Annotated in this window: 53 protein-coding genes and 1 tRNA gene (1 of these 54 only partly in view); 20 read left to right on the top strand and 34 right to left on the bottom strand. The window is 70.3% G+C overall.

Going from position 1 to position 56355, the window contains the following annotated elements; translation table 11 throughout:
* The 4 genes from BLU09_RS18585 to BLU09_RS18600 all read left to right on the top strand — a co-directional run.
* Positions 1–325 (top strand): IS30 family transposase (locus tag BLU09_RS18585; protein WP_143043141.1); only part of this gene is annotated, 325 nt, incomplete at its 5' end.
* Positions 326–455: 130 nt separating this feature from the next.
* Positions 456–1388, top strand: a complete 933-nt coding sequence (locus BLU09_RS18590; RefSeq protein ID WP_090490891.1) for an HNH endonuclease — start codon at positions 456–458, stop codon at positions 1386–1388.
* A 107-nt stretch (positions 1389–1495) separates the two neighbouring features.
* A complete protein-coding gene (locus BLU09_RS18595) occupies positions 1496–2389 on the top strand; it encodes a S1C family serine protease (RefSeq protein WP_186817952.1) in 894 nt (297 codons plus the stop codon).
* Between the two features lie 12 nt (positions 2390–2401).
* Positions 2402–3319, top strand: coding sequence for a S1C family serine protease (locus BLU09_RS18600; RefSeq protein WP_090490893.1), 918 nt, complete (start codon positions 2402–2404; stop codon positions 3317–3319).
* A gap of 1 nt (position 3320) precedes the next feature.
* Here BLU09_RS18600 and BLU09_RS18605 read toward each other — a convergent pair whose 3' ends face one another.
* Together BLU09_RS18605 and BLU09_RS18610 are read right to left on the bottom strand one after the other, a co-directional pair.
* Positions 3321–3620, bottom strand: a complete 300-nt coding sequence (locus BLU09_RS18605; RefSeq protein WP_090490894.1) for a hypothetical protein — start codon at positions 3618–3620, stop codon at positions 3321–3323.
* A gap of 70 nt (positions 3621–3690) precedes the next feature.
* Positions 3691–3984, bottom strand: coding sequence for a UBP-type zinc finger domain-containing protein (locus tag BLU09_RS18610; RefSeq protein ID WP_090490895.1), 294 nt, complete (start codon positions 3982–3984; stop codon positions 3691–3693).
* Between the two features lie 165 nt (positions 3985–4149).
* Here BLU09_RS18610 and BLU09_RS18615 point away from each other — a divergent pair, with 165 nt between their 5' ends.
* A complete protein-coding gene (locus tag BLU09_RS18615) occupies positions 4150–5613 on the top strand; it encodes an MFS transporter (RefSeq protein ID WP_090490896.1) in 1464 nt (487 codons plus the stop codon).
* An 82-nt stretch (positions 5614–5695) separates the two neighbouring features.
* Here the strand turns inward: BLU09_RS18615 and BLU09_RS18620 are convergent, their stop codons facing one another.
* From BLU09_RS18620 to BLU09_RS38805, 6 genes are all read right to left on the bottom strand, one after another.
* Positions 5696–5932, bottom strand: coding sequence for a hypothetical protein (locus tag BLU09_RS18620; protein WP_090490897.1), 237 nt, complete (start codon positions 5930–5932; stop codon positions 5696–5698).
* A 148-nt stretch (positions 5933–6080) separates the two neighbouring features.
* Positions 6081–6662: a thioredoxin family protein gene (locus BLU09_RS18625; RefSeq protein ID WP_090490898.1), complete on the bottom strand. Its 582-nt coding sequence runs from the start codon at positions 6660–6662 to the stop codon at positions 6081–6083.
* Between the two features lie 46 nt (positions 6663–6708).
* Complete coding sequence (locus BLU09_RS18630; protein WP_090490899.1) at positions 6709–9033, bottom strand: protein-disulfide reductase DsbD family protein; 2325 nt, start codon at positions 9031–9033, stop codon at positions 6709–6711.
* Positions 9034–9232: 199 nt separating this feature from the next.
* Positions 9233–10480 (bottom strand): vWA domain-containing protein, encoded by a 1248-nt coding sequence (locus tag BLU09_RS18635; RefSeq protein ID WP_186817951.1) that lies wholly within the window; start codon positions 10478–10480, stop codon positions 9233–9235.
* A gap of 205 nt (positions 10481–10685) precedes the next feature.
* Positions 10686–11006: a hypothetical protein gene (locus BLU09_RS18640; RefSeq protein ID WP_090490901.1), complete on the bottom strand. Its 321-nt coding sequence runs from the start codon at positions 11004–11006 to the stop codon at positions 10686–10688.
* A gap of 216 nt (positions 11007–11222) precedes the next feature.
* Positions 11223–11384, bottom strand: a complete 162-nt coding sequence (locus BLU09_RS38805; RefSeq protein WP_167371115.1) for a hypothetical protein — start codon at positions 11382–11384, stop codon at positions 11223–11225.
* A 546-nt stretch (positions 11385–11930) separates the two neighbouring features.
* On the opposite strand from BLU09_RS38805, the gene BLU09_RS18645 reads away from it, so the two are divergent.
* Positions 11931–14138 (top strand): (Fe-S)-binding protein, encoded by a 2208-nt coding sequence (locus BLU09_RS18645; protein WP_090490902.1) that lies wholly within the window; start codon positions 11931–11933, stop codon positions 14136–14138.
* 96 nt (positions 14139–14234) lie between these two features.
* On the opposite strand, the gene BLU09_RS18650 is transcribed toward BLU09_RS18645, so the two are convergent.
* From BLU09_RS18650 to BLU09_RS18680, 7 genes are all read right to left on the bottom strand, one after another.
* Positions 14235–14705 carry an ankyrin repeat domain-containing protein gene (locus BLU09_RS18650; protein ID WP_186817950.1) on the bottom strand — a complete coding sequence of 157 codons (471 nt, stop codon included), beginning with the start codon at positions 14703–14705 and terminating at the stop codon, positions 14235–14237.
* A 180-nt stretch (positions 14706–14885) separates the two neighbouring features.
* Positions 14886–15410, bottom strand: coding sequence for a DUF6484 domain-containing protein (locus BLU09_RS18655; RefSeq protein ID WP_090490904.1), 525 nt, complete (start codon positions 15408–15410; stop codon positions 14886–14888).
* A gap of 132 nt (positions 15411–15542) precedes the next feature.
* Entirely contained in the window at positions 15543–16505 is a 963-nt protein-coding gene (locus BLU09_RS18660) for a TolB family protein (protein ID WP_090490905.1), read from the bottom strand.
* A gap of 90 nt (positions 16506–16595) precedes the next feature.
* Positions 16596–17123 (bottom strand): non-proteolytic archaemetzincin-like protein, encoded by a 528-nt coding sequence (locus BLU09_RS18665; RefSeq protein WP_090490906.1) that lies wholly within the window; start codon positions 17121–17123, stop codon positions 16596–16598.
* Between the two features lie 61 nt (positions 17124–17184).
* Positions 17185–17258, bottom strand: a tRNA-Gln gene (locus BLU09_RS18670).
* 212 nt (positions 17259–17470) lie between these two features.
* Positions 17471–18628 (bottom strand): RtcB family protein, encoded by a 1158-nt coding sequence (locus BLU09_RS18675; protein WP_090490907.1) that lies wholly within the window; start codon positions 18626–18628, stop codon positions 17471–17473.
* The gene (locus BLU09_RS18680; protein WP_090490908.1) at positions 18625–18987 is read right to left on the bottom strand and encodes a ribosome-binding factor A; all 363 of its coding nucleotides are present in this window, start codon (positions 18985–18987) and stop codon (positions 18625–18627) included. The genes BLU09_RS18675 and BLU09_RS18680 overlap by 4 nt, the downstream gene beginning before the upstream one ends.
* Positions 18988–19488: 501 nt before the next feature.
* Here BLU09_RS18680 and BLU09_RS18685 point away from each other — a divergent pair.
* The 10 genes from BLU09_RS18685 (at position 19489) to BLU09_RS18730 (ending at position 31901) form a co-directional block, all read left to right on the top strand.
* Positions 19489–20880, top strand: a complete 1392-nt coding sequence (locus BLU09_RS18685; protein ID WP_090490909.1) for a dihydrolipoyl dehydrogenase family protein — start codon at positions 19489–19491, stop codon at positions 20878–20880.
* A gap of 30 nt (positions 20881–20910) precedes the next feature.
* Positions 20911–22230 carry a glycosyltransferase family 87 protein gene (locus BLU09_RS18690; RefSeq protein WP_090490910.1) on the top strand — a complete coding sequence of 440 codons (1320 nt, stop codon included), beginning with the start codon at positions 20911–20913 and terminating at the stop codon, positions 22228–22230.
* 83 nt (positions 22231–22313) lie between these two features.
* Positions 22314–23096 (top strand): energy transducer TonB, encoded by a 783-nt coding sequence (locus BLU09_RS18695; protein WP_244171829.1) that lies wholly within the window; start codon positions 22314–22316, stop codon positions 23094–23096.
* Positions 23097–23141: 45 nt separating this feature from the next.
* Positions 23142–23894, top strand: coding sequence for a MotA/TolQ/ExbB proton channel family protein (locus BLU09_RS18700; RefSeq protein ID WP_011550420.1), 753 nt, complete (start codon positions 23142–23144; stop codon positions 23892–23894).
* Positions 23878–24285 carry an ExbD/TolR family protein gene (locus tag BLU09_RS18705; RefSeq protein ID WP_011550419.1) on the top strand — a complete coding sequence of 136 codons (408 nt, stop codon included), beginning with the start codon at positions 23878–23880 and terminating at the stop codon, positions 24283–24285. The genes BLU09_RS18700 and BLU09_RS18705 overlap by 17 nt, the downstream gene beginning before the upstream one ends.
* Positions 24286–24296: 11 nt before the next feature.
* Positions 24297–24722: an ExbD/TolR family protein gene (locus tag BLU09_RS18710; protein WP_011550418.1), complete on the top strand. Its 426-nt coding sequence runs from the start codon at positions 24297–24299 to the stop codon at positions 24720–24722.
* Between the two features lie 77 nt (positions 24723–24799).
* The gene (locus tag BLU09_RS18715; protein WP_373284057.1) at positions 24800–28231 is read left to right on the top strand and encodes a TonB-dependent receptor domain-containing protein; all 3432 of its coding nucleotides are present in this window, start codon (positions 24800–24802) and stop codon (positions 28229–28231) included.
* A 21-nt stretch (positions 28232–28252) separates the two neighbouring features.
* Positions 28253–29632, top strand: a complete 1380-nt coding sequence (locus tag BLU09_RS18720; protein ID WP_090490912.1) for a hypothetical protein — start codon at positions 28253–28255, stop codon at positions 29630–29632.
* Between the two features lie 266 nt (positions 29633–29898).
* Positions 29899–30717 (top strand): SRPBCC family protein, encoded by an 819-nt coding sequence (locus BLU09_RS18725; RefSeq protein ID WP_090490913.1) that lies wholly within the window; start codon positions 29899–29901, stop codon positions 30715–30717.
* 11 nt (positions 30718–30728) lie between these two features.
* Positions 30729–31901: a zinc-dependent alcohol dehydrogenase gene (locus BLU09_RS18730; RefSeq protein WP_090490914.1), complete on the top strand. Its 1173-nt coding sequence runs from the start codon at positions 30729–30731 to the stop codon at positions 31899–31901.
* 69 nt (positions 31902–31970) lie between these two features.
* Here the strand turns inward: BLU09_RS18730 and BLU09_RS18735 are convergent, their stop codons facing one another.
* The 3 genes from BLU09_RS18735 to BLU09_RS18745 form a co-directional block, all read right to left on the bottom strand.
* The gene (locus BLU09_RS18735; protein WP_090490915.1) at positions 31971–32495 is read right to left on the bottom strand and encodes a hypothetical protein; all 525 of its coding nucleotides are present in this window, start codon (positions 32493–32495) and stop codon (positions 31971–31973) included.
* Positions 32496–32592: 97 nt separating this feature from the next.
* A complete protein-coding gene (locus BLU09_RS18740; RefSeq protein ID WP_090490916.1) occupies positions 32593–33696 on the bottom strand; it encodes a metallophosphoesterase family protein in 1104 nt (367 codons plus the stop codon).
* Positions 33693–34877, bottom strand: a complete 1185-nt coding sequence (locus tag BLU09_RS18745; RefSeq protein WP_244171830.1) for a hypothetical protein — start codon at positions 34875–34877, stop codon at positions 33693–33695. The genes BLU09_RS18740 and BLU09_RS18745 overlap by 4 nt, the downstream gene beginning before the upstream one ends.
* A 211-nt stretch (positions 34878–35088) precedes the next feature.
* Between BLU09_RS18745 and BLU09_RS18750 the strand changes: the two genes are divergently transcribed.
* Positions 35089–37866 carry a serine/threonine-protein kinase gene (locus BLU09_RS18750; protein WP_090490918.1) on the top strand — a complete coding sequence of 926 codons (2778 nt, stop codon included), beginning with the start codon at positions 35089–35091 and terminating at the stop codon, positions 37864–37866.
* 274 nt (positions 37867–38140) lie between these two features.
* On the opposite strand, the gene gyrB is transcribed toward BLU09_RS18750, so the two are convergent.
* Complete coding sequence (gyrB, locus tag BLU09_RS18755) at positions 38141–40588, bottom strand: DNA topoisomerase (ATP-hydrolyzing) subunit B (RefSeq protein ID WP_090490919.1); 2448 nt, start codon at positions 40586–40588, stop codon at positions 38141–38143.
* Between the two features lie 157 nt (positions 40589–40745).
* On the bottom strand, positions 40746–41204 hold the full coding sequence (locus tag BLU09_RS18760; RefSeq protein ID WP_090490920.1) for a hypothetical protein: 459 nt from the start codon (positions 41202–41204) through the stop codon (positions 40746–40748).
* A 101-nt stretch (positions 41205–41305) separates the two neighbouring features.
* On the opposite strand from BLU09_RS18760, the gene BLU09_RS18765 reads away from it, so the two are divergent.
* Positions 41306–42061, top strand: a complete 756-nt coding sequence (locus BLU09_RS18765; RefSeq protein ID WP_244171831.1) for a GNAT family N-acetyltransferase — start codon at positions 41306–41308, stop codon at positions 42059–42061.
* A 1-nt stretch (position 42062) separates the two neighbouring features.
* Here the strand turns inward: BLU09_RS18765 and BLU09_RS18770 are convergent, their stop codons facing one another.
* The 7 genes from BLU09_RS18770 to BLU09_RS18800 all read right to left on the bottom strand — a co-directional run bounded on the left by BLU09_RS18770 (position 42063) and on the right by BLU09_RS18800 (position 49325).
* Positions 42063–42881, bottom strand: a complete 819-nt coding sequence (locus tag BLU09_RS18770) for a helix-turn-helix domain-containing protein (protein ID WP_090490922.1) — start codon at positions 42879–42881, stop codon at positions 42063–42065.
* Positions 42881–45028, bottom strand: coding sequence for a cation:proton antiporter domain-containing protein (locus tag BLU09_RS18775; RefSeq protein ID WP_090490923.1), 2148 nt, complete (start codon positions 45026–45028; stop codon positions 42881–42883). Before BLU09_RS18775 ends, BLU09_RS18770 begins: the two co-directional genes overlap by 1 nt.
* A 101-nt stretch (positions 45029–45129) precedes the next feature.
* The gene (locus BLU09_RS18780) at positions 45130–45498 is read right to left on the bottom strand and encodes a response regulator (RefSeq protein WP_090490924.1); all 369 of its coding nucleotides are present in this window, start codon (positions 45496–45498) and stop codon (positions 45130–45132) included.
* Between the two features lie 161 nt (positions 45499–45659).
* The gene (locus tag BLU09_RS39410) at positions 45660–45839 is read right to left on the bottom strand and encodes a response regulator (protein WP_244171832.1); all 180 of its coding nucleotides are present in this window, start codon (positions 45837–45839) and stop codon (positions 45660–45662) included.
* A 2-nt stretch (positions 45840–45841) separates the two neighbouring features.
* On the bottom strand, positions 45842–46453 hold the full coding sequence (locus BLU09_RS18790; RefSeq protein ID WP_186817949.1) for a DUF2378 family protein: 612 nt from the start codon (positions 46451–46453) through the stop codon (positions 45842–45844).
* A gap of 211 nt (positions 46454–46664) precedes the next feature.
* The gene (locus tag BLU09_RS18795; protein WP_090490926.1) at positions 46665–47825 is read right to left on the bottom strand and encodes a pyridoxal-phosphate-dependent aminotransferase family protein; all 1161 of its coding nucleotides are present in this window, start codon (positions 47823–47825) and stop codon (positions 46665–46667) included.
* Between the two features lie 204 nt (positions 47826–48029).
* Complete coding sequence (locus BLU09_RS18800; RefSeq protein WP_090490927.1) at positions 48030–49325, bottom strand: M20/M25/M40 family metallo-hydrolase; 1296 nt, start codon at positions 49323–49325, stop codon at positions 48030–48032.
* A gap of 26 nt (positions 49326–49351) precedes the next feature.
* On the opposite strand from BLU09_RS18800, the gene BLU09_RS18805 reads away from it, so the two are divergent.
* Complete coding sequence (locus BLU09_RS18805; protein ID WP_143043145.1) at positions 49352–49546, top strand: hypothetical protein; 195 nt, start codon at positions 49352–49354, stop codon at positions 49544–49546.
* Between the two features lie 3 nt (positions 49547–49549).
* Here BLU09_RS18805 and BLU09_RS18810 read toward each other — a convergent pair whose 3' ends face one another.
* The 5 genes from BLU09_RS18810 to BLU09_RS18830 form a co-directional block, all read right to left on the bottom strand.
* On the bottom strand, positions 49550–50926 hold the full coding sequence (locus BLU09_RS18810; RefSeq protein ID WP_090490929.1) for a hypothetical protein: 1377 nt from the start codon (positions 50924–50926) through the stop codon (positions 49550–49552).
* A 158-nt stretch (positions 50927–51084) separates the two neighbouring features.
* Positions 51085–52293 carry an MlaD family protein gene (locus tag BLU09_RS18815; protein ID WP_090490930.1) on the bottom strand — a complete coding sequence of 403 codons (1209 nt, stop codon included), beginning with the start codon at positions 52291–52293 and terminating at the stop codon, positions 51085–51087.
* Positions 52290–53108 (bottom strand): ABC transporter ATP-binding protein, encoded by an 819-nt coding sequence (locus BLU09_RS18820; protein ID WP_090490931.1) that lies wholly within the window; start codon positions 53106–53108, stop codon positions 52290–52292. Before BLU09_RS18820 ends, BLU09_RS18815 begins: the two co-directional genes overlap by 4 nt.
* Before the next feature lie 6 nt (positions 53109–53114).
* Positions 53115–53924 (bottom strand): MlaE family ABC transporter permease, encoded by an 810-nt coding sequence (locus BLU09_RS18825; protein ID WP_090490932.1) that lies wholly within the window; start codon positions 53922–53924, stop codon positions 53115–53117.
* Positions 53921–54424 (bottom strand): hypothetical protein, encoded by a 504-nt coding sequence (locus BLU09_RS18830; RefSeq protein ID WP_186817948.1) that lies wholly within the window; start codon positions 54422–54424, stop codon positions 53921–53923. Before BLU09_RS18830 ends, BLU09_RS18825 begins: the two co-directional genes overlap by 4 nt.
* A 317-nt stretch (positions 54425–54741) precedes the next feature.
* On the opposite strand from BLU09_RS18830, the gene BLU09_RS18835 reads away from it, so the two are divergent.
* Positions 54742–55131, top strand: a complete 390-nt coding sequence (locus tag BLU09_RS18835; protein WP_090490934.1) for a hypothetical protein — start codon at positions 54742–54744, stop codon at positions 55129–55131.
* A 2-nt stretch (positions 55132–55133) separates the two neighbouring features.
* Here the strand turns inward: BLU09_RS18835 and recF are convergent, their stop codons facing one another.
* Both recF and BLU09_RS18845 read right to left on the bottom strand, forming a co-directional pair.
* On the bottom strand, positions 55134–56276 hold the full coding sequence (recF, locus tag BLU09_RS18840) for a DNA replication/repair protein RecF (protein WP_090490935.1): 1143 nt from the start codon (positions 56274–56276) through the stop codon (positions 55134–55136).
* Positions 56277–56316: 40 nt separating this feature from the next.
* A protein-coding gene (locus tag BLU09_RS18845) for a sensor histidine kinase (protein WP_090490936.1) crosses the window boundary here: on the bottom strand, positions 56317–56355 show its final stretch. 2031 nt of this gene lie beyond the right edge of the window; the window shows 39 of its 2070 coding nt (coding positions 2032–2070); the start codon falls outside the window, past its right edge; its stop codon occupies positions 56317–56319.

Below are 56355 nucleotides of genomic sequence, written 5' to 3' on the forward strand. Positions count from 1 at the left end.
CCAGCAGATTGGCCAGCTGCCGCAGGCCCTGCGCCGCAGCCTCACCTGGGACCAGGGCAAGGAGATGGCCGAGCACGCGCGCTTCACCATCGACACCGACGTCCAAGTCTATTTCTGCGACCCCCACAGCCCGTGGCAACGCGGCAGCAACGAGAACACCAACGGACTACTGCGCCAGTACTTCCCCAAGGGCCTGGACTTGAGCGGCCTGTCGCGCGCCCAACTCGACGCCGTCGCCCATCAACTCAACACCCGCCCCCGCCAGACACTCGACTGGCGTACCCCCGCAGAGGTATTCGCTCAAAGTGTTGCGATGACCGGCTGAAACCGCCGGCGCTTCGAAATCTCCCGACATTTCCGAACAGCGAGCTCCCAGCCAGGGGCCGGCCCCCGAGGGCAACGCGGAGCGGCCCCAATGGCCTCGCCCCCGGCCTGGACCTGGTAGCCTGGCGGGGTTGACGAACCAGGACCTCGACTGGCCCATCCGGGTCGCCGCCATGAACGCGCTGCAACATCTGGTGCGCCAGCATGGCGAGGTGCTGTCCTGGGACGTCATCGACCGTGGCTTCACGTACCAGGGCGAGACGCTGAACTTCGCCAACCGCGCACGCGGCATCTTCTGGCCTCGCCAGATGCGCGAGACGGCGCTGTCCATCAAGACGACCGTGCCTCGCCAGGGCCGGGAGGCGCGCTACGACGACCTCCGCTCGAACGAGGGATTCCAGTACCGGTTCCAGGGAACGGACGTTGCGTCTCGCGACAACCGGCGCCTCGTGCGGGGCATGGAATGGGATGTCCCGCTCATCTACTTCTACGGCATCGAGCCAGGTGCCTATCGGCCCATCTGGCCCGTCTACATCTCCGAGGCAAACCCCGCCGAGCTGAGCTTCACCGTCGTCTCCGCCGCACCCGATGCGCAGGTGCTGGCGCCGGGGCTCCACGCGGCGGACCCGAAGCTCTTGAGCCTGGAGCGCCGCTACGCCACGGTCCAGATGAAGAAGCGGCTACATCAAGCCGCCTTCCGTCAGCACGTGCTGCGGGCCTATTCGCAGCGGTGCGCGGTATGCCGGTTCCCCCGGCCGGAGCTCCTGGACGCGGCGCACATCCTCCCGGACCGGGACGAGCGCGGCAGGCCGGAGGTCTCCAACGGCCTCTCGCTCTGCAAACTCCACCACGGGGCCTTCGACACGGACCTGCTGGGCATCCGTCCTGACGGCATCATCGAAATCGCGCCCCGGCTGCTCGCCGAGCGCGACGGCCCCACGCTGGAGTACGGGCTCAAGGGCTTCGCCGGAAAGGCGCTGGGCATCCTCCCGGAGGCGCCTGCCCACCGGCCGCGCCGTGAGTACTTGGAGGCACGCTACGAGCGTTTCCGCGAGGCAGGCTGAACCAATGACGAGGTGACCTCCCCGAATGGGTAGGTTCCCGACCTGGCCGGTCCGCCGATGTGGCGCCTTTTCGAGGCCTTTACCTTGTGCCTCGAAAGGAACACACCATGTCCCACGGCCTCCTCCAGTCGCTGTCCCAGTCCCTCGCCTCCGTCGTCGAGCGCACCGCGCCAGGCATCGTCCGCGTGGAGACGCGGCGCAGGCGCGGCGCCACCGGCATCGTCTGGGATGCCGAGGGCCACATCCTCACCACCAGCCAGGCCGTGGAGCACGAGGGCCCGCTCCCCATCGGCTTGCCGGATGGCCGCACCGTCTCCGCCGAGTTCGTCGGCCGCGACGCCAGCACCGACCTGGCCCTGCTCAAGGCCGAAGCCACCGACCTCACGCCGCTGACCTCCGCGCCGTTGGATGACGTGAAGGTCGGTCACCTCGTCATCGCCGTGGGCCGCCCTGGCCGCACGGCTCGCGCGACGCTCGGCATGGTCAGCACCCACGGCGAGGGCTGGCGCACCCATGCCGGAGGCCGCGTGGAGCGCTCCCTGGAGACGGATGCCGACCTCCCGCCCGGCTTCTCCGGCGGCGCGCTGGTGGACACCGAGGGACGCCTTGTCGGTCTGCTCAGCGCCGCCTTCTCTCGCACCGCCGCCGTCGTCATCGCCACGGACACGCTCACGCGCGTGATTGCATCGCTGAAGGAACACGGGGGCATCCGGCGTGGCTACCTGGGCGTGGGCGCCTCCCCCGTGCGTCTGCCCCCACACCTGGGCACGGGGAACGAGCACGGCCTCATCTGCCTCTCCGTGGACCCGAACGGCCCGGCGCATGACGCGGGTCTGCTGCTCGGAGACGTCCTGCTGAGTCTGGGAGGTCAGCCCCTCCACGGCGTGGAGGACCTGCTCGGCGCCCTGAGCGACGAGAAGGTCGGCACCACCCTCCAGGTCCGCGTGCTGCGCGCCGGAGAGGTTCGCGAAGTCCCCATCACCGTGGGCAAGCGCGCGTGAAGGGAGGCCGCCATGAAGCTGCTGCAACACTTCTCGGATGATTTGGAGTCGCTGGTGGCGCGTGCCTCGCCCGCCGTCGTGGGCGTGGAGCACGCACGCGGCCACGGCACCGGCCTCTTCCTCACACCGGACGGCTACGTCCTCACCAACCGCCACGTGGTGGTGCGCGGCTCACGCAAGCTCACCGTCCAGCTCTCCAACGGAGAGGAGCTGCGCGGCACCCTGGTGGGCAGCGACGCCCCCACCGACCTGGCCGTGGTCCGCGCGGAGGGCGGTGACTTCCCCACCCTGCCGCTCGCCGAGCCCGAGTCGGTGCGCGTGGGCCAGCTCGTCATGGCCATTGGCAACCCGTTCCACCTGGAGCAGTCCGTGTCGCTGGGCGTGGTGAGCGCCATCAACCGCAGCATCGGCCTGCCCGATGGCGTCATGCTGGAGGGCATGCTCCAGACGGATGCCGCCATCAATCCGGGCAACTCCGGGGGGCCGCTGCTCAACATGCGAGGACAGGTGGTGGGCCTCAACACGCTGGTGTTGCCCTACGCGCAAGGTATCGGCTTCGCGGTGAGCGCCACCACGGCGGCGTGGATTGCCAGCCTGCTCATCCAACGCGGCAAGGTGGACCGGCGCTTCCTGGGCATCGCCGCGACGGCGGTGAGCCTGGACGCACGGCTCACCCGGGAGAACGGCCAGTCCCGCGCGGTGAAGGTGCTCCGCGTGCAGGACGGGACACCTGCCCACGAGGCCGGGCTCCAGGTGGATGACTTGCTGCTGGCCATCAATCAGCGGCCGGTGAACAGCGTGGACGACCTCCAGCGGCTCATGGCGCTGGCCACGGAGGACGAGGTGACGCTGGACCTGCTGCGCAAGGGCCGTGGCCGCAAGACGGCCCGGGCACGGACGCGACCGCGCATCGAGCCCGTGGCCGCCTGACTCAGGCCACGCCGCCCGGCGTCCGCCCCTGCGCGTCCGGCATCTTCCCCTGGAGCAGCAGGTTGTCGCCCCGACAGAGGCTCTTGTAGGACCACACGCAGAACGAGTCTCCAGGACGTGACTCCTGGAGATACTCGTCCAGCACGTCGGCATCGTCACAGATGAAGCGGTGCGGGGCGCGCGTCTCCCGGTAGAAGCGGTGCTCGATGATGAGCGGGCTCTTGTTCGCCAGCATCTCGCGCAGGCGGCTCAACGTGTCCGGGTCGGTGATGCGCGAGCCTTCGAGAGTCCACGCGTCCATGGTGCGGTGCCGCGCCTTTCTTCCCACGAGCTGAAACGGGCCCGAGGATGATAGCGGATGACGGCCCACGTCATAGCCGCGCGTCGTGCGATGGCGCCGGACGGTGCTCGGTGAAGAGTTCGTCCTCGTAGCACCAGGCCCACGCCTCCCCCGGCTCGAAGGACTGGACGACGGGATGCGCCGACTGCTGGAAGTGCTTCGTCGCATGCCGGTTGGGCGAGGAATCACAACATCCCACATGGCCACAGCTCAGGCAGCGACGCAGGTGCACCCAGCTCGAGCCCATGGCCAGACATTCCTCGCAGCCTCGCGAGCGCGGCGGCGGGTCTCCGGCCTGTTGGATGTGCTCGCAAATCGGCTCCATGTGACACCTCTCCGTGACGGGGGCGACCAGTGCCCTCTACAGCGTAGGCATTGGGTGCGAGGACCTTCAGTGAGCACCAGCCGGGATGGCGAGCCACTGAAGGCACGTCCCCACCCCGCAGCGGCGGATGGCACGCGCGGAGCCCCGGGCGCACGGTAGAGCCACATGGCCACCAACGCCCCCGACACCACCGTCGCCTATGACAGTCCTCGCGGCCGGGGGGTGCTGCTCGCCAGCGTGCTGGGCAGCGGCATGGCGTTCCTCGATTCCACCGCCGTCAACGTCGCCCTGCCCGCCATGGGCCGTGAGCTGCACACGGGCCTGTCCGGCCTCCAATGGGCCGTGGACGCGTACCTGCTCACGCTCGGCTCCCTGGTGCTCACGGGGGGCGCGCTCGGCGACGCGAAGGGCCAGCGACGCGTCTTCCTGCTGGGCATGCTCGCCTTCACCGTCACGTCGGTGCTGTGCGGCCTGGCGCCCAACACCTGGACGCTGGCCGCCTTCCGCGCGGCGCAGGGTGTGGGAGCCGCGCTGCTGGTGCCCGCGAGCCTTGCACTGCTGCGCACGTCGTTCCCGCCGCAGGACCGGCAACGCGCCGTGTCCGCCTGGGCCGGACTGTCCGGCGTCACCACGGCCGTGGGGCCGCTGCTGGGTGGGTGGCTCGTGGACGCAGGTTCATGGCGCTTCGTCTTCTTCCTCAACGTGCCCCTGGCCGCGCTCACCGCGTGGGCGGCGCTGCGCCACGTGCCGGACATCGCGCCGAAGGCAGGGGCACGCGGGTTGGACGTCGCGGGCTCGGTGACAGCGGCGCTCGGGCTGGGTGGCCTCATCTACGCGCTCATCGAAGGCCCCGCCCACGGCTGGCCCCTGGCGGCCATCGGCGCCGCGGCCGGAGGCGCCGTCCTACTGGCCGCGTTCTTCGTCCTGGAGGCACGGCAGCGGGAACCCATGCTTCCGCTCACCCTCTTCCACTCGAGCACCTTCTCCGGCGCGAACCTCACCACGCTCGTCGTGTACTTCGCGCTCGGAGGCGCCACCTTCCTGGTGGTGCTCGCCCTGCAGCAGCAGCTCGGCTATTCGGCGCTCGGCGCGGGAGCAGCGCTGCTCCCCATCACGCTGATGCTGCTTCTGTTCTCACCTTCCGTGGGGCGGCTCGCGGGGCACATCGGCGCACGTCCGTTGATGACGGCGGGGCCGCTGCTCGCGGGCCTGGGGCTGGCGCTCCTGACGCGCATCCAGCGTGGAGGTGACTACGTCAGCACCGTGCTGCCTGGCATCCTGGTGCTGGGACTGGGGCTGGCGCTCACCGTAGGCCCGCTCACGGCGGTGGTGCTCGGCGCCGTCGAGGACCGCTACGCGGGCATCGCCTCCGGCGTGAACAACGCCGTGGCCCGCATCGCCGGCCTGCTCGCGGTGGCGCTGCTGCCGCTGCTGGGCGGCCTCGCTGGCGACACCGGCATGGACTTCCTGGTGGGCACACGGCGCGCGCTCTGGGTGTCCGCCGGCCTGTGCGCCGTGGGAGCGCTGTGCTCGCTGCTCACGATTCCACGCGAGGCCGGACGCACGACCTCCGCGCAACAGGAGCACGGGACACCTGGCGCACCGCGTGGGTCCAACAAGCGCCCATGACGTCGTCGCGGGATGGCGCCTCAGCCCCCGGCCTGCTTCTTCGCGGCCTTGCCGGCGTGCGGGCTGTCCCCAGGCCCGCACCTCAATGACGTCCGTGGTCGTCACTCAGCGGAGGTGCCTCGCGCGCCGGCTCGGTGCCCTTCTGAGCGCCGTAGCCGCCAATCCCCTTCTGGAGGATGCGGTCTTCGCCCACGTCTTCGTCCGTCACGTCGCCTCGCACCGGGCCTTTCTGGTGCCGCGCCTCGCGCTCCAGTTCTTCCGGGCGCGTCGTGTCCATCCGCTCGTCGCCCCGTACCGGACTGCCCTTGTTGTCAGCCATGGTCGTTTCCCCTTTCAGAGGGAAAGGTCCGAACCGCCCTCGCGCCGGACAAGGCACCTGCCATGGCGCCGCCGCCTGCCGCCCAAGCAAAAGGCCCCCGCCCCAGCAGGGACGAGGGCCTTCGGGAAGCCACACCGCCGAGCCAGCGCTAGCTCTTGTACTTCACCGAGCAGCCGTAGGGCGTGGTGGTGCTCGTCGGGACCTGCTGGCCCCCCACCACCGCGTCCACCGCCGTCTTCACATGGTTGGCCGGCTTGGCGCTCTTGCCGCGCGGGTCATCGTCGATGGCGCCCGCGTAGCGGACAACGCCCGTCTCATCGATGACGTACATGTGCGGCGTCGTCTTCGCGCCATAGGACTTGCCTACCGTGCCGCTCGCGTCCTGGAGAACCGGGTAGGGGAAGCCCTCCTCCTTCTTCCACGCCGCGGACTTCTCCGGGGTGTTGTGCGCGGTGGAGTCCACCGCCAGCCACACCACCTTCTTCGCGTCGAAGCCCTTCAACGTGGTGACCATCGTGTCACTCTTGTAGTGCCGCTGAACGAAGGGGCACTCGGGGTTGGTCCACTCCAGGACCACGACCTTGCCCTTGTACTGCGCCAGCGTGTGCTCCTTGCCGGACTCGTCCTTCAGCGTGAAGGTCGGCGCGGGCTTGCCAACTTCCGCGTCGGCGAGGGCGGGCGCCCCCACGAACAACGTGCCCAGCGCGAGTGCTGTGAAGACCTGCTTCATGGCGTTCCTCCAGAGTCTTGGGGATTGCGGGGAAGACAGCACGACTTCAGTGGCTTGGGAAACCCGCGGCGCAGAGGACGTTCGCGCCGCTGCCCAGCTTCGAGGGTGCACACTCCGCCGCGCGCTTCACGGCGTCCGCCACGACGCCCGGCGTGAGCAGCTCCGGCAGCACCTCCGGCTTGTCGGGGGCGCCCGGGCTCAGCACCAGGTACATGGGCACACCGGCCCGGCCGTGCTCGGCCAGCTTGGTGGTGATGCTCGCGTCCCGGCGCGTCCAGTCCGCGATGAAGAAGGCCACCTGGTGCTTGTTGAAGGCGTCCCGCACCTCGTCGGTGGACAACACGGTGCGCTCGTTGAACTTGCAGGTGAGGCACCAGTCCGCCGTGAAGTCGATGAACACCGGCTGGCCCGCCGCCAGCGCCGCGTTCACCGCGTCCGCGCTCCACGGCTGCGCCTGCGCCACCGTGGACCCGAGCCGAGGCGCCTCCACGGAGTCCTGGTCATCGAAACGCAACGTCAGCAGCCCTGACGCCACGAGCACGCCCGCGGCCACCGCCACGGTGGCCATCTTGCGCACGCCGTCCTGCGCCTGCCCCTGGCCGTACAGCCACGTGACGAGCCCCACCGCGACCAGGAACGCCAGCAGCCGCGCCATGCCGTCCACGCCGGCCAGCCCGCCCATCACCCACACCAGCCAGACGGTGGTGGCCAGCAGCGCGAAGCCCAGCACCTGCTTGAAGCGCTCCATCCACGCGCCCGGCTTGGGCAGCTTCTTCGCCAGCCCGGGCACCAGCACCAGCACGCAGAAGGGCAGCGCGAGCCCCAGGCCCAGCGCGGTGAAGACGGCCAGCACAGTCACGGGGCCCGCCGCGAAGGCGAAGCCCACCGCGGTGCCCAGCAGCGGCGCCGAGCACGGCGTGGCCAGCACCACGGCCAGCACGCCCTCGCCAGCGCTGTGCATCAGGCCGTGGCTCTGGTCCACCTTGCCCGCCAGCGCCGTGCCGTCCAGGCCCACGTTGAAGACACCGAAGAGGTTGAGCGCGAAGGCGACCAACACCGCGCACACACCCGCGACGAAGAGCGGCTCCTGGAACTGGAAGCCCCAGCCCACGCTCGCGCCACCCGCGCGCACCGCCAGCACGACGCTGGCCAGCAGCAGCATGGTGCCGATGATGCCCGCCGCGTAGGCCGCCGCATGCGCGCCGACGCGGCCCCGCTCCTGCTGCACCATGCGCGTGAAGCCGTAGGCCTTGAGCGCCAACACGGGGAACACGCACGGCATCAGGTTGAGCAGCGCGCCGCCGAAGAAGGCGAACACCAGCGCCAGCCCCAGGCCCATGGACGACTCGGCCGCGGGCGGCGTGGCGATGGCGGCGCCCACCGGCTTCACCGCCGCGATGCTGTCCTTCACCGACGGCGGCTTCACCGCGGCCGACGTCCCAGCCGCGCCACCGGCCGCCACCATGGGGGCCAGCGGCGCCGCCACCTCGAGGTACTGGTAGCCCGTGGCCGCCGTGCCCAGGCGCATCACGCCCGTCAGGCCCGGCGCCGACGCCTGCACGTCCGGCTCCGCCTTGCCCTTGAGCTTGAAGCGGCCCGGACCGTCCGAGGCCAACCCCACGCGCACGACGCCGGGGATGCGGTCTGCGACGAAGAAGTCACCTTCCACCGCGGGCACCGCCGCGCCGCCCGAGGCCGTCAGGGTGAGGGTGCCGGTGAAATCCTGGCCCGCGGTGAGCTGCGGCGCATCCAGCGCCACCGTCGCCGCGTGACCGCTGTCCTTGGCGGGACGGGGCACCTTGGCCAGCTCGGTGTCGAAGACAGCCGCCGTCTCGGCGTCGCGCACCGTCTGGGGACCCAGGGGAATGGAGCGCGTCAGCATCAGCTCCGCGGGAATGCAGTGCACCTCGCACACCAGCGCTTCCACGGCGGCGGACACCGTCAGCAGACCCGTGGAGGGTCCTTCCACGGCCTTCGCGTCGGCGACGAGGATGGCCTCACCGTCATAGCCATGGGTGGTGATGAAGCCGTCGGGCGTGCGGAACGTCTGCGGGAAGGGCCACTGCAGCGGCCCCACGGTGACGCCGGGCGTGTCCCACGCCACTTCCGTCTCCAGGCCGGAGTCGCCCGGGTTCTTCCAGTAGACGTGCCAGCCCGGATCCAACCGGAAGCGCACGCCCACGCGGAAGGTGTCTCCCGGCTTCACCTGGGTGGCGTCCACCAGGAGGGCCCCCTCGATGCGAGGGTCACCTTCGTCCGGCGCGCTCGATGCCACCGCCGACGCAGGCAGGTCCGCCCACGCGACCGCCGCCACCAGCAGCAGTCCGATTCCACCAACAACGCCGAGCCTCTTGGACTGCTGATGCGTCATGCGACTCCCGTTAACCCAGAGGAGGCCGGCCCGCCAGCGACAGACACGTGCCTCCGAGCACAGTGAACCATCCGGGCAGGCGGGCATTCCCCTCGCATGACGCGCCACGCCCACTCCCAGGCGGACGGTCCGAGCAGGAGGGGTTACAGCGTCACAGAGGTAACGTCATGAACCCACAAGAGCAGCCGAGCGACGGGCGTCAGTCCTCGGTCTTCCAGGGCAGCAGCGCGGGCGCCGCGGGGCCCACGCGGCTCATGGTGATGCGGGAGACCTCGGAGTGCGCGCGGCGCATCACCAGCGCGGGGAGCTTGTTTGCCCGGCGCTCTATCACCCGGCGCAGGTCCGCCAGCCGCTCCACGTGGCGTTGCGCGGGCACCTCCGCCGAGCCGAGCCGCGCGAGTTTGTAGAGGGCGACGTCCGCGGCCTCCAGCGCCCGCTCCGCGGCGTCCTGATGACGGCGGCCCAGGGCCTTCCACGCGGCGGCTTCACCGGCGACCAGGTCCAGCTCGGCGGACACGGCGCGCACGAAGCGGCCCGCGTCACTGTCGGGCAGCACACGCGTCACTGGCACGCTGATGCGCCGCGTATCGCCGCGCTCGGAGTAGGACGTGGACACGCCCAGGTTCCACTCCGCATCCCCCAACATGCCCGAGAAGAGGACGCGGCGCGGGAAGGCCTGGGAGATGGCGCCCAGGGTGGCGCTCATGGCGTCGCCTTCCACGCGCGAGGGATAGCGGTGGCGGCAGCGGACGTCGGCGAAGCCCGAGGGCAGCACGTGCACGCGCGCGTCGGCGACGACTTCACCGAAGAGCTCGGCGCCCAGCTGGCCCACGGCCATGGGCAGACCTTCCGGGTCATCCACGTGCACGAAGCCGGTGCCGGAGGGGCTGGTGAGGGCCTCCAGGATGTCGGGCAGGTAGTGGCGGCCCAGCCCCAGCGCGTGGAGCATGACGCCGGACTCGGCGATGCGGGCGCCCTGGGTCTTGAACTCGGCGAGCTGCGACGGACCCACCGAGGGCTCGCCATCGGTCAGCATCAGCACCTGGGGCCGGGCGCCGGGCACGAGCACGCGGCGGGCGGACTCCGAGGCGCGCTCCACGGCCTCGTGCAGGGCGGTCCCCTCGCCGGATTCCAGGCGCGCGAGCACCTTGAGGAGCTGCGCCCGGGCGTTGGGGTCCATGGCCCGCATGGGGAGGACCTGCTCGGGCTCGGCGTCGAAGGTGAGCAGGCCCAGGTAGTCGCGTGGGCTGGCGCGCTCCACGAGCGCCTGGGCGGCCTGCACCGCGGCGAGCAGCGGCACGCCACGCATGGAGGCGCTGCGATCCAAGGCGAGGTTGATGGCCACGGGTGCGCGGGGGGCGTCGGCGTCGGCTTCCAGGGTGACGAGGAGGAGCACCTCGCGGCCATGCTCGGCGTCACGCTCCACTGCCCAGGCCGTCTGCTTCATACGTACTCCCCCGTGGTCGCACGAGGCATTGTGCCGCGAATCAATCTGCGGGAGCGGACCGCCCCCGATGCCGGAAGTCTCATGGGCCACAACGCACGGGAGAGGGGGACGCGCTCGGGCAGGCTGCGGGGTCTGAGAATGTCGGGAGTCGTGCTTTGGAGCAAGGGGGCCAGCTAGGATGCGGCACACCCACACGGTCCGCCCCTCAGGAAGGTGCTGGCTGCCGCGACGCACCGCAGGCCGCACAGTACCGGGCTTGGGGAGTGCGCAGCGGCTTGCCACAGGCGGTGCACGGCGGGCCGAAGAGAATCAGCCGGTGGTGCAAGACAGCGTTGATGTTCGTCTCGCGGAAGCCGGTCAGCCGCTCGTACTCCCGGAGAGCAGGCGCGAAGGCGTGCTTGAGGGACGAAATGCCGGCCTCGTTCCGGAGTTGCTTGCGCTGGAGCAGGAGGTGGATCCGCGCGAACTCCTCTTCGTCGAGCATGGGCAGGTCCATCTGACACCGCCAGCACCACAGCACCTTCATGACGTCGCTCCTCACCCTCGAACCACGGCCGTTCGTGGCCGCTGGAGAGGTTGACGCAGAAATGAGGGAGAGGTGACGAGCAGGCAGGCCGCCCATTCTGATGCGGGGCCGAGAACCCTGGACCCGGGGGCTCACTTGGGGAGCCACCACGCGGGTATCCATTGCCCCGGTTACCGCGAGTGCCCCCGCGCATCCACCGGCCGCGGGGGCCGCGAATTACTCGGCCGCAGTCCAGCCGCCCCACGACTCTTCGGAGTAGCCCCAACGGCGGCCGGGCGCGCCCTCGTCGGCCTCAGAAGACTCCGCGCCACCGTCCTGCCGCGGATCCACATAAGGCAAACCTTCATCGTCCATGTACGTGGTGTCGTCGTGAACCATCGCCGGCTCCTCTGGAGGCCACCCAGGTGAAGGGGGGCATCCCGCTTCGGTCGACTCGGGCTCGCCCCATGCGAGGCCCGCTCCAGTACTCGTTGACCGATTTACCGACCATGTTGGGGATGTCGCCTCGCGTTGTAAAGCCCTTGGGGTTTCAAAGTTCCGGGGGCCATGTCGCCCGCTTGCCTACCTGCCTGCTCTCCAGCGAAGAGTGTTCGTATTTACAGGCAGTTACGAACAGTCAGGCGTCAGACAGTGCCCGTGGCAATCGCACAAGGTAAGCCCTGGGCCCGAGAATGGAACCCCCCACAGCGGTTTACGCGCCGGTATTTTCAAAGGGCGTCTGGCTGCCTTCCGCCACTGGTAAATCCGTGCGATGGCCGCTCACTCCCCAGAGGACCCGGGCCGCGTTCTCCAGTGAAGGACACCTGGGGCAGCAGGGTGCTTGATTCGAGAATCACCCCTGTTAGGGTTGAAGTGCACTCAAGAATTGCCGCAACGCGGCAGCCCGGGCCCATCCGCCGCGGCGCCAGAGGTCCTCAGAGTCCCATGAGTCCCATCATCACCGGCCTGTTGCTAGCCCTCGCCATTCCCATCTTCGTCATGACCATGTCCGGTCGCGTGGGCGTCCTGCTCGCGATGAAGAAGGAGAACCGGCTCGACAACATCCCCTTCCGCGTGGCGCAGCTGGTGCGCTTCGGCCTTGGCCAGAAGCGACTGGTGGACCCGGAGGAGTTCACGCCGGGCCTGTTCCACGTCCTCATCTACGCGGCCTTCATGGTGCTGGCCCTGCGCACCATCATGCTCTTCGCCATGGGGTTTTCGACCACGGCGCTGGACGTGCTGACCGACCTGGGCCACCCGTTCTGGGCGGATCAATCCGCGCTGCTCTTCGTCTACAAGCTCTACCTGCTGGCCAAGGACGTGGTCGCCGCGCTGGCCCTGCTGGGCGTGGCCTACTACATCTGGGTCCGCTGGAAGGTGAAGCCGGACCGCATGACGCCGTCGTGGGAGGCGTACCTCATCCTGTGCTTCATCGGCGGGCTGATGGTCTCCGAGTTCCTGTTCGGCGGCAGCCACATGGTGGCCGCGCACGCCGCGCAGGCGCAGGTGGGCGCCGCTCAGGTGCCCCAGTCCCCCGCCGCGCTGGTGTGGTGGGAGCCGTTCACCAGCCTGACGGGCCTGGCGATGATGCCGCTGGGCGCCACCGCCGCGCACGTGGTGGGCACGGCCGGCTTCTGGGTTCACCTGGTCATCATCCTGGCGTTCCTGAACTTCCTGCCCATCGGCAAGCACTTCCACATCATCACTGGCCTGCCCACCGTCTTCTTCCAGCGCACCCACTCCACCGGCAAGCTGCCCACGCCGGACCTGGAGAAGGAGGACTTCGGCACCGCCACGGTGAAGGACCTGACGTGGAAGCAGGGCATGGACCTCTACTCCTGTACGGAGTGTGGCCGCTGCCAGACGCACTGTCCGACGTACATCACCGGCAAGCCGCTCACCCACAAGGGCGTCAACCAGGACCTGAAGCATTGGATCTGGGACAACGAGCAGTGGGTGGAGGAAGGCTACGGCCCCAATGGCATCAAGGAGCCGCTGCCCGAAATCATCGGCAGCGCGCTGTCGGCGGAGACGGTGTGGGCGTGCACGAGCTGCGGCTGGTGCGAGCAGGCCTGCCCGGTGTTCATCGAGAACGTGCCGCGCCTCATCGACATGCGCCGCTACCAGGTGCAGGTGAAGGCGGAGTTCCCCCCTGAAATCCAGCGCGTGTTCGAGGGCATCGAGCGCCAGGGCAACCCCTGGGGCCTGGGCCAGGACCGGCGCGACGAGTGGGCGGAGGACCTGGCGCTCCCCACGTGGGGTGACGACGGCGGCCCCTACGAGTACCTCTTCTTCGTGGGCTGCGCGGGCAGCTACGACGACAAGCAGAAGAAGGTCAGCCGCGCGCTGGTGAAGATTCTGCGCGAGGCGGGCGTGAGCTTCGCCACGCTGTCGAAGCAGGAGATGTGCAACGGCGACTCCGCGCGCCGCATGGGCAACGAGTACCTGTTCCAGACGATGGCGAAGACGAACGTCGAGACGTGGAACTCGATGGGCGTGAAGGCCGTCATCACCCAGTGCCCGCACTGCTTCAACACCATCAAGAACGAGTACCCGGAGTTCGGCGGCGAGTACCGCGTCATCAACCACACGCAGCTCATCAACGAGCTGCTGAAGGAGAAGCGCATCAAGCTCTCCGCGGTGATGAACAGCAAGCTCACCTACCACGACCCCTGCTACCTGGGCCGCCACAACGGCGTCTACGACGCCCCCCGCGAGGTGCTCAACAGCATCCCCGGGCTCGAGGTGGTGGAGATGCAGCGCAGCAAGCGCGAGGGCTTCTGCTGCGGCGCCGGCGGCGGCCGCATGTGGATGGAGGAGCACATTGGCACGCGCATCAACCACAACCGGTTGAACGAGGCCGCGCTCACGCTGAAGCACGCCGAGGACCCAAACACGCCCTACCCCAACGCCGCGGACAAGAAGAAGCCGGGCCAGGTGGGCGACTACAAGGAGAAGGGCGGCAGCGGCATCGTCGCGGTGGCGTGCCCGTTCTGCTCGACGATGCTCTCCGACGCGGTGAACGACACCGGCCGTGAGGAGAACATCAAGATCAAGGACATCACCGAGCTGGTCGCCGACGCGCTGGAGACCAAGAGCGGCGCGGTGGGCACCGTGGCCCCCAGCGCCACGGTGAGCGCCAAGCCGGAGTAGTGCCAGGGGTGCGGCGGGCCCGCTGAAGGGCCCGCCCGCTTCGCTTCACGCAAGGGCCCGGAGGCTTCCACCGTGAAGCCCCGGGCCTTCGCCGTTTCAGGGCTTGCGCTGCTTCTCCGAGCGCAGGACGCGCTCCAGCCGCTTCGTGGCGCCGTCGTCCCCCAGCTTGCCGGAGACATACGCCCCCGCGGAGGCGAGCTTGCGGCGGAAGCTGTTGTCCGGCGGAGGCGGCGCGTCCAAGCGCAGGTCGGTGATGCCCAGGCCGGAGAGCAGCGTGCGGGCCAGGTCCTGGTCATCCGCGCGCGCGTGAGGCATCAGCCACTGGCAGACCTCAGTGTGCCCGTGCGCCGCGGCCATGATGAGCGCGGACTCGCCGATGCTGTCCGTCAACTCGGGGTCCGCTCCCGCCTCCAGGAGGCGTTGCACCAGGTCCGCTCGCCCCGCGCGGGCCGCGGCCATCAGCGGCGTGCGTCCCTCCTCGTCGAAGGGGTTCGGGTCCGCTCCAGCGGACAGGTGGGACTCCACGGCGTCACGGTCGCCCGCCAGCACGGCATCGAAGAGGGACATCGTCAGACCTCCGCGCGGCAGCATCGCGCCTCGCGCCCTGGGACGCCAGTTGCCCCGGGCGCTCGGCGCCCTGGCTCACAGCACGCCGCTCGGCAGGGAAGCTGCGCACCCCGCCGTCGGCGGCCCGTGCCGCGTCGTGTTGGACGTGGCGTCCACGCAGGTCGCCTTACGTCCGGAGCGTCAGTTGATTTCGACCGTGCCGCCCTTGATACGGTGGGTGCCGGAGGCGCGCGACTCCAGGTAGGTGCCTTTCACGATGACCTTGCCGTTGCGGCGCAAGGTGATGCTCGCCTCACCGCACTTGAGGACGACTTCGTCCTGGCCCTCGATGACGACGCGCTTGCCGTCGACATGGGCCTCTGTCGGGCGCAGCGCGGCTTCTGGGGAGGGGGACTCCAGCAACGCGTCCAACAGCGGCGTCGTGCTGGGCTCCTGGATGAGCCCCATGACGAAGGGCAGCCGGGCGTCTCCGTTCTCGAAGAGGAGCACCGCCTTCTGCCGCTGGGCGACGGCGGCCTGAAGCGCCTTCGGCTCCACGACGACGGCGAGCCGCGCGGCCACCGGGCCCGAGGTGTTCCCCGGAAAATCCACGAGCACCGCGCCACTGGCATCGACGCCCACCAGATGGCCGGCCCGGCTCCCCAGGATGGGCTCCTGGGATTGCGCGCCAGAGGCAAGGGACCTGCTGTCGGGTGACTCGCTCATGCCGGCATCTCCATGCGTCAGGCTACCGCAGGCGCCCCCCACGGCGCGAATCCGGCCCGAACCACCTTCCCTCGGACGCCAGGCAGGCGGCGCTGGCGCCACCCCACCGGGTCCGAGGTCAGCGGCTCCAGGTCAAATCGGCCCGTAGGACGGTTCCGCGGCGCTGGGCACCGCCAGCGACACCGAGCCCGTGCTCAGGTTCGCGCGGTAGATGCCCGTGTCGCTCCCGCCAGCGCTGATGAGGAAGCCCAGCTGGCTGGCGCCCGTCCAGCTCGGCCACGACTCCTCGCCCGCCCCCCCGCTGGTGACGCGCTGGAGCGCCCCCACGTTCGAGCCCGACACCTGCCCCACGAAGATGCGCGTGCCACCGGAGGACAGGCGCCCATCCAGCGCCACCTGGGAGCCGTTCGGAGACACCGCCACGCGGTTCTCCACGAACTGCACGCCCGCGCTCAGGGAGGAGTAGGTGATGGTGCCCCCGTTGAGCGGCACGTGCGCAAGCTGGTCGAGCTGGTTCAACCCGCTGCCCGCGCCCGCCAGCACCGCGCTCCCGTTGGGCAGGAAGGACGGCGCGCCGTAGGCGATGACGTTGTTGGGCGTGAGCTCCTGGAAGCCGCTGCCGTCCGTGTTGATGCGCGCCAGCGCCGTCTGGGAGCTGTTGCCCGGTGAGAAGACGAAGACGACGCTGCGTCCGTCCGGACTGAAGGTGGGCGTGCGGAAGTTGGAGCAGCCGCGCGCGCACGTCGAATCATTCGCCCGGAACAGCGTGGAGGGCGTGCCGCCCGAGGTGGGCACCGTCAGCAGCGAGGTGGTGCCGCCGCTGCGCTGGACGAACACCACGCTGCGGCCGTCGCGCGACACGGAAGGCCAGTAGGCGCCGCCCACGCTGGTCAGCCGCTGCGGGCTGTTGGCGTCGCCGTTGTCGTCCACCACGAAGACGTTGCGGTCGTCCTCGCGCACGAAGGCGAAGCCACGGGTGAAGAGGACGTCCCCGATGCCGCCGCCGCCACCGTCGTCCAGGGGCTCGCAGCCCCCCAACATCCCCACCGCCAAGACCGCTCCGAGGAACCTCCGCTTGCCCGTCATCGTCATCACTCCGCTTCCCGGCCGATAGAGAGCCCCGTACTACAGAGCGCACCGGGACTGACGTCAACGCGCCACGGGTGATTCAACGCACGGTCAAGGTCAGCGGTTGAGCTTCTGGAGCTCGTTGCGGCAGAGGTTGCAGAGCGACAGTTGCTTGCGGTCGCAGTCCTGCGGCGTCTGCGCGAAGAACATCACGCACCGAGGGTCCTCGCAGTAGGACAACCCGAGCAGGTGTCCCGCCTGGTGCACCACCTCCACCTGCGCGCGGCGCCGCAACATGTCGCTGGCGGCGCCCTGGGCCAGGCGATGGAGGCTCATCACCGCCGTCTTCGATTCGCGGTCCGCTTCCCCGAAGACGAAAGGCGAGTCCGGGACGAAGAGGTCCACGTCGGAGATGCCCAACACGGCGAACTGGCCGGGCTCCAGCATGGGCGTCAGCCGCCGCATGATGGCGTTGCAGTGGTACTGGCCACGGTCCTTGTTGAAGGCGTAGGCGGGCGTCGGCAATACCGTCTTCGACACCACGGCCGCGACACCCATTTGCGCCGCCAGCGGGTCCTGCAAGTCCCTCAAGAGAGAGGCTGGCGGGCTACCCACGGAGACCAGAAGGAGTGTCTTCTGCGGCATCGGCCCACCGTCCTTCATGCACGGGACGGACGCATGGCTACCGCGTCCCCCCGGAGCGGAGTGGCTGGGGCGCAAGGATTCGAACCTTGATACTCAGAGTCAAAGTCTGATGTCCTGCCATTAGACGACGCCCCAGCAGGTTCTCTCGTGTACTTCTGGTGTCCGAGTGTACGGCATCCCGACGGGTGCGGGGAACTCCCCTGACGCGGTTCTCTGCAATGTCAGCCACTGGACCCCTCGCCCGGGCCCCGGTGACGGCTGGAGCCGGGCGCATTGTCGCTCTCCCATTACACCTGGAGTAAAGCCGCCCCCGGATTCGCGCCAGGAGCGGCCTTCCCCCTTCCCGGTCAGCCCTTGAGGACGGCGAGCGGTGTCAGGCGCAGGAGCGGCCGGACGAGGTCGGCCTCGTCCTCCAGCACCTCGGTGATGTCGCGGTAGGCGGCGGGCGCTTCCTCCACCAGGGCGGCGGCGCGCCCCTTGTCGTACACCACGCGGCGCAGCACGTGCTCCAGCGCCGCCGGGCGGATGCGCGCCCGTGCCTCCGCACGGGTGAGGACGCGGCCCGCCCCGTGTGAGCAGGAACGGAAGGCACGCGGCTCGCCCCGGCCCTCCACGACGTAGGACGCCGTCCCCATGGAACCCGGGATGAGCCCGCGTTGGCCGGCCTGGAGCCCCACCGCGCCCTTGCGGTGGACCCACAGCATGCGGCCCCCGTGCTCCTCCTGGGCGACGTGGTTGTGGTGCACGTCCACGGCCGACGCGGGGTCGGCGGCCACGCCCAGGGCTTCTTCCAGGACGTCCAGCGCGCGAGCGGCGATGGCCTCCCGGTTGGCGAGCGCGAAGCGGCAGGCCCACTGCGTGTCGGCGAGGCAGGCGGCGCCCTCGGCGGTGTGGAGATCCAGGGCCGGCAAGCCGCCCTCCCCGAGCGCCCGGGCCACCCGCCCGTGGTGGTCCGCGATGGCCGCGCCGACGCCCCGCGAGCCGGTGTGCAGCAGCAGCCAGAGGGCCCCGTCCGCATCCCGGTCCAGTTCGAGGAAGTGGTTGCCGCCCCCGAGCGTCGCCAGGTGTCTGGGCGCCAGCCGCTCCCAGGCATGGCGCAGCTTCTGGGTGGACAGGGGTGGTGACTCCAGCGCGGGGGGCAAGGGCAGCCCCCGGCCCCGGTGAGCGGCGTCACCCACGGGGATGCGCTCGGCCCACTGAGACAGCACACGCTCCAGCACGTCCCGTCCGGGAAGGCCCGAGGTGAGTGGGAAACGCCAGGCGCTCACGCCGCAGCCCAGGTCTCCGCCCAGGGCCCCCGGTACGACGTGGTGCTCGGTGGCGAAGACGGTGCCCACTGCGATGCCGGTTGCGACGTGGAGGTCCGGCATGGCGGCCACGTGCTCCACGACATAGGGCTGGGAGGCGATGTGACGCAGTTGCTTCTCCGCGCCGGGAGGCAGCGCTCGGGCCCAGACGAGGATGGGCCTGCAGCCCGGCGCGGGCGGAAGGAGACGGGGCATCATGACTCGCCCTCCTCCGCCGCTCCGGGCGTGTGCTCCGAGACGCCGATGTAGATGAAGCGAAGCTGCGGCACGCGCTTGAGGTCGAGGTGCTCCGCGAGCTGCGAGCGCAGGTAGCCGCTGGCGCCTTCGAGCGCCGCCTGCAGGGGACGAAGGCCGGCAGCCGCGGCTTCGGGCGTGACGGTGTAGCCGATGCGAACGAGGCGGCCGTCCGGCGACAGCTCGAAGGACGTCAGCGCGACGCCTTCGAGCCTCGGGTCGGACAGCTCACCCCGGAAGGTGCGGGAGACTTCTTGGGACAGATGGGACTGCACGCGCAGATGGCGCGATGACGAGGTACGGCGATTCCTGGAAGAGGACATGAGAGGACGAACGGTTCCCAGAAGGCCGCGCGTGCCCCTCGTGCGCGCCCGACTTCAAGCCGTCAGCGACGCACGAGACACACGCCGGCCCATTGCACGGAGGCAAAGGCTCCGCGCACATGCCGAATCCAAGGCCCTGGAAGCGCGCTCCGTCCCGCTCAGCGAGGGAGGCAGCCCACCCGGTTCAGCACGTTCAGCGCGGAGCGACCCGAGACTCCATTCAAGACACGTCCCATGGCACACCTCCCGCCGCGTGCGTGACTCCCGCGCGGACCGTGATGCTGCGCACGCAAGATGTGACCGCCACCCTGCCCGCGTCAAGCGACAGCCCCAGACGGCAGGACGCGGGCAGACCTGACAGCCAACCACCCCTCGGGCCCGTGCCCTGTGTCCGGTGTCGGCGGGTGACCACCCTCACTTTCCAGCAGCGGACGTGCGTCTCAACGCGGCCGTGGGCATGGCCTGCCGCCGCGCTACGCAGCGGGCACGAGGTGAAGGCACATGGCGGAAGCGTTCGACGTGGTGGTGATTGGGGCAGGCCCCGCGGGTGAGGTCGCCGGTGCGCGCGCCGCGGAGGCCGGGCTGTCAGTGGCATTGGTGGAGCATGAGCTGCTCGGCGGCGAGTGCTCGTACTGGGCCTGCATCCCCAGCAAGGCCTTGCTGCGCCCGAGCGAAGCGCGGTGGCTGGCGGAGCATGCCGCCGGCGTGCGCGAGAAGCTCCAGGAGGGCATCGACGCGCGCGCGGTGCTGGCCCGCCGGGATTCGATGGTCAACAACTACCAGGACGACTCCCAGGTGAAGTGGGCCGAGGGCGCGAAGCTGAAGGTGGTGCGGGGCACCGGCAAGCTCACGGGCCCGCGCAAGGTGCGCGTGGAGAACAAGGACGGCACCGTGCGGGAGCTGGAGGCCCGAAAAGCCGTGGTGCTGGCCACCGGCAGCCATCCGCGCGTCCCGGACATCCCGGGGCTGAAGGACGCCCAGCCCTGGGACAACCGCCAAGGCACCGGCGCCAGGCAGGTGCCCAAGCGGCTGGTGGTGCTGGGCGGCGGCGCGGTCGGGGTGGAGCTGGCCCAGGCGTGGCGCTCGCTGGGCGCCGAGGTGACGCTGGTGCAGCGCGGAAAGAGGTTGCTGTCCCGCGCGGAGCCCTTCGCCAGCGAGCAGGTGGCCCAGGCGCTGCGAGCTGCCGGCGCGCGCGTCCTGCTGGGAATGAACGCGACGCGCGTCCAGCGGCCCGGCGGCAAGGGCGAGGTGACGGTGACGCTGTCCAATGGCGAGCAGGTCGTCGCGGACGAAATCCTGGTGGCCATGGGCCGCGTGCCCCGCACGGAAGGAATCGGGCTGGAGACGGTGGGGCTCGAGGGCGGCAAGCCCGTGGAGGTGGATGACCAGCTCCGCGCGAAGGGCGTGGACGGCGGCTGGCTCTACGCGTGCGGCGACACCAATGGCCGCAACCTCCTCACCCATATGGGCAAGTACCAGGCCCGCATGGTGGGCGACGTCATCGCGGGCAAGCAGGCAAGAGCGTGGGCGGACGCGAAGGCCACCCCACAAGTCGTCTTCACCCACCCGCAGGTGGCCAGCGTGGGCCTCACCGAGGCCAAGGCGCGCGAGGCCGGGCTGCCGGTGCGCACGGTGGAGCAGCAGCTCCAGGACGTGTCCGGCACGTCGCTGGTGGGCAAGGGCCTCACTGGCACCGTGAAGTGGGTGGTGGACGAGAAGCGCCGGGTGCTCGTGGGCGCCACGTTCACCGGGCCGGAGGTGGGAGAGATGCTCCATGCGGCCACCATCGCCGTGGCGGGGGAGGTGCCGCTCGACACGTTGTGGCACGCGGTGCCGTCGTTCCCCACCATGAGCGAGGTGTGGTTGAAGCTGTTGGAGGCGTACGGCCTCTAGCGCGCCGCCCCCTCCGTTGCGTGCGCGGGGGTGGGCGTGGAATGGTGCCGCTGCCCACCCCACCCCTCCCTACCGATGACCGCCGTCGCCCCGGGGCCCTCCGGCTCCGAATCCCCCCCACCGGCCGCGGGTGAGGGGACATCCATTGGAGTGAGCGCGCGCTGGGCGCGCTGGGCCTGGTGGCTCGTGCTGGCCGTCCTGGCCGTGGCCGCCATCGCCGTGGGGCAGCATCCCCGCAGGGGCGTGGACTTCCGCGTCTACCTCATGGCGGCGGAGCGCTTCTGGGAAGCCACGGACATCTACCGCCTGTCCGACGGCCACATGCCGTTCAAGTACGCGCCCATCACCGCGCCGCTGTTCCTTCCCTTCACCCTGCTCCCCGCGCGCGCCGCCGTGGCCCTGTGGAACCTGGGCTCCATCGCCGCGCTCGCCGCCGTGGCCCGCCTCACCATGCGCGCCACGCCTTCGTCGGGGGAAGCCACGCCCTGGGCCTGGGCGCCCGCGCTGACGACGCTGGCCCTGCTGCCGGCCTTCACCTTCGAGCTGTTCTACGGCCAGGTGGACGCCGTCATCCTGTTGCTCATCCTCCTGTGCACGCTCGGCGCCGAACGCGGACAGGTGTGGCGCCCTGGCGCCGCCTTCGCCGTCGCCTTCCTGCTCAAGCCGCCCGCCGCCCTCGTCGGCCTCTTCTTCCTGTGGCGCCGGCACTGGCGCGTCATCGGCGCCACCGCCGTGGTGGGCGGGGTGCTCACCCTGCCCACGCTCGCCCGCTACGGCTGGGACGGCACGCTGGTCCAGTTCCAACTGTGGAGCGACACCCTGGCGCGCACCACGCCGCCCTGGGCGCTCCAGTCCAACACCCAGGGCCTGCCCACCGCGCTGCTGGCGCTGGTGTACCCGCCCGACGCCGTGGTGCCCCCCGGTGACATGTCGCTGGCGCAGGCCGTGGCGCTGGTCCTCTTCGTCGCCGCCGTGGTGTGGGCAAGACCCGGGCCGGCGGACCTCATCGCCGTGTGTTGCCTGGGTGTCACCCTGCTGTCACCGCTGGCGTGGCGCGCGAACTACGTGCTGGCCTGGCCGTTGATCCGCGCCGCGGTGGAGAGCCGCCACCGGCCCAACCTGGTGCTGGTGGCGCTCATCGCCCTCACGGGTCTCCTGGTCTCTGACTCGGGACTGGGCGCGGAATGGAGCCGCCACGTCCTCCTGTGGCGCCCCTTCGCGCTCGTCTACACCGCGTTGCTGATCGCCCTGCTGTCGCAGATGCGCCGCATGGGCGCACCGCGAGCGGTGGCGGACGCCGACGCCGTGTCACGCCTGCCACGTTGCTTTGGTGGCGGGCTCGCGCCGTGACGCTCCCGTCAATTTGATGGAAGCAAAGTGTCACGGGCCCCGGACAGGCCCGACACATGGCGTCGCTATATGCGCGTCCAGTCATGTTCGAGACCTTCGACAGCGGCCCGGACGTCCAATCAGCGCGGCGGTTCGCGCTCTCCACTACGGCGTCCGTCGCCGTGTTCGCGCTGATGGGCATCGCCGCCGTCACCGCTGCCGGCAAGGTGACGGAAGTCATCAAGGAGAAGAAGGGCACGGACGTGGTGTTCCGTCCGCCGCCCCCTCCTCCGCCCCCCCCCGTGGTCGAGGCGAAGCCGCCGCCTCCGCCCCCTCCTCCTCCCAAGCCGAAGCTGGCGCCCAGGCCCGCGCCGCCCGCCGCCGCGAAGGCGCCGCCGCCGGCCGCGCCCTCCGTGGCGCCCGCGCCCATCGTCGTTCCCAAGGAAGTGCCGCTGGAGAAGCCGCCCGAGGCCGCGACGGAGACGGTGGCCGCCGCGCCCATCGCAGTGGGTGGCACCGGCGCGCTCGTTCCCGGCGGTGTGGTGGGCGGCGTCCCCGGCGGTGACACGCTCGCCGGGGGTGGCGGTCGCGTCGCGCCCATCAATCTCCCGGAGTCCGGCACGCCGCCGGAGCCCCTGTCCTCCAACCTCACGCCGGAATACCCCTCCGAGGCCCGCTCCAAGGGCCTGGAAGGCATGGTCATCCTCAAGGGCGTGGTGGGCGTGGATGGCCGCGTCAGCCAACTGAAGGTGATGCGCGGCGACGAGCCCTTCGCCAGCGCGGCCATGGCCGCCGCGAAGACGTGGCGCTTCAAGCCCGCGGTCGTCGGCGGTCAGCCCACCGCGGTGTTCCGCATCTTCAAGGTTCCGTTCCGTCTCAAGTCGTAAGCCGAAAAGGCCTCACCCGCACCTGCCCCCCAGGAGCAACCCGTCATGAATTTCAATCTCAGGGACATCTACAACCACATGGGTGTGTTCGCGCTGGGCATCGCGTGGACCCTCATCCTCTTCGCCGTCGCGTCCCTCGCGGTGTTCTTCGAACGCCTCTTCGTCTTCTTCCGCTCGCGCTCCATCTCCAAGCAATTCGCGTCCCGCGCCGGTCCGCTCCTCACCCAGCACCAGCACGAGGCGCTGGTGAAGGAGGCGGAGGCCACCAAGGGCAGCCACCTGGCCATGCTGCTGGGCGGTGGCATGAAGCACTTCCTCGCGAAGTCCCGCGTGCCGGCCGGCAAGCTGGGTCCGGTGGAGCTCACGCGCCGTGAGCTGGTCCGCATCAACGAGCGCGTCAGCGCCGACGTGCGCCGTGGCATGTCCGTGCTCGCCACCGTCGGCTCGGTGGCGCCCTTCGTCGGTCTGCTCGGCACGGTGGTGGGCATCATCGAGGCCTTCTCCGGCATCGCCAAGGAGGGCTCCGGCGGCCTGGGCGCGGTGTCCGCCGGTATCGCCGAGGCGCTCGTCGTCACGGCGCTGGGTCTGCTCGTCGCCATCCCCGCGGTGCTGATGTTCAACTTCCTCTCCACCCGCGCGGATTCGCTCCAGCTCTCCCTGGACGCCGCGCGGAGCGAGTTCATGGACTACCTGGAGGACCTGGGGCCGCAAAAGCCCGTGGCCACCAACGGCGCCGCGGTGGCCACGGGCCCGGAGCTGGCTGCTCGCAAGGAGTCCCGCGATGTCCACCCCGCGTAGGAGCCTGACACCGGAGATGAACGTGACGCCCCTGGTGGACGTCGTGCTCGTCCTCCTCATCATCTTCATGGTCGTCACGCCCCAGATTGAGTCGGGCGCCGCGGTGGAGCTGCCCACGGCGACGAACCCGGACAAGGAGAACAAGGAGCTGACACCCACCACGGTGAGCCTGTCCGCGACCGGGGCCTTCTTCCTGGACCGCAAGGAGCTCAAGCGCGACGCGCTCATGGCCGAGCTGAAGGCCGTGCGCGCGAAGGACCCGGACTCGCCCGTGGTGCTCAAGGCCGACCGGGGCGTGCGCTACTCCGAGGTGCGCGGCCTCTTCAAGGCGATGCAGGAGCTGGGCTTCCCCGGCATCAACCTGCAGGTCGTCGACAAACAGAAGAACTAGGAGCGCACGCCATGGCATTCGACCTCGGAGGCGGAAAGGGCAGCATCCGCCCGGCGATGAACGTGACGCCCTTGGTGGACGTGGTGCTCGTCCTCCTCATCATCTTCATGGTCGTCACCCCGCTGATGACGAAGCAGATGTGGATGACGGTGCCCGCCAAGGGCGATGACCAGGAGGCCCCTCCGCCTCCTCCCGATGCAAAGCCACCGGTGGTCCTCACGGTGGACAAGTCCGGCGTGCTGCGCATCAACCGGGAAGAAGTGCCCCGCGACCAGGTCGTGGCCCGGCTCCAGCGCATGCTCAACGCGCGCCCGGACAAGATTGTGTTCTTCGACGCCAGTGATGATGTGCCGTACGGCGCCGCCATGGACGTGCTGGACCTCGCGCGAGGCGGGGACATCACGGTCGGCGTGCTGCCGGACAAGCTCGCGGATTGATGCAGTGCCGCGGCGGACCGTGACACCCAGTTTGCGGTCCGCCGCCTGAATCGTCACAGCCTCTTCATCCAGATGCCATGCGTGTCGCGTTCTCTACGCGCACCTCGGTAAGGAGTGTCGTGTTGTCTCGCACTGCCCCCTTGCGCGCCATTCTGGCTGCGCTTGTCATGACAGCTACGCCCGTGTTCGCACAGGCGCCCGGCGTTCCGGGCTCGGCTCCCGCTCCCGCGGTCGCCCCCGTCACGCAACCTCTTCCCCCATCCGAGGAAACCCAACCGTCGCAGCCGACTGACACCGCGACGCAGCCGTCTGGAATTGCCGCTCCGCCCACTGCGGATGATCCTTCCACGCAGCAGCCAGGCACGGAGCCTGCGCCCACCGCGCAGCAGCCTGGCACCGTGACGCCGCCGACGGCCGCGCAGCCCGGCACCGAGGCCGCGCCCACTGCACAGCAGCCGGGCGTCACGCCCTCGCCCACGGCGCAGCAGCCCGGCACCGAGGCCGCGCCTACTGCGCAGCAGCCGGGCGTCACGCCCTCGCCCACGGCGCAGCAGCTGGGCGCCACGCCCTCGCCCACCGTGCAGCAGCCGGGCGTCACACCCTTGCCCACCGCGCAGCAGCCCGGCACCGAAGCCGGCCCCACCGTGCAGCAGCTGGGCGTCACGCCCTCGCCCACCGTGCAGCAGCCGGGCGTCACGCCCTCGCCCACCGCGCAGCAACCCGGCACCGAAGCCGACCCCACTGCGCAGCAGCCCACGGCGCCGGCCGATGCGTCCATGGAGGGCATGAGCGACGACGAGGCGATGCTGGCCGAGTCCGCAGTGCCGCCCCCGGGCTTCACCGGCATCTACGGCCGCGTGACGGACGAAGCCAACGGAGAGGGCCTCATCGAGGCCACCGTGAAGGTCGTGGCGGGCGCCCAGAAGCAGGTGCTCACCGACCTGGATGGCTTCTACCGGGTCGCGCTGCCTCCCGGGAAGTACGACCTGCGCGTCTTCTATGACGTGTACCAGGGCCGCCGCATCACCGGCGTCGTGGTGACGAAGGGCAAGGCGACGAAGCTGGACGTCGCGCTCGGCGCGGACGAAGGCGCGGTGCAGGAAGTCGTCGTCGAGGCCCGCGCGGACCGCCGGGCCGAGGGCGCGCTGCTCCAGGAGCGCAAGAAGGCCGCCGCCGTGTCGGACGCCATCAGCGCGCAGGAAATCGCGCGCACGCCGGACTCCAGCGCCTCCGACGCGGTGAAGCGCGTGGTGAGCGCCACGGTGGTGGACGGCCGCTACGTGCTGCTGCGCGGCCTGGGTGGCCGCTACAGCACCACGCTGCTCAACGGCGCGCTGCTGCCCAGCACCGAGCCGGACGAGCCCAGCGTCCCGCTGGACATCTTCCCCACCAGCCTGCTCGCCAACCTCAACGTGGTGAAGAGCTACACACCGGACCTCCCCGGCACCTTCGCCGGCGGCACGCTGCTCATCGAAACCAACTCCTACCCGAGCGAGTTCGAGCTCAAGCCGCGCATCAGCCTGGGCGGCGACTCCGAGACGACGTTCCGCGAGCGCAACAGCCAGGCCCAGGGCGGCTTCGGTGAGAACCTGGGCTTCCCCAGCGGGAGCCGCCAGCTCCCCAACGCGATTCCGCGCGACAGCGGCCTGGGGATGTCCGGCGAGTCCAGCGACGTGCTGGAGCAGCAGTACCGCAGCTTCCCCAACATCTGGCAGGCGCGCCGCACCACCGCGCTGCCCAACATGGGCCTGGGCGTGTCCATGGGCGACACCCTGCGCTTCGGCAACAGCCGGCTGGGCTACCTGGCCAGCGCCAACTACGGTCACCGCGACGGCGTGCAGGAGGGCACCTTCGCCCGAGTCGACCGCGACGAGACGGGCGCGCTCAACGGTCGCGACGCGGCCCGCAGCACGCAGGGCTTCGAGACGGCCAGCCTCAGCGGCCTGGGCAGCGTCGGCTTCCAGTTGGACCGCGACAACGAGCTGACCTGGTTCGGCCTCTACACCCGCGGCACCGATACCCGCACGTTCACCGCGCGCGGCAGCAACATCGTCCGCGGTGAGAGCTACGAGAGCACGCGCCTGCAGTTCGTCAGCCGGCAGCTCTTCTTCAACCAGCTCCGAGGCTTCCACCGCCTGGGTCTGCTGGGAGACGCGGAGCTGGATTGGCAGGCCAACCTGTCCCGCGTGGACCGCGACGAGCCCGACACCCGCGACACCCTCTACAGCGACAACCTCTCCGCGCCGTCGGGCACGCCCACCTTCCCCAACCAGCCCAACAGCGGCGAGCGCTTCTTCGCCGAGTTGGGCGAGACGTCCACGGGCGGCAGCGTCAACGTCACCGTTCCCCTCTCCGCCGTCCGGCTGAAGGTGGGCGGGCTCACCCAGGTGTCCTTCCGTGACTTCGGTGCGCGCCGCTTCCGCTACCTGCTGGGCACCACGCCGGTGGACCGCACGCTCCCCCCCGAGCAGCTCTTCGCCCCGGAGAACCTGGGCACCGGCATCCGCGTGCGCGAGAACACCCGGCCGGATGATGCCTATGACGCGTACCTGGGCATCTTCGCCGGCTATGCGTCCGCGGACGTCCAGCCGACGGACGCCCTCCGCCTGGTGGGCGGCCTGCGCGTGGAGTCCTCCACCCAGCAGCTCACGCTGAAGGACCCGTTCACCGGCGCCTCCGGCGCGGAGAACCGCTCCGAGTACATGAACCTGCTGCCGGCCTTCAACGCCATCTACGCGCTGACGCCCACCGTGAATGTGCGCGCCGGCTACAGCTACACGCTGGCGCGGCCCACCTTCCGCGAGCTGGCGCCGTTCATCTACTTCGACTTCGTGCGCCGCCGGAACGTGTCCGGCAACCCGGACCTGCTCCAGACGCGCATCCACAACATCGACGCGCGCGTCGAGTGGTTCGCGGGTGAGAACGAGGTCCTGGCCGCCAGCGCCTTCTACAAGCGCTTCCAGGACCCCATCGAGCGCGTCATCCGCAACCCCGAGTCGGGGGACCTCAGCTTCGAGAACGCCGCGGGCGCCAACACCTACGGCCTGGAGCTGGAGGCGCGCGCGTCGCTGGCCCGTCTCACGGAGACGCTGAAGGCCGTGCGCGTGGGCGCCAACCTCACGCTCATCCAGTCCGACGTGGACCTGGGTGACCCCAACGTGGTGGGCGCGCAGACGAACCGGAACCGTCCCCTCCAGGGCCAGTCCCCGTACGTCATCAACCTCAACGTCGGCTACTCGCGCCCCGAAAGCGGCACCGAGCTGACCGTCCTCTACAACGTATATGGCCGCCGCATCAGCGAAGTGGGCGTCCAGGGCCTGCCGGACATCTACGAAGTGCCCTTCCACCGCGTGGACATCTCGCTGACCCAGCAGCTCGGCTCCGCGCAGCTCAAGCTCACCGCGGCCAACCTCCTCAACTCGAGCGTCACCCTCCGCCAGGAGTCGGTGGACGTGCAGACGTACAAACCCGGCGTCGCCTTCAGCGCGTCGCTGGGCTGGTCCCTCTAACCCGCAGAAGGAAGCACACCCATGAAGCGCCTCTTTGCCTCCCTCCTGACGCTCTCCGCCCTCTCCCTGACGTCTGCCTGCGGCGACGACGACAACACGCCCAACAACCCCAACCCGCCGCCGACGGACACCACCGAGAACGTGTCCGCCAACATCACCCAGGACACCACCTGGAAGGCGGGCGTCACGTATACGCTGAAGAACTACATCTTCGTGGAGAGCGGTACGCTCACCATCGAGCCGGGCACCCGCATCCTGGGCGACCAGGGCAGCGCGCTCATCATCACCCGCAACGCGAAGATTCACGCGGTGGGCACGGCGCAGGCCCCCATCGTCTTCACCAGCTCGCGGCCCGAGGGCAGCCGCGAGCCCGGTAACTGGGGCGGCGTGGTGCTGCTCGGCAAGGGCCGCATCAACGTGGCGGGCGGCGAGAACACGGTGGAGGGCTTCTTCGCCTCCGGCAACAACCCGCTGACCCAGTACGGTGGCGGCGCCAACCCGGACGACGCGCACGACTGCGGCAAGCTGAACTACGCGCGCATCGAGTTCGCCGGCTTCGAGCTGTCCGAGGACAACGAGCTCAACGGCCTCACCGTGGCCGGCTGCGGCTCGGACACCGACCTGGACTACATCCAGGTCCACATGGGCGCGGATGATGGCGTGGAGTTCTTCGGCGGCTCGGCCAACCTGAAGCACGCCGTCGTCACCCAGGCGGACGATGACTCGCTGGACTACGACCTGGGCTACAACGGGAAGATTCAGTTCTTCATCGCGCAGCAGAACGCGGTGGTGGGCAACTTCGGCATCGAGGCCTCCGGCAACAAGAACGACAACGCGGCCACGCCGCGGTCCGCGCCGGAAATCTGGAACGCGACCTTCATCGGCTCCGGCCGTCCGGCGGGCACCAGCCCCGCGCAGTCGGGCATGGTGTTCAACACCGGCGCGGGCGGGAAGCTGAACAACGTCATCGTGGCCCACTTCGCCGACCTGGCGGTGGACGTGAGCGGCACGGCCTCCGCGGCCCTGTGGAACGCGGCCACGCCGGAGCTGTACCTGCGCAACACGTTCTTCTGGAACAACCGCGGCGACACCGTCTCCATCCCCGCGGCGCCGAACCCGACCGTGGACGCTGGCGGCAACATCACCAACCCGGACGTGTCCAACTTCAACGAGCCCGAGCGCGTGCTCGCCTCCGCGCTGAACAACCGCGTGGTGGATCCGCAGCTCACCGACGCGACCCACCTGACGGCGCCGAACTTCATGCCGGTGGCCGGCTCGCCCGCGCTCAACCCGGACTCCGCCGCCACGCCGCCGGCGGGCTTCGACACCTCCGCGCGCTTCGTCGGCGCGGTGGGCACCACCAACTGGCTGGCCGGCTGGACGGCCTTCCCGCAGGACTGACGTCCCCACGCAGAGCTGAGCCGGGCCCCTCCACCGAACGCGGGTGGGGAGCCCGGTCCCATGGCCCGGTCGAGTGCAGCGCGCGGAGGGGGGCTCCGGCGACGGCACCCGGCCGGGCCGTGGCCTTTGCAGGGCCCGGAGCCTGCTGGCGGCCCTGGGCCCCTCACCCCGCGCGGCACGCGCCCACGGGGTTGTCATCCCCGGTGGCTCCCCCAACGTTTCCGGTGGCGGGCTCGACTCCTGCCTGCCCCGGAGGAGCCACCACCATGCGTGACACGATTCAGCAGCCAGGAGCCCGCTTTCCCGCTGTGTCTCCACGTGGCGGACGCCTCGGAAGCCAGCGATGGGGACGGCCTGGCCGCGGCATCCACCGCACCTCGGAGGAGCGCCTCCCGCAGCTCGTCTCCGCGCTCGCGGGCGGCGCCCTGCTCACGCTGGGCCTCCGGCGAGGCAAGCTGGGCGGCGTGGCCATGGCCCTGGCCGGTGGCGGCCTGCTCTTCCGCGGCACCCGGACCGAACAGGAACCCTACGTCCACAAGCACGGCGTCATCGTCCGGAAGCTCCGCCGGCAACGTGGCCGGGACGCCACCGTCGAACTGACGGTGCTCCAGCGCTCCATCACCATCCAAGGCACGCCGGAGGCGCTGTATCGCCGCTGGTGCGACGCGGAGACGCTCAACCAGGTGATGGGACACTTCGCCGACGTCACGTCCTCCGGCGAGGGCCTGCAGCACTGGAAGGTGCCGGGCGTGCTCGGCGCGGAGCTCGAATGGGACGCGGAGGTGGTGGAGGAGAACCCGGGTGAGCTGCTGCGCTGGCAATCCGTGGGGGACACGGCCCTGCCCAACGAAGGCTGGGTGCGCTTCCGCCCCGCGCCGCGGGACTGGGGCACGGAAGTAACGCTCCGCTTCGTCTTCGACCCACCGGGCGGTGTCGTGGGCGAGAAGGCCGTGCAGTTGCTCGGCGCCGTGCCCGCCGCGCTCGCGCTCAAGGCCCTCAAGCGATTCAAGAGCCTCGTCGAGACGGGCGAGATTCCCACCACCCGGCCCAACCCCGCCGCTCGCGAGGGCGGCTACTCCTTCTGAGGAACCTGTCCATGCGCGCACTCTGCTGGAACGGCATCAACGACCTGGGCGTGGAGACGGTGGGGGACCCTCGCATCGTCAACCCGCACGACGTCATCCTCCAGGTGAGGATGTCCACCACCTGCGGCTCCGACCTCCACTTCATCGACGGCTACATCCCGACGATGCGCAAGGGAGACGTCATCGGCCACGAGTTCATGGGCACCGTCGTGGAGAAGGGCCCCGCGGTAAAGAAGGTCCAGGTGGGTGACCGCGTCGTCGTCCCCTCCTTCATCGGCTGCGGCAGCTGCTGGTACTGCCAGCACGACCTCTGGTCCCTCTGCGACAACACCAATCCCAAGGGCGAATTGCAGGAGCCGCTGTTCGGCTATCAGACGGCGGGCATCTACGGCTACACCCACGCCTTCGGCGGCTACGCGGGCGCGCATGCGCAGTTCGTCCGCGTCCCTCACGCGGACAACGACTGCTTCCGGGTGCCCGAAGGCGTGACGGATGAACAGGCGCTGTTCCTCTCCGACGCCGTGCCCACCGGCTACATGGGCGCGGACTTCTGCGACATCCAACCCGGCCAGACGGTGGCCGTGTGGGGCTGCGGCGGCGTGGGGCTGATGGCGCAGAAAGCCGCGTTCCTCCTCGGCGCCGAGCGGGTGATTGGCATCGACCGCTTCCCCGAAAGACTGAAGCTGGCCCGGGAGAAGGTGGGCGCGGAGACCATCAGCTACGAAGAGGTGGACAGCGTCCTCGACGTGCTGAAGGAGCTCACCGGCGGCCGAGGCCCCGACGCCTGCATCGACGCGGTGGGCATGGAGGCCCACGGCACGGGCGTGGGCGCCGCGTATGACCGCGCGAAACAGGCGATGCGGCTCCAAACGGACCGGGGGCAGGCGCTGCGGCAGGCCATCCTCGCGTGCCGCAAGGGCGGCATCCTGTCCGTGGTGGGCGTCTACGGCTTCATGGACGCGTTCCCCCTGGGCGCCATCATGAACAAGGGCCTCACGGTCCGCGCCGCCCAGCAGCACGGACAGAAGTACCTGCCGCGCCTGCTGGAGCACGTGGTGAAGGGCGAGCTGGACCCTTCCTTCCTCGCCACGCACCGCTTCTCCCTGGAGGACGCGCCAAAGGGGTACGAGCTCTTCAAGAAGAAGCAGGACGGCTGCGTCCGGGCGGTGTTCCTGCCCAACTGACGCGCCAGTCCTCGCGAGGCCGTCCGGTGGCCGCGACACACCGGGCGGCTTCGTTTATCCGCGGCCCGCTCAGGCCTCGGACAACATGCCATTGCCGGTGTGGTGCGCCGCGGCGGCGAGCGCCTCCGGCGAGGACCCATCCGCGAACAGGGACGCACCCGCGGCGGCGCGGGCCTTGGGAGGACGGCCCCGGCGGCGGGGCGCGTTCTCATCGTTGCCCTGCGCCGCGCTCGCGGAGTCCACCGCTCCGCCGTCAGCCCGGGCGCCCTTGCGCGCCGCGCGCGGCAGATGGATGCCGTCCAGCCGCGCGCTCAGCTCCACGTTCTCCTCGGAGAAGACCCGCGCGTACGCCAGCGCCCGCTGGCCCTTCTGGAGCAACGCCTCCTGGCTTTCGTGCAGCGCCTGCCGCGCGGACTCCAGCGCCGCCTGCGCCCGCGCCACGGCCTCCGCCTGCGCCCGCACCTGTTCGGCCGCGGCGTCCAGCACCTCGCCGTTCATGTCCGGGAAGCGGACCTCCGCCAGCTCCGTGGTGAACAGCTCGAGCAGCGCACGCAGCGCCGGGGAAATGGGGTCGTTCTCGTTCGAGTCGAACATGCGCGGGCCTCCTGGCTCCTTGCGGGAAGGTGGCCCCTATCTGCCCAGATGTTCAGTGTCAGATCAAGAGGGTAGGCTAAAACAGCACCCCTGCGGATCAATCCACGCGCACCAGCGCCGCCTGCTGCAAGCCGTCGCCCGCGCTCACATCCACGGACAGGTAGTGCCGGCCCACCCCGTCGAACGTCTCCGGAATGGCACCGCCGCCGCCGGAGATGAAGGCGGGGATGCCCGCGTTGGCGAACGAATAGTAGGAGTGGATGTGCCCGTAGAGCGTGAGGTCCACGCCCGCGCGCGCCATCTTCCCCACCAGGCCCGCGGCCTCGCCCCGGTTGGCGAAGCCGCCGCCGCGCAAGCCCACCGGGTCCTGCGGCGGCACGTGCATGGCCACCACGTGCGTGCCGTCCCGCGAGGCCGCCAGCCACCCTTCCAATTGCTCCTCCACGCCGGGGTCCAACGTGCCGTTGCTGGAATCCACCACCGAGAAGCGCACGCCCTTGAAGACGAAGCTCTGGCTGCCGCGCCCCACCAGCGCGTGGTACTCGGCCGCGTCGCGGGTGAACGTCTCGTGGTTGCCCAGCGTGGCGTACAGCGGGATGCGCGAGCCCGCCTCCAGCCGCTCCTGGAACTCCGTCAGCTCATCGCGCGTGCCTGACTCCGTGAGGTCGCCCGCGAAGAGGATGAAGCGCGCCGCGTCGTCCCGCCGCATGCGCGCGTAGATATCCCCAACGCGCGGCAGGGCCTCCTGCACGTCCGCCAGCGCGAGGAAGCGGAAGGGCTCGTGCGACTCGGAATCCGGCGGCGCCACGGACAGCCGCGCCGTCGCCCCCGCGCGCAGCGCCACGCGCCACACCTTCACGGTGGGCAGCGCCTGCGGGAGCGCCTCCTGCGTCAGCGGCGCGCCCCCTTCCTCCTCGGCCACCAGCACCGCGTCCGGCATCGCGTTGCGCACCGTCACCAGCCAGTCGGACGGCGCCTGGGCGCCCACGTCGATGCGCGCGGTGAAGGCCGGCGCGTTGCCCCACAGCACCAGCGTGCCCGGCGCCAATTCGCGCACCGTCGCCAGCCCGTCCGCCACCGACAGCGTCACCCCGCCCTGCTGCGCCTGGCCCACCTTGGAATCCGCAATCGCGCGGTTCTCCGCGGGCCGCATGCCGCACCCCGCAACCACCAGTGCCGCCATCACTCCCACGCGCATCACCGCTCACCTCCCAGGGCACGAATCAACGACAGCCGGCCCACGAGCGCGCCGCCCCCCTGCACCTCGGCGGCGACACCCCAGTCATCCGTCAGCAGCGCCCGGCCCCTCAGGCCAAAGGCGCCCACGATTCCGCCGCCGCGCGAGCGGATGCCGCCCGCGAACGAGTCCTTGCGGTGGTCGTAATAGAGCATCGCCTCGCCCCGGAACGGCCCACCCCGGCCCAGCCACACGCCGTAGCCGAAGGTGAAGAGCAGCTGCTCGTGCAGGTTCCCGTCGCTCACCGCGCCGGGGTACGTATAGGCCTCCGCCGACGTGCCCACGCTGACCTCCGCGAAGGAGCCCGCCATGGCCGGGCTGATGCGCGACATGGCCAGCCGGCCCCGCAGCGCCACCTCTCCGCTGATGAGCGCGAAACCCTCGGTGGGGTAGCGGTGGAACTGGCCGAAAGCCTCCACGTCCAGCGCGCTGCCATCCGTGCCCGACAGCGCGCGCTCCGGCGCGCCCAACAGCCGCCACGCCCCGCCCAGGCGCACCTGGGTGTTGCCCTCGGAAGGGTCCACCCGCACGGAGCTCAGCAGGCGCAGCGAGTCGAAGCGGGCCTGCGCCCCCACCGTGAGGAAGTGGCGGTAGTCGAACGCAGCGTCATTCACATACTGGTAGCCCACCTCCAACTCCAGCGGAGGAAGCAGGGGCGGCGCGACGCCCGCGTCGAACGCCGGCGCCGTCACCGCATACAGGTTGGCCAGCGCGGAGATGCCCAGCACGCTGAAGCCCGCCAGCGTCACCGCGTACAGCGGGGCAATGGTGCGCCGCGAGGCGCCCGTGAGGGCAATGGGCACCCCGCCCAGCGCGATGAGCCCCAGGCCCGCGCCCTCCAACGCGAAGAGCCGCTTCGCCGTGTGACGGTCCCCCGCCACCAGGGGCCCCAGCCCATGGAAGAGCAACCCCGGCACCACCGCCACCGCCACCGCGAGCGGCTTGAAATCGGGGCGCTCCAGGGGCGGCGGGGGCACCTGCGCCAACGACTGCTGGGAAAGCCCCACGTGCGCCTTGAGGGGCGCATCCACCGGGACCTCCGGGCGCCCGTCCCCAGCGCGGGCCAGGCCCGGCGTCGAGAACAGCAGCACTCCACTCAGACACACGGCGCCCCACCGCGAGCGAAGGGGGAGCTCGGACACCATCGGCGACGCCTCTTTCTCAGCGAGGGGCCGGCCGCCCCCGCCCGCCGGCAAGCGCAGGCAGGTCCGCTAGATAACCGCGCCAGGGCGGCCCACGGCAGGCGCCCCGCGTGAAGAAATGTGAAGCCTCACACCTTGGTAACCCTGAAAAACTCCGCACAGAGCGCAATCCGGAACCGGGACTTTCCCAGGAAGGAAGGTATGCTCCTACCCCGTGGCGGAAAACAGCCCTCAGCAATTCGGCAAATACGTCCTCCTCTCGAAGATCGCCGCGGGGGGGATGGCCGTCACCTACCGCGCGCGGATGACGGGGGCGGCGGGCGTCACCAAGCCCTGCGTCATCAAGCAGATCCTCCCGCACTTCGTCGACGATGCGGACTTCGTCGAGATGTTCGTCGGCGAGGCGCGCGTGGTGGCCAGCATGAGCCACAGCAACATCGCGCAGATTTTCGACTTCGGTGAGGTGGACGGGCAGTACTTCATCGCCATGGAGCTGGTGCAGGGCCAGCCCTTGTCCAAGGTGCTGCGCCGCGCCCAGCGGATGGGCATGGCGTCCTTCCCGGAGCCGCTGGCGCTCCATGTGGCCAGCAAGCTGTGTGACGGCCTGGACTACGCGCACCGGCACGTGGGCGAGGACGGGCAGGCGCTGGGCCTGGTGCACCGCGACGTGTCCCCGGACAACGTCCTCATCTCCTATGAGGGCGAGGTCAAGGTCATCGACTTCGGCATCGCCAAGGTGACGAGCGCGGTGGAGGCGAAGACGTCTCCCGGCACCCTCAAGGGCAAGTACCCGTACTTCTCCCCGGAGCAGGCCCAGGGCCGGCAGGACCTGGACGCGCGCACCGACGTGTACGCCGCGGGGGTCGTCCTCTACGAGATGGTGTGCGGCAAGCGTCCCTATGAAGGGGAGTTCGTCACCGTCCTGCCCCGCATCCTCGTGGGCGACCGCCTGCCGCCGTCCGCGCTCAACCCCACCGTCAGCGAGGACGTGGAGACGGTCATCTCCCACGCCATGGCGCTGGACCGTGAGGCGCGCTACCCAACGGCGAAGGACTTGAGCGAGTCGCTGGTGGAGCTGCTCTACCGCGACAACCCGCGCTTCACCCCCACCCTGCTGTCGCAGCTCATGGCGCACCTCTTCCCGGAGGAGCTGGCCGCCGAGGGCCGCCGGGTGGAGGTGTCCCCCGCCTTCCAGGAGCAGCTCGCCGCCTGGCAGACGGGCGTCACCGAAACGGCGTCCCAGGGACGCGCGCGGCCCCCGTCCAGCAACGCCTCGCGGGGCTCCAGCCCCGGCGTGCGCAGCCGCCCGGGCAGTGACGGAGGCCGCCCTGGCAGCGACAGCGGACGGCCCGGCAGCGAAGGAGGCCGTCGCCCCGCTGCGAGCACCCCGGGAGCACGCCGCCCCACGAGCAGTGGCGTGCGGCGGGTGACCCAGTCCCAGCTCCCCCGCTCCGAGGGTGGCGTCCGCAGGACATACACCTCCGAGCGCCCCGGGCCCCCCGTGCCGGCGCTGGACGAAGAGCCCAGCACTGACGCGGGTGATGCGCCCGCCCCCACCCAGGCCGCGCTACGCGACACGCCCATCGAAGTGCCCGCCGCCAAGGGCAAGGAGCCCACCACCGAGGCGCATCCGGTGGGCACCTGGACGGGCAAGGGCTACCGCACCTCCGTGGACGACGCCCGGGACACGCTGGCGCGCGAAGAAGCCGCGCGCGTGGCGAAGGGGAAGGAGAAGGCGCGCGTCGTGACGATGTCCGTCATCTACGCCACCGCCGCGCTGTTCCTCGTCGGTGTGTTCTACAAGCTCGTCATCGCGCGCGAGTCCACGTTCGACGACGTGTACGCATCCACCACCACGCTGTGGCTCGCCTCCAAGCCCGCGGGCGCCACGGTGCGGCTCAACGACCAGGTGCTCAAGGGCGTCACGCCGCTGATGGTGGAGGTCAAGATTGGCGAGGCCAACACGCTGGCCCTCTCACTGCCCGGCCACCTGCCCTGGACGAAGCGCTTCACGCCCACGTCGAACCTGGTGGAGCCGCTGACGGCGGAGCTGAAGCCCATCGCCGCGCCCCCGCCGCCCGTCGAAGTGGCCGTGGCGGCGCCAGGGGACGCGAGCGCCGCGGTGGTGGCGGAAGGCGCCGCCACACCGGAGGACGGGGGCCCCAGCGCGCCGGAGGACGCGGGCGCCCGCACGGAGGTGGCGGTCGCACAGGACGGGCCCGTGGAGGAGGACACGCCGCAGCGGACGATGCACGAGGTGGACTACCCCACCCGCGTGCTGGTGCTGCGCCCCCAGTACAACGCCGTCCCCCTGCCCGAATACAACACCGCCAGCATCGAGCTGAACCCCGGCACGACGTACTCGGTGTGGACGCAGGGCAGCGCGTCCCTGGCCGAGGGCCGGGGCACCGCCTCCGGCACGCTGGCCTACTTCATCGAAGGCGACGGGCCGGTGGACAGCAGCTTCGGCCTGCTCGGCACGTCAACGCGCACCATCAAGGGCGCTCGGAAGCTCCACGTCTTCGCGCTGGATGACGGCGGACTGGACGACAACAGCGGCGCCATCCGCGTCAACGTCCGCCAGTCCGCCTACGTGCCGCCGCGCTCGTTCACCTTCGACGCGAAGGAAAACGCGGTGCCCCTGAAGCCCGAGCACCAGATGGTGCTGCGCGGCCTCAACCCGGATTCCACCTACCTGCTCACCGTGCGAGACGACTTCGCGGAGCTGCGCTCCGGCCCCAACGGCCGCGTCCGCCAGGTGCTGTGCATGGAGCGCGGCCCGGCGCCCGAATCCGTGCGCGCCACCCACCGCATCCTCCAGACCGGCAAGCGCTACCAGCTGACGGGCACGGAGAACCTGCACTGCACCTTCCCCGACATGCAGGTGGGCGACAACCGGGGCGCCTTCGAGGTGGACATCGTCGACGTGACGGCCATGTCCGGGAAGGAGCGCGCGGAGGCCCTGAAGGGCTCACGCCGCTCGGAGCGGTAGCAGGCACACAGGCGGCCCGCCGCGCACCCGCTGTGGCGCCGACAGGCGAGGCGAGCACTCGCCGCGCCGCGGAGGACGCCGGGCTGGGCCGGAGGAACGGTGACTACCTTACGGTGGACCGGCGCCCCGTGGCTTCAGCGAAGGGGGCCGGCTTCCTGACGTAAGGGCTAGCGAGGGCCCGGCAGCGCGGAGGCCCGGCTCGACAAGGACGGGAAAGGCACGTGGGCGCGGGGCCGAGGGGCACCGGGCCCACGCGTCTTTCCTCGGGACGGACTCAGATGTCCAGGTTCTGCACGTCCAGGGCGTTGCGCTCGATGAACTCACGCCGCGGCTCCACCGCCTCGCCCATCAGCAGCGAGAAGATTTCGTCGCTCTCCACCGCGTCCTCCACCCGCACCTGGAGCAGCGTGCGCGTGGCCGGGTTCATCGTGGTGTCCCAGAGCTGCTCCGGGTTCATCTCCCCCAGCCCCTTGTAGCGCTGCAGGCCCAGGCCGCGCTGCGCGTCCTTGCGAACGGCGGCGAGCACCTCCTGCACGGAGAAGACGGTGATTTCCCCCGCGTCCACGCGGACCTTGTACGGCGCCTTGCCCAGCGCCACGAAGGCGTCGCGCAGCGACGACAGCTCCAGGTACTCCGGCGACGACAGGAAGGCGTGGTCGAGCACCGTCTCCCGCATGGCGCCATTCACGTCGGTGTGGAACACCAGCTTCTTGGTGTGGTGCTCGGGGTCCTGCACCAGTTCGTGGCGCACGCGGCCCAGCACGTCCGGCATGCGGCGCTCGAAGGTGTCGTAGGCGGCCTTCACCGCCGCCTCCAGGGCCGCCTCGTCCGTCAGCGTCTCCGCCGTCAGCCGCGCGCCCTGCACCAGCGCGTCCACCACGCGCGCGTCCCGGCGCTTGGCCTGCTTCTCCAGGCGCTCCTCGTACGTAATCACCTTCTCCAGCAGCGCCTTCAGCTCCGCGCCGCCCAGCTCGCCCTCGGGCGTCAGCACCCGCGCGTGCTCGGAGGCAATCTTGAGCAGGTACTCGTTCAGCGCGTGCTCGTCCTTGACGTACTGGTCCTTCTTGTTGCGCGTGACTTTGTAGAGCGGCGGCTGCGCGATGTAGAGGTAGCCCTTCTGCAAGAGCTCCGGCATCTGCCGGAAGAAGAAGGTGAGCAGCAGCGTGCGGATGTGGCTGCCGTCCACGTCGGCGTCCGTCATCAGGATGATGCGGTGGTAGCGCGCCTTCTCCGGGTCGTAGTCCTCCGCGCCGATGCCCGTGCCCAATGCCGTAATCAGCGTCACGATTTCGGCGCTGGTGAGCATCTTCTCGAAGCGGGCCTTCTCCACGTTGAGAATCTTGCCGCGCAGCGGAAGGATGGCCTGGTTGCGCCGGTCCCGGCCCTGCTTCGCGGAGCCACCTGCGGAGTCGCCCTCCACGATGTAGAGCTCGCTCTCGTTCGGGTCGCGGCTCTGACAGTCCGCCAGCTTTCCGGGGAGCCCGCCGCCGTCCAGCACGCCCTTGCGGCGCACCGTCTCACGCGCTTTGCGCGCGGCCAGACGCGCCCGGCAGGCGTCGCCAATCTTCGCCACGACCTTCTTGGCGACGACGGGCGTCTCTTCCAGGAAGGAGCCGAGCTGGTCGTTCACCATCTGCTCGACCAGGCCCTTCACCTCGCTGTTGCCCAGCTTCGTCTTCGTCTGCCCCTCGAACTGGGGGTTGGTCAGCTTGACGGAGATGACGGCGGACAGGCCCTCACGCGCGTCCTCGCCGGTGGGCGTCTCCTTGAGGTCCTTCCAGAGGCTGGCCTTCTCCGCGTAGCTGTTGAGCGTGCGCGTCAGCGCCGCCTTGAAGCCGGACAGGTGGCTGCCACCCTCGTGGGTGTTGATGTTGTTCGCGAAGGTGTAGATGCGCTCGTCGTAGCCGTCATTCCACTGCATCGCGATGTCGAGCGTGACGCCCTCGCGCTCCGTGCTGAAGGCGATGGGCTTGTCGTGGAGCGTCTGCTTCGACTTGTTGAGGTACTCCACGAACGAGGAGATGCCGCCGTCGAACTTGAAGTCGTGCTCCTTGTTCGTGCGCTCGTCGCGGACGACGATGTGCAGGCCGGCGTTGAGGAAGGCCAGCTCGCGCAGACGCTGGCTGAGCGTCTCGAAGTTGAACTCCACCAGCTCCATCACCGTGGCGTCCGGCTTGAAGGCGATGTGCGTGCCGCGCTTGTCGGTGGTGCCCACCTCGCGCGGCGGGGTGTCCGGGATGCCCTGCGCGTAGGACTGCTCGTAGACCACGCCGTTGCGCTGGACGCGGACCTTGAACCACTCCGAGAGGAAGTTGACGCAGGTGACGCCCACGCCGTGGAGGCCGCCGGAGACCTTGTACGCGCCGTTGCCGAACTTGCTGCCGGCGTGCAGCTCCGTGAGGACGACCTCCAGGGTGTCCTTGCCGGGGAACTTGGGGTGCGGGCCCACGGGGATGCCGCGCCCGTTGTCCTGCACGCTCAGGGAGCCATCCACGTGGATGACGACCTCGATGTCGGTGCAGTGCCCGGCCAGCGACTCGTCCACCGCGTTGTCGACGACCTCGTACACGAGCTTGTGGAGCCCGTAGGCCATCGTGTCGCCGATGTACATGCCGGGGCGCTTCCGGACCGCCTCGCGGCCCTCGAGCTTGGTAATGCTGTCCGTCCCATACTCCACGGGCGGCGGAGCAACCGCCGAGCCGGTAGCGGGGGTCTTTTCCATGTGAAGCTGTCCTTGGGAAAAGGAGCCTTGCAACAGGTCCGTGCGTACCACTTCAAGGCACGTCGAACAAGGTTAACGAGGACTCGCAAGGCTGCGTAAACATTCGTGAAATCCGCCTGGCCGCCTGCCTGGGAGGCCGCCCCGGGAAACGGGGTGTTCAGGCGTCGAAACGGGGCGGCGGGAGGCGGTCCTCCAGCGCCGAAATCAACTCGTCGAAAACAGCCTTGCGGGCGAAGAGATGCCGGGTGACGAGCACTCGGCCTTCCTCCTTGAGGAACAGGGCGAGCACGCTCCCCTTCCGGCCAATCCGGCGCACGTGGTCAATCTGCCCCCAGTGCAGATCCAGCTCCTTCTGGCTGAAGGGCCGGGCCACGCGCACGCCCCGCGCGTCCACCGTGACGCCCCAGCCCGTGCGGGGCCGCAGGCGGTGGAAGGACACCAGGAAGGTCAACATCAGCCCCGCGGAGACGCCGGCGCGGGCCATGGCCTGGACGCCACCTGCGTCGCGGGCATCCGCCAGGGCCCAGGCGGTGAGGACGGCCAGCACGCAGGCCCCCACGAAGAGGGCGATGCGGGTGGCGCGAGGGTCGAAGGCGTAGAAGCGCGGGCTGCTCATGGGTGCCCCTGCACCCTAATCCTCCCGGCGCGCCGGTGCGCGGTTTTGAGCGCTGCGTCTGTTCTCCGCCGGGCGAACCGTGCCCTACGCTCCAGAGTCCCATGACGAATGCCGAGCTGTCCGCGCGCCTGCTGTCGAACGTCATCGCCTTCAAGCACCTTCAGCGGGAGCGCGGCACGCTGCGGCACCTGGGCCTGCCAGGCGTGGACGCCTTCTGTCTGCCGGGGCACCCGGAACACGCGCGGGCCCAGCAGGCCTTCTTCCACGACCCGGGAGCGCTGCGCGACGCCCTGCCCACCCTGACGGACTTCTACCTGCGCCTGGACCTGCCCGGCTGGCGCGTGGTGCTGCTGCCCGGAGACACCGAGGGCCGGCGGGTGCTGGAGGACGCCGGCTTCGCCCCTGACGCGGTCCGGATGGATGCCATGGGCATGGTGCTGGGGGACGTGCCGGACGCCCCGCCGGACCTCCCCCTGGAGGTCTCCGAGACGCAGGATGACATGGTCGCCATCAACAAGCGCACGTGGGTCCAGCTCGGGAGCCAGCTCGACGCCTGGCTGCAGCCGCCTCGGCTGCCGGTGCACACGCTGGTCGCGAAGGAGGCGGGCGTTGCCCTGGCGTGTGGCATGGCCCAGGACGTAGGCGACACCGCGGGCATCTACATGGTGGCCACGGTGCCCGAGGCCCGGGGCCGGGGGCTGGCCGCGCAGGTGATGCGCGGGCTGCACCACCAGGCGCGGATCCGCGGGATGACGGCCGCGGTGCTCCAGGCCACGCCGGAGGCGAAGCCCTTGTATCAGCGCCTGGGCTACCGGGATCTGGGCGCGTGGGAGACCTGGGGCCGCACGAGCCCCTGAGTCAGCGCAGCGCCTCCAGCTCCTCCAGACTGGAGAGCACCTGGGCCGGCTGGCTGAGCCCCAACAACCGGTCCGCCAGCCCATGGGCCGCCAGCCGCGCCAGATGTGCCAGCCGCACCAACTGGGGGTTGCCCCGCTCGGCGTCCAGGATGGCCACCACGACGCGGAGCGGCTTGCCGTCGGGGGTATCGCCCGCGAGCGGCGTGGCCAGCGTCACCAGGGCCGCGGTGGGCACCGCGCCTGGCAGGAAGGAATGTGGCACCGCCACCCCGCCGCCCACCGCGCACGAGGACTCTTCCCGGTGCCGCTTCAGGCCCCCCACCACCCGCGCGACGTCCATGCCGGGCTGCGAGGAGGCCAGCCGCTCCGCCACCACGTCCAGCACGTCGTCCCAGCCCGCGCAGGACAGCTGCAACACCATGCGCTCTGGCGCCAGCAGCGGCGCCAGCGGCGGCACGGGCGCGTCGCGCCGCCCTTGGGCCACGGGGAACTCCGCGTCCAGGAAGTCGCGCACGCGCGCCAGTTGCAACCCGGACAGGCGCCGCTGGGCGATGTCCAGGAAGAGGGCCCCCGCGCCCGGCACCTCTTCCATGTAGGCGGCCACGGACGGGCTCATCCGGTTGGCCACGTCCATCAGCACCGAGGACGGGACTCGCAGCTCGCGGGCAATGGCCGACAGACGCTCGGGCGTGGGGGGCGCGTCCACGCCGTTCTCCACCCGGCTGAGGTACGCGCTGGACACGCCGATACGGCGCGCCAGGTCCCGCAGCGACAGGCCCGCATCCGTGCGCAACAGTCGGAGGGTGGCTCCCAGGTGCATCAGCTCCTCGCGGGCAGCACCCGGACCGCAGTGGCCCCGTCGTTGGCGGCTTCGGAGGTGGGCTCCGCCGCCGTGGCGGGAGACGCGTCAGACACCACCAGCAGCGAGCCCGGCGCGTCCCGGATGATGCGCTCGCGCTGCAGGCCGAAGACCTTGTCCTCCAGCCCCCACTGCGCGCCGATGCCGACAATCACCAGGTCATAGCCGTGGCGCGCCTCACCCAGGGCGGCCTCGTCCGGCGCGTCGCTGCGCACCTCCTTCAACGTCACGCCGCCCTCGTTCGCGGGGAACAGCGCCTCCACCTGCGCCCGGGCTCCGCCGTTGCCGCCGAGGTCCGGCGTCACATGCAGCACCGTCACCTCTGCGCCCGCCTGCTTCCTGAGCCGCTGGGCCAGGGCCAGGGCCGCACGGTCATGCCGGCTTCCAGCGAAGGGCACCAGCACGCGCTTGATGTCCGACAGGCCCCGGTCCACCAGCACCGCCACCGGGCCACTGGCCTCCTGCATCACCCCCCGCACCGTGCCGCCCAGCATCGTCTGGCTGAAGAGCGGCTTGTGCCACCCCAGCAGGACCAGGTCCGCGCGCCGGGCCTTCGCCGTGCGGCAGATGTCCTGGGCCGGCTCGGCGGAGACGAACGACAACGGCCGCACGGAGAGCCCCAGGCTTACGGCCCGCCACAAGAGCGGCATCAGCGCGCTGTCCTCCTCGGGGGCCCGCTGCTGCGCCGGGCGCAGGGACGCGCGCTCCGGGGACACCAAGTGCAGCGCGTGAAGCTGCGCGCCCTCCTCACGCCCCGTCAGCGAGCGCGCCAGGGTGGCCATGCCCGGCCCCGCCTGCCCGTGCGACACGCACATCAGCACGCTGTAGGGCGGAGGGCCCGGCTCCACCGGCAGCGGCACCACCACGCGCTCGCGGGCAATCTCCTCCAGCGGGTAGATCCACTTCAGCAGCGGCGTGGTGATGAACGTCGTCACCAGCGCCATCAGCACCATCATCGTGAACAGCTGGGGTGAGATGACGCCCAAATCCAGGCCGATGTTGAGGACGATGAGCTCCATCAACCCGCGCGTGTTCATCAGGATGCCGATGGCGCTCGCCTCGCGCCACCGCAGGCCCGTCATCCGCGCCGCCACCGCGCTGCCGCCGAACTTGCCCAGGCAGGCCAGCACGATGATGACGCCGCACGTCAGCCAGTCCTCCGCGGTGTTCAGCAGGCCAATCTGCGTGCGCAGGCCGCTGAAGGCGAAGAAGACGGGCAGCAGCAACACCACCGCCACGTCCTCCAACCGCTCCGCCAGCGTCTCCGCCAGCCGGCCTTCCTTCGGAATCACCGCGCCGAAGAGGAAGGCACCGAAGAGCGCGTGGATGCCGATGAGCTCCGTCACGCCCGCGGACGCCAGCAGCAGCACCAGCGTGCTCGCCACCACGTTCTGGGTGAGTCCCTCACGGCTGGCCACCCGCGCGCCCAGGCGCGCGAGGAAGGGCCGCACCACCATCAGCATGAAGGCGATGTAGCCCAGCGCCATCACCGTGGTGAGCGCCGCCTGCGCCAGGCTGGCCGCACGGACGATGGAGACGACGAAGGCCAGCAGGCACCACGCGGTGACGTCATCCACCGCCGCGCAGGCAATGGCCACCGTGCCCACCTTCGACTGGAGCAGGCCTCGCTCGGTGAGGATGCGCGCCAGCACCGGGAAGGCCGTGATGCTCATCGCCACGCCCATGAAGAGCACGAACGAGGAGAACGGCACCTCTGGCGACGACAGGCTCTTGTAGAGCCACAGCGCGCCCGCGCCCGCGCCCAGCGCGAAGGGGACGACGATGCTGGAGTGGCTGATGGCCACCGACGCATGCCCCCGGCCCTTGAGCAGCTGGGGGTCCAGCTCCAGGCCGATGAGGAACATGAACAGCACCAGGCCCACCTGGCTGAGCATCGTCAGCACCGGCATGGACGAGGCCGGGAACAGCCCGTTCATGATGTCCGGCGCCAGCCAGCCCAGCAACGAGGGCCCCAGGACGATACCGGCCACCACCTCCGCGATGACCAACGGCTGTCCCAACCACCGCGCGCCGCGGCCGATGAGCCGCGACAAGCCGATGATGACGATGAGCTGCAAGATCAGCAGCGCGAGCGCGTTGGTGTGCATCCGGCCCTCCACGTAAAGTGTTAAGCTGGCACTTACCAACCTGATTCCGAGGCGTCAACCGGGGGGAACGCGGAGCGTCAAACAGGACCCGCCTGCCTGCTTCACGCCGACAGATGGCGGCTGACGGCGTCCAGCAGTGTGTCCACGTCCACGGGTTTGCGCAGGTGGCCGCAAGCGCCAATCTCATCCGCGACCTGGCGAGCATTCGCTGAAGCGGAGAAGACGAGCACCGGGATGTCCCGCCAGGCGGACACCTGGCGCATGGCCCGCGCGAACCCGCCTCCGTCCATGACGGGCATCATCATGTCCAGCAGGACGAGCCCCGGCAGCTCCGTGGCCGCGCCCAGCACCTCCAGGGCCTGCTTGCCATTGCTGGCCCCCAGCACCGTGTAGCCCGCGTCACGAAGCACTTCCTCCAGGGCTTCGCGCAGGTCCGCGTCGTCATCCACCACCAGCAACGGCCGGCTCACTCACGCCTCTCCTTCTCCAACGGCAAATCCAGGGCGAAGCGCGCGCCCCTCCTTCGCGCGGCCCGGCCCAGGCCCGGCCCCCATGGGAGCGCGAGCTTACCGCCCGTCCGAAGCGTTCGAAGCCATGCTTCACCGGGTCCTCTGAATTTCCGTTCCCTCTGTCAGCCACCTGAACACGGCCCAGGTGGGCCACGCGCCAGGACAGCCACCTCCGCCGGCGCGGAGCGGATGGCCACCGGCAGCATCCGGGTGTGCGCGTCCGCGCGGATGCTGCGCGGCACTTCATGGCCGTCCGGCCGGGGCAGGTCGCCCTCCACCAGCACGCCGGGGCGCACCGCCACGCCTACTTCCAGGACAGCTCGTACTCGCTGTCGAGCAGCCCCACCTGGCGACCTTGGACCCGGACCTCACGCGCGCCCACCGCCTCCAGCACGCCGTGCAGCACGCCCTCGTGGTAGGCGGCGGGCATGAAGTCACGCCGCATGATGAACCGGGCGCTCGTCTCCCCCGTCCACAGCGGGTAGCGCTCGCCGTAGGTCACCGCGGCGAGGTAGGCCTCTCCCAGCGACTGCAACAGCAGCCGCGGCTTGCCGCTGGCCGTTCGCATCAACTCCCGTCCGAAGACGGACGCCACGAAGTCCACCGTGGCCTGCGTTCCCATGCGCCGCAGCACGCCCTCGAAGCCGTCCAACTGCGGGGCCAACAGCCGCGCCGCCGTGGATGACATCCGGAGGAACCGGGTGATGGGGTACATGTGGAGGAGGTTGATTTCCCAGATGCCAGCCACCCCCTTGCAGCGGGCCACGGCGCCTTCGCCTCCCAGGAAACCCACGACGTCCAGCGTGCCCTGGAAGAACATCCCACGCGCCATGTCGTCGTCGGAGGCCGCCAGACGCCGCAGCTCCAGCTCCCAGGCCGCGCCACCACCCGCGCTCGATTCGTAACCCGCGTACATGGTCATCTCCCCGAGGGGCCCTTCCAAGGCGCCCGGGGAACACACCGCCACCTCACTTCGCGGATGCTTCCGGGCTCACAAGATTCCCCCCACTTCCGGGAAGCCAACAGTCGCATATTTTTCCGGTACTGTCGAATCAAACCCGGTTCGCCCCGCGGGCCGAGAGGAGCATCCGCCAGCCAACGAACGGGGCGGATGCCCCAGGCCAGGCTCAGCCCGCGATGAGGGACGCCTGGGCGGCGGCCACGGCGGCGCCGGGCTCCGAGCGATGACCGGCGCCGATGAGCGCGCGCTCCAGGGCGCCCACCGTGGATAGGACGTCCGCGGGCCCCACGCGGTTCATGTGGCCCACGCGGAAGTAGCGCGTCTTGAGGTCCGGGTGGAGGCCGCCGGCGACGACGACGCCCTGCCCCTTCACCCCGCTCACCAGCGCCGCGTCCACGCCGTCCGGGTAGTACACGGCGCTCAGCGTGTTGGCGGCCACGGCGTCGGAGGTGGGCAACAGGCGCAGGCCCATGGCCTTCCACGCCGCGCGGAAGGCCCGCGCCATCCGCTGGTGCCGGGCGAAGCGCGCGTCCATGCCCTCGGCCAGAATCTGCCCCAGGCTCACGTCCAGCGCGGCCACCAGGTTCACTGGCGGGGTGGCGAAGTAGGCCGGCTTGCCCGCTTCGTACGCCTCCATGATGGGCAGCCACTCCGCGAAGTCCGCGTAGACGCTGGCCACCGGCGTCTTGCGCTTGCGCCAGGCCTCCATGGCCCGGGGCCCCACCGTGAGGAGCGCCAGCCCCGGCGGCACGCCCACCGCCTTCTGGCTGGCCGTGAGGTACACGTCCGCTTCCCACGCGTCCTGGCGGAAGGTCTCCGCCGCGGTGGCACACACGCCGTCCACCACCGACAGCACGCCGTGCTTGCGCGCGGCCCGCACCAGCGCCTCCGCGGGGACGAGCACGCCGGTGGAGGTGTCCACGTGGGTGATGGACAGCACCTTGAAGCCCCCCTTCGACAGGTGCGTCTCCACCGCGTCCAGGGAGGGCACGTCCCCCGGCGGGGCGCGCACGTGCGTCACCTGGGCGCCGTGGCGCTCCAGAATCTTCGCCATCCGGTCGCTGAAATAGCCGGTGTTCACCACCAGGGCCGCGTCCCCGGGCTCCACCAGGTTGGCCACCGCCAGCTCCATGGCCAGCGTCCCGGAGCCGGACACCACGAAGGGCTGTGCGGAGGGCGCCAGGCACACCTCCCGGAGCCGCTTCAGGGCCCGGCCGAAGACGGCGATGAAGGCGGGGTCCGTGTGGCTGAGGGTGGGAGCGCCCAGCGCCTGGAGCACCTCGGGCTCGAACTCCACCGGCCCCGGAATCATCAGCAAGTCTCTCACGGCGTCACCTCGCCTCTCGCACAGCCGGCGCGAGCAGAGGTGCCCGCGGCCCGGGCCGACTGTGGCGGTCCCCGGCCGCGCTGTCCACGCACATGTGCTCCGTCCGGGCGAGTGTCCGGTGCGCGCTGTTCGGAAATGTCGGGACATTTCGCGGCGCAAAACTCCCGACATTTCCGAACAGCAACCCTCCGGACCCGCTCCGCCTCAGAGGCGGACGAGCAGCTCGCGGAGGATGGCGAAGCCCTGCCGGAAGTCCTCCAGCCGGGCCTGCTCGTTGGGGGCGTGGTAGTACTGCATGTCCCCGAAGCCGGTAATCTGCACGTCGCAGCCCTGGCGTTGCAGGTCCCTCACGAGCGGCAGCGAGCCGGTGAGCGAGAAGGGCGTGGCCGCCACGCCGCGCACCACCTGCATGGCCTCCTTCAGCGCGCGCAAGCCCTCCGAGTCCAGCCGGCAGGCGATGCCCTCGGTGCCGCCGCCCTGGAAGCGGAACGCCAGCTCACCGCGCTTGCCACTGGCCGTGCGCGTGCGCGGGAAGTGCGCGGGGGCGTCGTCGCGCGCCAGCCGGGCGTCGAGCTCCGCCATGAAGTCCGTCACCGCCTTCTGCACCTCCGCCAGGTCGTAGAAGGGCGTGAGGCGGATGTCGCCGCGCAGGACGACGTCGGCGGGCACCTTCGTCTCCTTGGTGTTGGGCGCCTCCACCACGGTGGCCTTGAGGCTGGAGGACGACAGGAAGCCCCAGCGCTTCTCGTCCTCCGTGGGCGGGAAGCGCTCGTGGAAGAAGCGCGCCAGCTCCAACGACGCGGCCATGCCCAGCTCCAGCGCGTTGACGCAGTTCTGCGGCATGCCGGAGTGGCCGCCCACGCCCGTCACCTTCAGCTCCCACAGCGACACGCCCGCCGTGCCCAGCGTGGGGCCGAAGTTGGCGCTGTCCAGCCAGTACACCGGCTGGCCGTCGAGCGGCTTGAGCATGCCCTGCTCGGCCACGTAGTTGAGGCCCAGGCCCGGCAGCTCCGAGGACTCCTCGTTGGAGATGAGCACCACCTTCAGCGTGCGGCTGGGGCGCACCTTGCGCTCGGCCAGCTGGGCCAGCAGGTCCGTGAGCACGGCGACGTGCCCCAGGCAGTCGGTGACGCCGCGCCCGTAGAGCACGCCGCCGGGGCCCTCCCACAGCTCGAAGGGGCTGCGCTCCCAGCCCTCCGCCTTCTGGTCCGCGGGGACCACGTCGAAGTGCGCGCCGACAAAGCCGATGGCGCCTTCTCCCTCGCCCGGCACGGTGAGCACCAGACAGGGGCGCGACGCCTGGCCCGGGCCCGCCACGGACTCCGCCTGGATGAAGCCGCTCTCGATGTGCGGCGCCAGGGTGTCCAGCACCACCTGCGCGGCGAGCCGCTCCTCGGGCACCAGCCCCGCGCCAGGGTTGTTCTGCAGCTTCGGAGTCAGGGCGATGAGCCGCCGGAGCACATCGAGGAAACGGTCCTCACGCAGGGCAAGAGCTTTCATGAAACGGATTGGAGCCCAGGCGCGCGGTGGAAGTCACCGGAAACGAACAGGCGCCGCTGCCAATACGGCGGGCACTGGCGGGGCCATCGTGGAGCAGCGGACGAAGCGGCCCGTACAGCCCGGGTGACGCGGCGCTCCACCTGGGCTTCGACGCGCGCGGCGGCACGGACGTGGCGGGGCACCTGACGCGCGCGCTGGCGCGGCACGCACGCGGTGGATAGCGCTCAGCGGCGGCCGAGGAACTGCGGGTCGGACCAATCCCAGAGCCGCTCGGGGTGTTCATCCACGTCGAGCGGCAAGCTGTTCCACCGGTACACCGCGCGCGAGCTGGCACCGTGGACATGGAGGACCAGGCTCAGCACGGCCAGCACCGCGAAGGTGGCCGTCAGGCCGCGCCGGGCCTCGGGGCCTTTCCACTGGAGCGCGCGCACCACGGGGACGAGGAAGAAGACGAGATAGGGCACCATGTCCGTGAAGAAGCGCGGACCATACGAGTGCCCTGCCCACCAGTGCGGGAAGGTGGAGATGGCGGCCCAGTGCAGCGCGACCACCGCGACCAGCACGGCATGCAGCCGGGTGAAGGTCCGGGCGCGCAGGTCCATCCACAGGCCCCAGGCGCTCATGAGGAGCACAGGGGTGAACACGAGCAGCCCGCGCGCGGGGGACACGAGGTTGCCGGCCAGGGCCTCGGCCACGCGAGAGGCGGACAGCTCCAGGCGCTGCGGTTCGTAATAAGGCGCCAGCACGGAGCCGTAGTGGATGAGGTTCACCGTCACCCACGGGATGGCCACTGCGAGCGCGCCAGCGAAGAACTTCCAGGCGTGCCGAGGATAGGTCCACAGCACGTAGAGCGACAGCACCAGCACGGAGAGGCTGTTGGTGGGCCGCATGACGTAGGCGAGCGCCAGGGGAATGCCCGCCCAGGCCACGTGACGCGGAGCCTCGCGCGCGCGGACGAGGCCGAGGAGCACCAGGGTGAGGCACAGCAGCGAAGGGCCGTGCTGCCACAGGGCGCGGCTGGCGGTGGAGAGCAGCGGCGTGCAGAAGACGAAGACGGCGGCGAGCAGGAGCGCGCGCCGGCGGGACAGGTGCAGCGCGGTGCCCAGCATGAACATGACGACGCCAGCGAGCGCGGTCAGCGCGGAGGCGAAGAGGCGCTGCGGGCCGTTCCACGCATCCAGGTCCACGCCGCCGGTGGCGTCGTAGATGTGGCGCCAATGCGCCAGGGGCTTCGCCAGGGCCGGGTGCAGCTGGCCCACGGGCGTGGCGAGGCGCACGAAGCCATCCACCAGCAACACCATGGGCACGGCGACCAGGGAAGGGCCCAGGGGGAAGTAGTTGTAGAGATGGCCGTCACGCTCGTAGAGGCCGTGACGGTACGACTCGAAGGCGGGGGCGTATTCGTCCAGGTCGAGGTTCCCTTCACGCAACAGAGACAGCGTGGTGGGGAGCGTCAGCTTGGAGTCGAAGGGCGTGTAGACGGGGAACGCCGCCAGCGCCGCGAAGAAGCCCACGAAGAGCAGCACCCGCCCCGCCCAGATGCGAGAGGTGGGGCGCGCGGGCACGGAAGCCACAGGGGAGGAAACAGCGGATGAGCTCATCGCGACAGGGCCTCCTCGCGCGCTCCGGCAGCGGCGCGTTGGAGGGCCGCCGTCTTAGTGGCTCGGAAGCAGGAAAGCCAGGATCGCGCGAGACACGCATCTGCGCATCCATTTCGACTCAGCGACATCGCGTTCCGCGAGCTCTCCGTCCACCCAGGCTAGGGCTGGGCCCCAGGCGCCCCAGGCGCCGAGGGAGCCGTCTCCGCCGGAGCCGCGGCGGGCGCTTCGGAGCGTGGCTCCACGCCCTTCACCTTGCCCACCTGCTCCAAGTCCTGCCGGTTGTTCAGGGAGAAGCGCACCAGCGCGCGGAGGATGCGGTTGCGCTTCACGTTGCCAATCACCTCGCGCAGGTCCTCGTACACCGTCGGGTCGCTGATGAGCCCGCCCACGGTGCCGTCTCCCTTCGCCACGGTCGCCGTAATCTTCTTCAGGTCCGCCGCCGCGCTGCCCAGGTCCGCGAACATGCCGCTCGCGTCGCCGTACACCAGTTGGTGCACCGCCCCGTTGGGACTCTTCTTCGCATCCTCGATGAGCCCCGCCAGCTGCCCGGCCGCCGCCCCCAGCTCCGTCAGCGCCTTGGCGCCATCCTGGCCGTAGACGAGCGCGTGGGCCGTGCCGTCTCCCGTGCGCACCTCGCGCAGAATCCCTTCCAGTTCGCCCACCGCGCCATCCACCCGCGCCGCCGCGCTGGACGCGTTGGCCAGCAGCCCCCGCACCTCGCGCCCGGCCTGCTTGTCGTAGATGAGCGCGTGCAGCACGCCCTCGCCCTTCTCCACCTCTTCCAGCAGCGCCCGCAGCGCCGCCACGCCGCGCGTCACGTCGTTGGTCATCTCCGGGTTGGCGTACGTCTCCACCGCCGCCCGCAGCGACTTGCTGATGGCCACCGAGTTCTCCATCACCTGCGACGCCCCGCTGAGCAGCGAGGACAAGTCACCGCCCGTGGACGACTTGAGCACCCCACCCGCCTCCACCGGCGGTGACGTGGGGCTGCCCAGGGAGATGTCCACCGCCTTGTCGCCCAGCACGCCCATGCTGGACAACTGCGCCACCGAGTCCTGACGCACGCGGTCCGTGTAGCGCGATGACACATGGAACTGGACCTCCAGCCGCGGGTCATTCGGGTCGGGCGAGAAGACGATGCCCGTCACCCGCCCCACGTTGAGACCACCGAGCCAGACGGGCGACTCATCACTGAGGCCCTGCACGTTGGCGAAGTAGGCGCGATACATCGTCTTGCGCTCGAACAGGCGCGACTGCTGACCGATGACCATCACCACCACGCTGGCGACCGCCAGACCGACGGCGACGAACAGGCCCGTGCGCAGCGCCAGGCGGCGCTCGGTTCCAGCGGGAGAGAACAGGCTCATGGCGCGCCTCCGGGGAACAGTTCCACGCGGCGCGCGTCGAGGAAGGCACGCACCTCCGGGACGGTGGAGTGGAGCATCTCCCGCGGATTGCCCACCTGCACGATTCTCCGATTGGCCAGCATGGCGATGCGGTCTCCCACGGTGAACGCGCTCACCATGTCGTGGGTCACGACGATGGAAGTGCAACCGAGCCGAGTCTTCATCGAGTTGATCAACACGTTGATGGACTGCGTGGTGACGGGGTCCAGGCCCGTGGTGGGCTCATCCCAGAGGATGACCTCCGGCTCCGTGGCGATGGCCCGCGCCAACCCCACGCGCTTGCGCATGCCGCCCGACAAGTCGGAGGGCATCAGCCGCTCCGTGTTGGGCAGGTCCACCAGCGCCAGCTTCTCCGCCACGCGGGCACGGACCTCGTCCGCCGGCATGTCCGGGAAGTGCTCGCGCAACGGGTACGCCACGTTCTCCCCGACGTTCAGCGAGTCGAAGAGCGCCGCGCCCTGGAACACCATGGCCACGTGCCGGCGCACCGGCATGAACTGCTCCTCCGTGAAGCGCGTCAGGTCGTGCCCCTGGAAGAGGATGCGTCCGGTGTCTGGCGACAGCAGTCCGATGAGGCACTTGAGCAGCACGCTCTTGCCCGTGCCCGAGCCGCCCATCACCACCAGCGTCTCACCGGCGCGCACGTCCAGGTCCATGTCGTCATAGACGCGCTTGGCGCCGAACGCCTTCGTCAGGTGCTCGAAATAGATGAGCTGCTCACCCGGCCGGGGCGGCTGGAACGCGAACTCGGAAGGGGTCTGGGACGAGGAGCGCATGGCACGTCACAGGCTCAGCGTGAGCTGGGTGATGAAGAAGTCCGCCAGACACACGGAGACGGACGTGGTCGCCACCGTCTGGGTGGTGGCGCGGCCCACGCCCTCCGTGCCGCCCTCCACGGTGAGCCCGCGGAAGCAACCCACCAGGCCGATGATGAGTCCGAACACCGCGCCCTTGAACACGCCCGAGGCGAAGTCCGGCATCAGCACCGCGTCCAGCGCGCCCTGGAAGAAGAGGTTGAGCGTAATCGCGTACTGGAAGTTCACCACCAGCGCGCCCGCCACCAGGCCCACGACGTCCGCGAACACGGTGAGCACCGGCAGCACAATCAGGCACGCCAGCACGCGGGGCACCACCAGCTTGCGCAGCGGGTCCGCGCCCAGCGCGCGGATGGCGTCCACCTGCTCCGTCACCGTCATGGCGCCCAGCTCCGCGGCGATGCCGCTGCCGATGCGCGCGCCCACGGTGAGCGCGGTGAGCACCGGCGCCAGCTCGCGGAACAGCGTGAGGATGACCACGCGGCCCACGGTGTACTGCACGCCGAAGCGCGACAGGAAGTAGCCGAACTGCAACGAGATGACGAGCCCCGCGAACATCGCGGTGAGCAGGGCGATGGGCAGCGAGCGCACGCCCAGCGACTCGGTGTGGTACACGAGCCCGCGCCAGTCATAGGGCGGACGCACCGCGCGGCTGAACACCTGCCCCGTCATCCGCGACAGGGCGCCCAGTGACTCCAGGCGCTCCTTCGCCCGGTCCATGAGGCTCGGGGGCCCGGACGCCGCCGCCGCGTCCACCTCGGGCTGCCGGGTCGTCATCCCTTGCGCTCCGATTCGAAGCCGGCGAGCAGCGCGTCGAAGTCCGCCATGCGCCCGTCCGCGAGCCCCGGCGGCGACACGTAGGTGAAGTCGAACACGCAGTTGTCCTTCTTCAGCACCACCAGCTCCAGTTGCACGGGCACGCCGTCCAACTTCGCCAGGTGGCGGCTGCGCAGGGCCTCGCGCCCATCCATGGGGATGCGCCGTTCAGCGATTTCCTGTCGGTCCGTGAAGCCCGCCAGCAGGTGCCGGGTGAGCACCTGGAGCGACGGGTCATCATGCCCCTGGCACGTGGCGTTGACGGAGAGCGCGCGACCGGTGCCCTCCTCGGCGAACGCGAGGTCGTTGTCCTCCAGCCGCACCTGCTCCCAATACGCGGGGAGCTTGCCAATGCGGTAGCGCACGGCGGGCTTGGTGAGGACGGAATCCTCGAACGTCGTCCTGTGGCAGCCCGCCAGGGGCATGACCACCAGCAGGCACAGCAACGTCATCCGCGGCATGGCACCGTTCTTCGTGGCTCTCTTCCGGCCCTGCGACCAAGTCATGCGTCACAAGTCGCGCACCTGCAAGGAATTCCATGTCGTGCGGTGGGGGCCAAACGTCCACTGTCACACCTCTGAATCCATCCTGGCACGTCACATTCCCGCCACCCGAGGTGCGCCGGCCGTCCGCCATGGCACCAACCAGTCTGTGCGAGCGTCCCTCCGCGGGCAGTCCCCGGCCACGCCGCGCGGCCCCAGCTTTGTCCCGACGCACGCAAGCCGTCCGGCTCGGACAGCAGTGCCCCACGCTCGACACACGGACAAGGAGGACCCTCATGGACGGCGGACTCGCGATATTCGGCCTCGGCCTCTTCCTGCTGGGAATCGCCAACCTGTACACACGGCACAGCTACTGGCTGGCTGTCTCCGTGCTGCTCCTGTCGGTGGTGTCCATGGGGATGGCCTTCAGCGAGTCGAAGCGGCTGCGCGACGTGTCGCTGGGTATCGGCGTCGTGCTGCTGCTGCTCACCATCGTCGCGCTCGCCGTGGGCACGTCGTGGTGGCTGCCACTGGCCACCTTCCTCTTCGCCGTGGCGTACGGCGTGCTCTGGGCGGAGTACCGCTTCCCCTTCTTCAAGCACGTGGCGCCGGGCGACGTGCCGCACCACACGGAGCGGCGCTTCCACGTCCACTGGCCCTGGCACCGTCGGCGCGTGACGCCGTGACTTCAGCTGGCGGGGGGCGGCTCGGCGTCCGCGCGCACCGCCACCTGCCCGCCGTGCACGTCGAGCCAGAGCGTGTCGTCCGCCGCCGCGCCCCGCACCAGCGAGCCGTCCGTGGTGGTGAGCACCACCTGCGCGCCGCTCTGGGCCAGGTAGCCCATGAGGTAGGCGTTGCGCTCGGGGTCCAGCTCGCTCGACACGTCGTCCAGCAGCAGCAGCGGCAGGAAGCCCATCGCGGCCTCCAGGTTCTCGATTTCGGCGATCTTCCAGCCGAGCACCAGCGCCCGCTGCTGTCCCTGGCTCGCGTAGGCCCGCGCGCTGCGGCCTCCCAGCGTCACCGAGACGTCGTCCGAGTGCGGCCCCACCGAGGTGAAGCCCCGCTCCATGTCCCGCCGCAGGCGCGCGGAGAGGCTCTCCCGCAGCATGGCCGCCAGCGCCGCTTCGTCCGCGGCGGCGAAGTCGCCCTCCAGATGCGCGGGGCGGTAGTTGTACACGGCCGGGTCCACCGTGCGGCCAATGGAGGCGAAGGTCGCCTGCGCCCTGGGCGCCAGCTCCGCCATCAGCGCGCGCCGCCGCGAATAGATGCGCGCGCCCGCCTTCGCCAGCGTCTCGTCGTAGGCCTCCAGATACACCGCGTCCACGGTGTGCCCTTCGCGCAGCAGGCGGTTGCGGTTCTTCAAGGCCCGCGCGTACTCGCGGCTCTCGCGCAGGAAGGCGGGGAAGCGGTTGAACACCGCCCGGTCCAGGAAGCCGCGCCGTGAGTCCGGACCGCCCTTCACCACCTCCAGGTCATCCGGCGTGAAGGCCATTACGGACACGCCGCCGAAGTAGTCCTCCAGGCTGGAGGCCTTCTTCCCGTCCACGAAGGCCTGCCGCGTGCCGCCGCCCACCTCCACGGCGATTTCACGCTCGGCGCCCTTGAGCAGGAAGCGCCCCGTCACCCGCGCGCCCTGCGAGCCCCAGCGCACCAGCTCCGACAGGCGCCCCGCGCGCAGCGGCTTGAGCGTGGCCAGGAAGTAGAGGGCCTCCAGCAGGTTCGTCTTGCCCTGCCCGTTCTGCCCCACCGCGATGGTGGCGTGGGCACTGGGCGTGAGCTGGACCTGGGGGAGGTTCCGGAAGTCGTGGACGTGAAGCGCGAGGAGGCGCACGGCCCCCTCCGTATAACCTCTCCGCCTTCCGGCGGGGGACCTATCTCGCGGGCTGGAGCGGCAGCTCCACCACGAAGGT

It is taken from the genome of Myxococcus virescens, assembly GCF_900101905.1.
In the GTDB taxonomy this organism is placed as follows: Bacteria; Myxococcota; Myxococcia; order Myxococcales; family Myxococcaceae; genus Myxococcus; species Myxococcus virescens.

Excerpts from the sequence above, each read along its gene's own strand:
- BLU09_RS18675 (WP_090490907.1), bottom strand. The coding sequence starts at position 18,628 with ATGATGCCCCGTCTCCTTCCGCCCGCGCCGGGCTGCAGGCCCATCCTC.
- BLU09_RS18815 (WP_090490930.1), bottom strand. The coding sequence starts at position 52,293 with ATGAGCCTGTTCTCTCCCGCTGGAACCGAGCGCCGCCTGGCGCTGCGC.
- BLU09_RS18595 (WP_186817952.1), top strand. The coding sequence starts at position 1,496 with ATGTCCCACGGCCTCCTCCAGTCGCTGTCCCAGTCCCTCGCCTCCGTC.
- BLU09_RS18745 (WP_244171830.1), bottom strand. The coding sequence starts at position 34,877 with ATGGTGTCCGAGCTCCCCCTTCGCTCGCGGTGGGGCGCCGTGTGTCTG.
- BLU09_RS18655 (WP_090490904.1), bottom strand. The coding sequence starts at position 15,410 with ATGAGCGAGTCACCCGACAGCAGGTCCCTTGCCTCTGGCGCGCAATCC.
- BLU09_RS18625 (WP_090490898.1), bottom strand. The coding sequence starts at position 6,662 with ATGAAGCAGGTCTTCACAGCACTCGCGCTGGGCACGTTGTTCGTGGGG.
- BLU09_RS18765 (WP_244171831.1), top strand. The coding sequence starts at position 41,306 with ATGACGAATGCCGAGCTGTCCGCGCGCCTGCTGTCGAACGTCATCGCC.
- gyrB (WP_090490919.1), bottom strand. The coding sequence starts at position 40,588 with ATGGAAAAGACCCCCGCTACCGGCTCGGCGGTTGCTCCGCCGCCCGTG.
- BLU09_RS18665 (WP_090490906.1), bottom strand. The coding sequence starts at position 17,123 with ATGCCGCAGAAGACACTCCTTCTGGTCTCCGTGGGTAGCCCGCCAGCC.
- BLU09_RS18680 (WP_090490908.1), bottom strand. The coding sequence starts at position 18,987 with ATGTCCTCTTCCAGGAATCGCCGTACCTCGTCATCGCGCCATCTGCGC.
- BLU09_RS18600 (WP_090490893.1), top strand. The coding sequence starts at position 2,402 with ATGAAGCTGCTGCAACACTTCTCGGATGATTTGGAGTCGCTGGTGGCG.
- BLU09_RS18695 (WP_244171829.1), top strand. The coding sequence starts at position 22,314 with ATGTTCGAGACCTTCGACAGCGGCCCGGACGTCCAATCAGCGCGGCGG.
- BLU09_RS18790 (WP_186817949.1), bottom strand. The coding sequence starts at position 46,453 with ATGTACGCGGGTTACGAATCGAGCGCGGGTGGTGGCGCGGCCTGGGAG.
- BLU09_RS18760 (WP_090490920.1), bottom strand. The coding sequence starts at position 41,204 with ATGAGCAGCCCGCGCTTCTACGCCTTCGACCCTCGCGCCACCCGCATC.
- BLU09_RS18830 (WP_186817948.1), bottom strand. The coding sequence starts at position 54,424 with ATGCCGCGGATGACGTTGCTGTGCCTGCTGGTGGTCATGCCCCTGGCG.
- BLU09_RS18630 (WP_090490899.1), bottom strand. The coding sequence starts at position 9,033 with ATGACGCATCAGCAGTCCAAGAGGCTCGGCGTTGTTGGTGGAATCGGA.
- BLU09_RS18715 (WP_373284057.1), top strand. The coding sequence starts at position 24,800 with ATGCGTGTCGCGTTCTCTACGCGCACCTCGGTAAGGAGTGTCGTGTTG.
- BLU09_RS18730 (WP_090490914.1), top strand. The coding sequence starts at position 30,729 with ATGCGCGCACTCTGCTGGAACGGCATCAACGACCTGGGCGTGGAGACG.
- BLU09_RS18710 (WP_011550418.1), top strand. The coding sequence starts at position 24,297 with ATGGCATTCGACCTCGGAGGCGGAAAGGGCAGCATCCGCCCGGCGATG.
- BLU09_RS18825 (WP_090490932.1), bottom strand. The coding sequence starts at position 53,924 with ATGACGACCCGGCAGCCCGAGGTGGACGCGGCGGCGGCGTCCGGGCCC.
- BLU09_RS18685 (WP_090490909.1), top strand. The coding sequence starts at position 19,489 with ATGGCGGAAGCGTTCGACGTGGTGGTGATTGGGGCAGGCCCCGCGGGT.
- BLU09_RS18610 (WP_090490895.1), bottom strand. The coding sequence starts at position 3,984 with ATGGAGCCGATTTGCGAGCACATCCAACAGGCCGGAGACCCGCCGCCG.
- BLU09_RS18775 (WP_090490923.1), bottom strand. The coding sequence starts at position 45,028 with ATGCACACCAACGCGCTCGCGCTGCTGATCTTGCAGCTCATCGTCATC.
- BLU09_RS18810 (WP_090490929.1), bottom strand. The coding sequence starts at position 50,926 with ATGAGCTCATCCGCTGTTTCCTCCCCTGTGGCTTCCGTGCCCGCGCGC.
- BLU09_RS38805 (WP_167371115.1), bottom strand. The coding sequence starts at position 11,384 with ATGGTTCACGACGACACCACGTACATGGACGATGAAGGTTTGCCTTAT.
- BLU09_RS18640 (WP_090490901.1), bottom strand. The coding sequence starts at position 11,006 with ATGAAGGTGCTGTGGTGCTGGCGGTGTCAGATGGACCTGCCCATGCTC.
- BLU09_RS18735 (WP_090490915.1), bottom strand. The coding sequence starts at position 32,495 with ATGTTCGACTCGAACGAGAACGACCCCATTTCCCCGGCGCTGCGTGCG.
- BLU09_RS18605 (WP_090490894.1), bottom strand. The coding sequence starts at position 3,620 with ATGGACGCGTGGACTCTCGAAGGCTCGCGCATCACCGACCCGGACACG.
- BLU09_RS18835 (WP_090490934.1), top strand. The coding sequence starts at position 54,742 with ATGGACGGCGGACTCGCGATATTCGGCCTCGGCCTCTTCCTGCTGGGA.
- BLU09_RS18645 (WP_090490902.1), top strand. The coding sequence starts at position 11,931 with ATGAGTCCCATCATCACCGGCCTGTTGCTAGCCCTCGCCATTCCCATC.
- BLU09_RS18635 (WP_186817951.1), bottom strand. The coding sequence starts at position 10,480 with ATGAAGCAGACGGCCTGGGCAGTGGAGCGTGACGCCGAGCATGGCCGC.
- BLU09_RS18820 (WP_090490931.1), bottom strand. The coding sequence starts at position 53,108 with ATGCGCTCCTCGTCCCAGACCCCTTCCGAGTTCGCGTTCCAGCCGCCC.
- BLU09_RS18725 (WP_090490913.1), top strand. The coding sequence starts at position 29,899 with ATGCGTGACACGATTCAGCAGCCAGGAGCCCGCTTTCCCGCTGTGTCT.
- BLU09_RS18650 (WP_186817950.1), bottom strand. The coding sequence starts at position 14,705 with ATGTCCCTCTTCGATGCCGTGCTGGCGGGCGACCGTGACGCCGTGGAG.
- BLU09_RS18720 (WP_090490912.1), top strand. The coding sequence starts at position 28,253 with ATGAAGCGCCTCTTTGCCTCCCTCCTGACGCTCTCCGCCCTCTCCCTG.
- BLU09_RS18800 (WP_090490927.1), bottom strand. The coding sequence starts at position 49,325 with ATGAAAGCTCTTGCCCTGCGTGAGGACCGTTTCCTCGATGTGCTCCGG.
- BLU09_RS18620 (WP_090490897.1), bottom strand. The coding sequence starts at position 5,932 with ATGGCTGACAACAAGGGCAGTCCGGTACGGGGCGACGAGCGGATGGAC.
- BLU09_RS18705 (WP_011550419.1), top strand. The coding sequence starts at position 23,878 with ATGTCCACCCCGCGTAGGAGCCTGACACCGGAGATGAACGTGACGCCC.
- BLU09_RS18770 (WP_090490922.1), bottom strand. The coding sequence starts at position 42,881 with ATGCACCTGGGAGCCACCCTCCGACTGTTGCGCACGGATGCGGGCCTG.
- BLU09_RS18700 (WP_011550420.1), top strand. The coding sequence starts at position 23,142 with ATGAATTTCAATCTCAGGGACATCTACAACCACATGGGTGTGTTCGCG.
- BLU09_RS18615 (WP_090490896.1), top strand. The coding sequence starts at position 4,150 with ATGGCCACCAACGCCCCCGACACCACCGTCGCCTATGACAGTCCTCGC.